This is a genomic window from Streptomyces sp. NPDC007157 (genome assembly GCF_040634235.1).
Taxonomy (GTDB): domain Bacteria; phylum Actinomycetota; class Actinomycetes; order Streptomycetales; family Streptomycetaceae; genus Streptomyces.
Genome location: NZ_JBEYFE010000020.1, coordinates 1 through 57,671 on the forward strand (window position 1 = coordinate 1; position 57,671 = coordinate 57,671).

At 71.3% G+C, this 57,671-nt stretch carries 49 protein-coding genes and 1 tRNA gene (1 of these 50 running past the window's edge); 31 read left to right on the plus strand and 19 right to left on the minus strand.

The features are described 5' to 3' along the window. Window positions 1-618 (plus strand): chorismate synthase (gene aroC / locus ABZ642_RS30945; protein WP_360489792.1); only part of this gene is annotated, 618 nt, incomplete at its 5' end. A 76-nt stretch (window positions 619-694) separates the two neighbouring features. Here the strand turns inward: aroC and ABZ642_RS30950 are convergent. Continuing rightward, window positions 695-2,269, minus strand: coding sequence for an IclR family transcriptional regulator C-terminal domain-containing protein (locus ABZ642_RS30950; protein WP_360489794.1), 1,575 nt, complete (start codon window positions 2,267-2,269; stop codon window positions 695-697). Between the two features lie 143 nt (window positions 2,270-2,412). Then, window positions 2,413-3,657 carry a M6 family metalloprotease domain-containing protein gene (locus ABZ642_RS30955; protein WP_360489796.1) on the minus strand — a complete coding sequence of 415 codons (1,245 nt, stop codon included), beginning with the start codon at window positions 3,655-3,657 and terminating at the stop codon, window positions 2,413-2,415. 509 nt (window positions 3,658-4,166) lie between these two features. Between ABZ642_RS30955 and ABZ642_RS30960 the strand changes: the two genes are divergently transcribed. Together ABZ642_RS30960 and ABZ642_RS30965 are read left to right on the plus strand one after the other, a co-directional pair. After that, a complete protein-coding gene (locus tag ABZ642_RS30960; RefSeq protein ID WP_360489798.1) occupies window positions 4,167-4,817 on the plus strand; it encodes a TetR/AcrR family transcriptional regulator in 651 nt (216 codons plus the stop codon). 223 nt (window positions 4,818-5,040) lie between these two features. Beyond that, window positions 5,041-6,579 (plus strand): MFS transporter, encoded by a 1,539-nt coding sequence (locus ABZ642_RS30965; protein WP_360489800.1) that lies wholly within the window; start codon window positions 5,041-5,043, stop codon window positions 6,577-6,579. Window positions 6,580-6,636: 57 nt separating this feature from the next. Here the strand turns inward: ABZ642_RS30965 and ABZ642_RS30970 are convergent, their stop codons facing one another. Continuing rightward, complete coding sequence (locus ABZ642_RS30970) at window positions 6,637-7,152, minus strand: MarR family transcriptional regulator (RefSeq protein WP_360489802.1); 516 nt, start codon at window positions 7,150-7,152, stop codon at window positions 6,637-6,639. Between the two features lie 125 nt (window positions 7,153-7,277). On the opposite strand from ABZ642_RS30970, the gene ABZ642_RS30975 reads away from it, so the two are divergent. Then, on the plus strand, window positions 7,278-8,090 hold the full coding sequence (locus tag ABZ642_RS30975; protein ID WP_360489804.1) for a class III extradiol ring-cleavage dioxygenase: 813 nt from the start codon (window positions 7,278-7,280) through the stop codon (window positions 8,088-8,090). Window positions 8,091-8,208: 118 nt separating this feature from the next. Here the strand turns inward: ABZ642_RS30975 and ABZ642_RS30980 are convergent, their stop codons facing one another. Then, window positions 8,209-8,727, minus strand: a complete 519-nt coding sequence (locus ABZ642_RS30980) for an N-acetyltransferase family protein (RefSeq protein WP_360489806.1) — start codon at window positions 8,725-8,727, stop codon at window positions 8,209-8,211. 238 nt (window positions 8,728-8,965) lie between these two features. On the opposite strand from ABZ642_RS30980, the gene ABZ642_RS30985 reads away from it, so the two are divergent. Both ABZ642_RS30985 and ABZ642_RS30990 read left to right on the plus strand, forming a co-directional pair. Then, the gene (locus ABZ642_RS30985; protein WP_360489808.1) at window positions 8,966-9,967 is read left to right on the plus strand and encodes a sigma-70 family RNA polymerase sigma factor; all 1,002 of its coding nucleotides are present in this window, start codon (window positions 8,966-8,968) and stop codon (window positions 9,965-9,967) included. Window positions 9,968-10,754: 787 nt separating this feature from the next. Continuing rightward, entirely contained in the window at window positions 10,755-11,363 is a 609-nt protein-coding gene (locus ABZ642_RS30990) for a TetR family transcriptional regulator (RefSeq protein WP_360490076.1), read from the plus strand. A gap of 83 nt (window positions 11,364-11,446) precedes the next feature. On the opposite strand, the gene ABZ642_RS30995 is transcribed toward ABZ642_RS30990, so the two are convergent. Beyond that, the gene (locus ABZ642_RS30995) at window positions 11,447-12,415 is read right to left on the minus strand and encodes a YafY family protein (RefSeq protein WP_360489810.1); all 969 of its coding nucleotides are present in this window, start codon (window positions 12,413-12,415) and stop codon (window positions 11,447-11,449) included. A 242-nt stretch (window positions 12,416-12,657) separates the two neighbouring features. Here ABZ642_RS30995 and ABZ642_RS31000 point away from each other — a divergent pair, with 242 nt between their 5' ends. The 5 genes from ABZ642_RS31000 to ABZ642_RS31020 all read left to right on the plus strand — a co-directional run bounded on the left by ABZ642_RS31000 (window position 12,658) and on the right by ABZ642_RS31020 (window position 18,909). Further along, complete coding sequence (locus ABZ642_RS31000) at window positions 12,658-14,103, plus strand: MFS transporter (RefSeq protein WP_360490078.1); 1,446 nt, start codon at window positions 12,658-12,660, stop codon at window positions 14,101-14,103. Window positions 14,104-14,396: 293 nt separating this feature from the next. Next, window positions 14,397-15,158, plus strand: a complete 762-nt coding sequence (locus ABZ642_RS31005; protein ID WP_360489812.1) for a DeoR/GlpR family DNA-binding transcription regulator — start codon at window positions 14,397-14,399, stop codon at window positions 15,156-15,158. 47 nt (window positions 15,159-15,205) lie between these two features. Next, window positions 15,206-16,153 carry a 1-phosphofructokinase gene (pfkB, locus tag ABZ642_RS31010; protein WP_360490080.1) on the plus strand — a complete coding sequence of 316 codons (948 nt, stop codon included), beginning with the start codon at window positions 15,206-15,208 and terminating at the stop codon, window positions 16,151-16,153. Window positions 16,154-16,403: 250 nt separating this feature from the next. After that, the gene (locus tag ABZ642_RS31015; protein ID WP_360489814.1) at window positions 16,404-18,548 is read left to right on the plus strand and encodes a fructose-specific PTS transporter subunit EIIC; all 2,145 of its coding nucleotides are present in this window, start codon (window positions 16,404-16,406) and stop codon (window positions 18,546-18,548) included. Between the two features lie 109 nt (window positions 18,549-18,657). Then, the gene (locus ABZ642_RS31020; protein WP_360489816.1) at window positions 18,658-18,909 is read left to right on the plus strand and encodes a hypothetical protein; all 252 of its coding nucleotides are present in this window, start codon (window positions 18,658-18,660) and stop codon (window positions 18,907-18,909) included. A gap of 25 nt (window positions 18,910-18,934) precedes the next feature. On the opposite strand, the gene ABZ642_RS31025 is transcribed toward ABZ642_RS31020, so the two are convergent. The 4 genes from ABZ642_RS31025 to ABZ642_RS31040 all read right to left on the minus strand — a co-directional run bounded on the left by ABZ642_RS31025 (window position 18,935) and on the right by ABZ642_RS31040 (window position 23,531). Then, window positions 18,935-19,681 carry a DUF6227 family protein gene (locus ABZ642_RS31025; protein WP_360489818.1) on the minus strand — a complete coding sequence of 249 codons (747 nt, stop codon included), beginning with the start codon at window positions 19,679-19,681 and terminating at the stop codon, window positions 18,935-18,937. A 157-nt stretch (window positions 19,682-19,838) separates the two neighbouring features. Then, a complete protein-coding gene (locus ABZ642_RS31030) occupies window positions 19,839-21,062 on the minus strand; it encodes an Ig-like domain-containing protein (protein ID WP_360489820.1) in 1,224 nt (407 codons plus the stop codon). Window positions 21,063-21,227: 165 nt separating this feature from the next. Further along, a complete protein-coding gene (locus ABZ642_RS31035; protein ID WP_360489822.1) occupies window positions 21,228-22,253 on the minus strand; it encodes a P1 family peptidase in 1,026 nt (341 codons plus the stop codon). A gap of 39 nt (window positions 22,254-22,292) precedes the next feature. Beyond that, entirely contained in the window at window positions 22,293-23,531 is a 1,239-nt protein-coding gene (locus ABZ642_RS31040; RefSeq protein ID WP_360489824.1) for a low temperature requirement protein A, read from the minus strand. Between the two features lie 503 nt (window positions 23,532-24,034). Here ABZ642_RS31040 and ABZ642_RS31045 point away from each other — a divergent pair. Then, entirely contained in the window at window positions 24,035-24,214 is a 180-nt protein-coding gene (locus ABZ642_RS31045) for a hypothetical protein (RefSeq protein WP_360489826.1), read from the plus strand. 76 nt (window positions 24,215-24,290) lie between these two features. Here ABZ642_RS31045 and mscL read toward each other — a convergent pair whose 3' ends face one another. From mscL to ABZ642_RS31075, 6 genes are all read right to left on the minus strand, one after another. Then, on the minus strand, window positions 24,291-24,767 hold the full coding sequence (mscL, locus tag ABZ642_RS31050) for a large conductance mechanosensitive channel protein MscL (RefSeq protein WP_360489828.1): 477 nt from the start codon (window positions 24,765-24,767) through the stop codon (window positions 24,291-24,293). Window positions 24,768-24,905: 138 nt separating this feature from the next. After that, the gene (locus ABZ642_RS31055) at window positions 24,906-25,481 is read right to left on the minus strand and encodes a hypothetical protein (RefSeq protein WP_360489830.1); all 576 of its coding nucleotides are present in this window, start codon (window positions 25,479-25,481) and stop codon (window positions 24,906-24,908) included. Between the two features lie 179 nt (window positions 25,482-25,660). Continuing rightward, entirely contained in the window at window positions 25,661-26,494 is an 834-nt protein-coding gene (locus tag ABZ642_RS31060; RefSeq protein WP_360489832.1) for an S-methyl-5'-thioadenosine phosphorylase, read from the minus strand. Between the two features lie 100 nt (window positions 26,495-26,594). After that, window positions 26,595-26,912: an FmdB family zinc ribbon protein gene (locus ABZ642_RS31065; RefSeq protein ID WP_360489834.1), complete on the minus strand. Its 318-nt coding sequence runs from the start codon at window positions 26,910-26,912 to the stop codon at window positions 26,595-26,597. Window positions 26,913-26,979: 67 nt separating this feature from the next. Next, complete coding sequence (locus tag ABZ642_RS31070) at window positions 26,980-28,272, minus strand: MFS transporter (RefSeq protein ID WP_360489836.1); 1,293 nt, start codon at window positions 28,270-28,272, stop codon at window positions 26,980-26,982. 365 nt (window positions 28,273-28,637) lie between these two features. Continuing rightward, the gene (locus tag ABZ642_RS31075) at window positions 28,638-30,164 is read right to left on the minus strand and encodes a potassium/proton antiporter (RefSeq protein WP_360490082.1); all 1,527 of its coding nucleotides are present in this window, start codon (window positions 30,162-30,164) and stop codon (window positions 28,638-28,640) included. Between the two features lie 259 nt (window positions 30,165-30,423). Here ABZ642_RS31075 and ABZ642_RS31080 point away from each other — a divergent pair, with 259 nt between their 5' ends. Then, entirely contained in the window at window positions 30,424-33,183 is a 2,760-nt protein-coding gene (locus tag ABZ642_RS31080; protein ID WP_360489838.1) for a penicillin acylase family protein, read from the plus strand. 97 nt (window positions 33,184-33,280) lie between these two features. On the opposite strand, the gene ABZ642_RS31085 is transcribed toward ABZ642_RS31080, so the two are convergent. Then, complete coding sequence (locus tag ABZ642_RS31085) at window positions 33,281-33,862, minus strand: 5-formyltetrahydrofolate cyclo-ligase (RefSeq protein ID WP_360489840.1); 582 nt, start codon at window positions 33,860-33,862, stop codon at window positions 33,281-33,283. A 134-nt stretch (window positions 33,863-33,996) separates the two neighbouring features. Here ABZ642_RS31085 and galU point away from each other — a divergent pair, with 134 nt between their 5' ends. The 7 genes from galU (at window position 33,997) to ABZ642_RS31120 (ending at window position 39,683) form a co-directional block, all read left to right on the plus strand. Continuing rightward, window positions 33,997-34,908, plus strand: coding sequence for a UTP--glucose-1-phosphate uridylyltransferase GalU (gene galU / locus ABZ642_RS31090; protein WP_360489842.1), 912 nt, complete (start codon window positions 33,997-33,999; stop codon window positions 34,906-34,908). Next, window positions 34,905-36,227: a gephyrin-like molybdotransferase Glp gene (gene glp / locus ABZ642_RS31095; RefSeq protein WP_360489844.1), complete on the plus strand. Its 1,323-nt coding sequence runs from the start codon at window positions 34,905-34,907 to the stop codon at window positions 36,225-36,227. The genes galU and glp overlap by 4 nt, the downstream gene beginning before the upstream one ends. A gap of 127 nt (window positions 36,228-36,354) precedes the next feature. After that, window positions 36,355-36,867, plus strand: coding sequence for a cyclic pyranopterin monophosphate synthase MoaC (gene moaC, locus ABZ642_RS31100; RefSeq protein WP_360489846.1), 513 nt, complete (start codon window positions 36,355-36,357; stop codon window positions 36,865-36,867). Continuing rightward, window positions 36,864-37,400 (plus strand): MogA/MoaB family molybdenum cofactor biosynthesis protein, encoded by a 537-nt coding sequence (locus ABZ642_RS31105; RefSeq protein ID WP_360489848.1) that lies wholly within the window; start codon window positions 36,864-36,866, stop codon window positions 37,398-37,400. The genes moaC and ABZ642_RS31105 overlap by 4 nt, the downstream gene beginning before the upstream one ends. A 20-nt stretch (window positions 37,401-37,420) precedes the next feature. Next, window positions 37,421-38,092 (plus strand): GNAT family protein, encoded by a 672-nt coding sequence (locus tag ABZ642_RS31110; protein ID WP_360490084.1) that lies wholly within the window; start codon window positions 37,421-37,423, stop codon window positions 38,090-38,092. A 184-nt stretch (window positions 38,093-38,276) separates the two neighbouring features. After that, window positions 38,277-39,506, plus strand: a complete 1,230-nt coding sequence (gene glpR, locus ABZ642_RS31115; RefSeq protein ID WP_360489850.1) for a gephyrin-like molybdotransferase receptor GlpR — start codon at window positions 38,277-38,279, stop codon at window positions 39,504-39,506. A gap of 103 nt (window positions 39,507-39,609) precedes the next feature. Beyond that, a tRNA-Ala gene (locus ABZ642_RS31120) sits at window positions 39,610-39,683 on the plus strand. Between the two features lie 211 nt (window positions 39,684-39,894). Here ABZ642_RS31120 and ABZ642_RS31125 read toward each other — a convergent pair. Next, window positions 39,895-40,383, minus strand: a complete 489-nt coding sequence (locus ABZ642_RS31125) for a GNAT family N-acetyltransferase (protein WP_360489852.1) — start codon at window positions 40,381-40,383, stop codon at window positions 39,895-39,897. Between the two features lie 78 nt (window positions 40,384-40,461). Between ABZ642_RS31125 and ABZ642_RS31130 the strand changes: the two genes are divergently transcribed. Continuing rightward, entirely contained in the window at window positions 40,462-41,265 is an 804-nt protein-coding gene (locus ABZ642_RS31130) for an exodeoxyribonuclease III (protein ID WP_360489854.1), read from the plus strand. Here the strand turns inward: ABZ642_RS31130 and ABZ642_RS31135 are convergent. Then, window positions 41,243-41,890 (minus strand): MerR family transcriptional regulator, encoded by a 648-nt coding sequence (locus tag ABZ642_RS31135; protein WP_360490086.1) that lies wholly within the window; start codon window positions 41,888-41,890, stop codon window positions 41,243-41,245. The two genes, ABZ642_RS31130 and ABZ642_RS31135, sit on opposite strands and share 23 nt — an antisense overlap. A gap of 176 nt (window positions 41,891-42,066) precedes the next feature. Between ABZ642_RS31135 and ABZ642_RS31140 the strand changes: the two genes are divergently transcribed. From ABZ642_RS31140 to ABZ642_RS31155, 4 genes are all read left to right on the plus strand, one after another. After that, complete coding sequence (locus tag ABZ642_RS31140) at window positions 42,067-43,596, plus strand: NAD(P)/FAD-dependent oxidoreductase (RefSeq protein WP_360489856.1); 1,530 nt, start codon at window positions 42,067-42,069, stop codon at window positions 43,594-43,596. Then, window positions 43,593-44,549, plus strand: coding sequence for an alpha/beta hydrolase (locus ABZ642_RS31145; protein ID WP_360489858.1), 957 nt, complete (start codon window positions 43,593-43,595; stop codon window positions 44,547-44,549). Before ABZ642_RS31140 ends, ABZ642_RS31145 begins: the two co-directional genes overlap by 4 nt. Beyond that, window positions 44,546-45,430: an SDR family oxidoreductase gene (locus tag ABZ642_RS31150; protein WP_360489860.1), complete on the plus strand. Its 885-nt coding sequence runs from the start codon at window positions 44,546-44,548 to the stop codon at window positions 45,428-45,430. Before ABZ642_RS31145 ends, ABZ642_RS31150 begins: the two co-directional genes overlap by 4 nt. Window positions 45,431-45,525: 95 nt before the next feature. After that, window positions 45,526-45,819: a hypothetical protein gene (locus tag ABZ642_RS31155; RefSeq protein WP_360489862.1), complete on the plus strand. Its 294-nt coding sequence runs from the start codon at window positions 45,526-45,528 to the stop codon at window positions 45,817-45,819. A gap of 154 nt (window positions 45,820-45,973) precedes the next feature. Here the strand turns inward: ABZ642_RS31155 and ABZ642_RS31160 are convergent, their stop codons facing one another. Next, window positions 45,974-49,312, minus strand: a complete 3,339-nt coding sequence (locus ABZ642_RS31160; RefSeq protein ID WP_360489864.1) for a S41 family peptidase — start codon at window positions 49,310-49,312, stop codon at window positions 45,974-45,976. A gap of 188 nt (window positions 49,313-49,500) precedes the next feature. On the opposite strand from ABZ642_RS31160, the gene ABZ642_RS31165 reads away from it, so the two are divergent. The 6 genes from ABZ642_RS31165 to ABZ642_RS31190 all read left to right on the plus strand — a co-directional run. Continuing rightward, on the plus strand, window positions 49,501-50,109 hold the full coding sequence (locus ABZ642_RS31165; RefSeq protein WP_360489865.1) for a TetR/AcrR family transcriptional regulator: 609 nt from the start codon (window positions 49,501-49,503) through the stop codon (window positions 50,107-50,109). A 124-nt stretch (window positions 50,110-50,233) separates the two neighbouring features. Beyond that, window positions 50,234-52,468 carry an MMPL family transporter gene (locus ABZ642_RS31170; RefSeq protein ID WP_360489866.1) on the plus strand — a complete coding sequence of 745 codons (2,235 nt, stop codon included), beginning with the start codon at window positions 50,234-50,236 and terminating at the stop codon, window positions 52,466-52,468. A gap of 315 nt (window positions 52,469-52,783) precedes the next feature. Next, the gene (locus tag ABZ642_RS31175; protein WP_360489868.1) at window positions 52,784-53,305 is read left to right on the plus strand and encodes a YbaK/EbsC family protein; all 522 of its coding nucleotides are present in this window, start codon (window positions 52,784-52,786) and stop codon (window positions 53,303-53,305) included. Between the two features lie 192 nt (window positions 53,306-53,497). Further along, window positions 53,498-54,439 (plus strand): ABC transporter ATP-binding protein, encoded by a 942-nt coding sequence (locus ABZ642_RS31180; RefSeq protein WP_360489870.1) that lies wholly within the window; start codon window positions 53,498-53,500, stop codon window positions 54,437-54,439. After that, a complete protein-coding gene (locus ABZ642_RS31185) occupies window positions 54,436-55,785 on the plus strand; it encodes an ABC transporter permease (protein ID WP_360489872.1) in 1,350 nt (449 codons plus the stop codon). The genes ABZ642_RS31180 and ABZ642_RS31185 overlap by 4 nt, the downstream gene beginning before the upstream one ends. 13 nt (window positions 55,786-55,798) lie before the next feature. Next, a protein-coding gene (locus ABZ642_RS31190) for an alkaline phosphatase family protein (protein WP_360489874.1) crosses the window boundary here: on the plus strand, window positions 55,799-57,671 show its 5' portion. It continues 881 nt past the right edge of the window; the window shows 1,873 of its 2,754 coding nt (coding positions 1-1,873); it begins with the start codon at window positions 55,799-55,801; its stop codon lies beyond the right edge, outside the window.

Below are 57,671 nucleotides of genomic sequence, written 5' to 3' on the forward strand. Positions count from 1 at the left end.
AGGCTGGACGCGGATCCGCTGCGCTGCCTGGACGCGGACGCGTCGAAGGCGATGGTCGCGGAGGTCGACCAGGCGCACAAGGACGGTGACACCCTTGGTGGTGTGGTGGAGGTGCTGGCCTACGGTGTGCCGGTCGGCCTCGGTTCGCACGTCCACTGGGACCGCAAGCTCGACGCCCGGCTGGCCGGGGCTCTGATGGGTATCCAGGCGATCAAGGGTGTCGAGATCGGCGACGGTTTCGAGCTGGCGCGGGTGCCGGGCTCGCAGGCGCACGACGAGATCGTCGGCACGCCCGAGGGTATCCGTCGCGCTTCTGGCCGGGCGGGCGGCACCGAGGGCGGTCTGTCCACCGGTGAGCTGCTGCGGGTGCGGGCGGCGATGAAGCCGATCGCGACCGTGCCGCGGGCCTTGCAGACCGTGGACGTGTCCACCGGCGAGGCCACTCAGGCCCATCATCAGCGTTCCGATGTCTCCGCGGTGCCGGCCGCGGGTATCGTCGCCGAGGCGATGGTGGCGCTCGTCCTGGCGGACGCGGTCGCGGAGAAGTTCGGTGGTGACTCGGTGCCCGAGACCCGTCGCAACGTCCGCTCGTACCTCGAGAACCTGGCCATCCGGTGACCGGCGCACCCACTGACGGAAGGCGCTCGGCCCGCCCGGGGCACGGGAGCTTCGGCGGTGCGGCCGTGTTCCTGGTTCAGGAGAGCGGGACGCGGGTGAAGCGGGAGGCGATGCGCAGGTCGGTCTGGATGTGGTCCGCCGTGGTGCGCAGGTGCGGCAGGACGTCCGTCACGCACTCCTCCAGGGAGCGGCGGGCCGCGTGCGTGGCCACGTTCAGGGCGGCGACCGGCCGGCCGGTCCGGTCCCGTACCGGCACCGCGATCGAGCGCAGGCCCGACTCCAGTTCCTCGTCGGCGAGGGCGTATCCCGGTGGCCCGTCGGGGGCGAGGAGGGCCCGGCCGAGGGAGGTGCGGGCCGCCGGGAGGCGGGTGCCGACCGTGATGTCCACGGTCAGGACGCGGCTCGCGGTCGCCACCGCGATGTACTGGATCTCCGCCGGGTCCGTCCCCGGGACCGGTACGGCCAGCGCCGTCGGCTCCCGCAGCCGGTCCGTGAGGGCGCGCAGGTGGGGGGCCGCCAGGCGGGCGAGGGTGGTGCGGGACAGCGGCGGGTAACCGAGCGACAGCACCCGGGGGGTGAGGGAGAAGGTGCGGTCCCGCGCGGTCACCAGGCCCAGGTGCTCGTAGGTGATCAGGGCCCGGCGGGCCGTGGCCCGGGCCAGACCCGTCGCCTTCGCCACGTCGGTCAGGGTCAGGGCCGAGCGGCCCTCGCCGAACGCCGTGAGGATCGTCAGGCCCCGGGCCAGGGACTCCACGAAGTCGCGGCCCAGCTCATGCTTGGACGCCGTGGTCCAGCCGGCCAGGCCGGAGGGCGGCGGGCCCGGCCGCGGCGGCGCGGCCTCGCGCAGTTCCCTCTCCATCGCGGTCACCGCCGTGCGCAGGCGGGGCAGGAGCGCGGTGCGCAGCTCCGCCGCCGTGTGGCGGCTGGTGTGGCTGACGACGCTCGCCACGCAGGCCACCCTGCCGGTGGCCGGGTCGCGCACCGGGACGGACACCGCGACCAGGCCCGGTTCGATCAGCTGGTCGTCCAGGGCCCAGCCGTCCCGGCGGGCCCGGTCCGCCCGCGCCGCGAAGTCGTCGGCGGTGGTGCCGCGGGGCGGTACGGCCGGGAAACCCGCGTCGGCCGGGTCCGCCGCGCGCCTGGCCCGCCAGGCCGTCCACTCCGGCTCCGTCCACTGCGCCGCGAACAGCGGGCCGGGGGCGGTGCGTTCGGCCGGCAGCAGGTCGCCGATGCGGAAGCTGACGGACATCGCGCGGCGGCGGGTCGCCTGGTGGATGAAGCGGATGCCGTCCCCGTCGGCGACCGCGAGCGAGACGGACTCGTCCAGTTCGTCGGCGAGGGCGTCGGCGGGCCCGTCGAGCAGGGCGGGCAGGCGGAGGGCGGCCAGGTAGGCGTTGCCGAGTTCCATCACGCGCGGGGTGAGTACCGCGTCCCGGCCGTCCTGGCGGACGTATCCGGTGCGGGCGAGGGTCGCGGTGATCCGGTCGACCGTGGAACGGGCGAGGCCCGTACGCCGTTCCAGCGCGCTCGCGCTCAGCGTCCCGCCCGCCTCGGTCAGCGCCGTCAGCACGGCCACACCCCGGACGAGCGGCGCGACCGCCTCGGCCGGCGGATCGTGCCGTGGCGCGGTGGGGGACAGGGGGGTGGTCATCGACTCTCCGGTACGGCGGCTTCCGCGATCTCCGGCAGGGTGATCGGGGCACGCCCGCGATCTCCGGCACGGCGATCAGGACACGCCGGCGATCTCCGGCAGGGTGATCAGGGCACGTCCACCGTAAACCCCGGCCGGGCCGGCTACCGCCGCGTCACCTGCACGCGGTAGTTCCCTTCCGCGTCCACGTCCACCACCCGCACCTCGATCCCGTGCTTCGGGTCCTTGAAGGTCTCGCCCGGGCCGAACGGGGCGTCGGAGAGTTCCGCCTGCACGTTGGGGCTGCGGGTGCAGCCGCCGGTGTCGCCGTGGGCGTCGTACACCTTGATCGGTCCGCGGCCGGTGTCGACGTTCGCGTCGACCTTGTAGATGAGGACGCCGGGACGGCAGACCTCCTCGTCGTTGCCGCCCCTGGTGCGGACCTCCAGGGCGTAGCCGGTGCGGGCGTCGATGGGGACGAAGACCAGTTTGTGGCCGCCGGCCCGGGAGAGCGGGGTCAGCGTGTAGTCGGTGCTGCCGCGGGCGGACGCACAGCTGACCTGGTCGGCGTCGAGCCAGCCGAGCTTCCACTTGTGCCAGGCGAGGAGGTCGTTGTCGGCGCCCCAGTCCTCGCTCATGATGTCCCAGTGCCCGACCGCGCCCCCGCCCTCCTGGGTGTAGAGGTCGGGCAGGCCGAAGACATGGCCGTTCTCGTGGGGGAGGACCCGGTAGCCGGTCTGTGCGTAGGAGCCGGAGCCGTCGTCCTGGCGGGAGTAGACGAAGGAGGCGTTGGCGACCGGGACGCCGTCGGCGATCGGGGCGTCGGAGTTGCCGGCGAAGGTCACCGACAGCACGGTGTCCAGGGCGGAGGGGCCGGCGTTCGGGGTGACCAGCACGTTCAGGAGGTCGTACGACCGGAAGTCCACGTCCGGGTCGGCGGCGGCCACGATGTCCTGGACCAGCTGCCGGTAGCCGGGGTCGAAGGGGGCGCCGCGCTCTATGCCGTACGCCGCGAACGACTTGGGCATCCGCAGCCAGTGGTCGACGGGGGCCGCCGGCTGGTAGTCGAGCTTGCCGTAGGAGGCGGTGCGGAACCAGTCCTGGGTCCGCGGGAAGAACTCGTGGTACCGGTCGAGCGCGCTGCCCTGGCCGGGCGCGTCGGAGAAGTCGACCATCAGGGTCAGGGCGTGCACGGTGCCGGTGGAGCGGGAGTAGCCGCCCGGGGTGGGGATGCCCTCGGTCATCTGGACCTCGTGGGCGCCGCTGATCAGGCAGGGGCCGTAGACCGAGGAGCGGGCCAGCGCGATCGGGCCGGCGCCGGCCGGCGTGGGCGCCGCCGTGGGGTGTCCGGTGCCCGCCGAGGTACCGACCGCGAGGATCAGCACGGTCACGGCGGCGAGGGAGACCACACGGCGGTGGCGTATCGCGCGGCTAGGGGGCGTGCGCGGGGGGTGTGACGCGCGCGTGGTGCGCGGCGTGTGCGCGCCCGCACCGTGCGCGGTGTGCGGCGTGGGCGTGGTGTGGGGCGTGTGCGCGCCGTGCGCACCGTGCGCGGTGTGGGGCGTGTGCGCGGTGTGGGGCGTGCGCGGGGCGCGTGGGGTGTCACGGTGCGCGGGTATCGGGCGGCTGGGCTGCGGCTGCATGCATGGACCTTTCGCGCCACGGCAGCCGCCGGTTTCCGGCTGCACCCTCTCGATCACCCTGTGTCGACGGGGCGGCGGGCGCGCGCTGGAGAGGCCGATCGTGCGATTCCCCGCCCCAGGAGGTGTGACGCAGGTCACATGAAATGAGGAGAGGGTGTGGAAATAACCGGGGACCCTCTCCCCGTTTGGACCTGTGTCCGAGCGAAACGGGGAACGGATCCCCGGATCGTGGAAGCCCAGAGCATCATTCAAGACCACCAGACCAGGAGTGCGCCGTGCAGACCGCGACCGCCACCCCCACCGTGCGCAAGGCGCCCCGGCCGCGCGCCGACGCCCTGCGCAACCGGGAGCGGATCGTCATCGCCGCCCGCGAGATGTTCACCGAGTACGGCCCCGACGTGCCGCTCGACGAGATCGCCCGCCGGGCCGGCGTCGGCAACGCCACGGTGTACCGCAACTTCCCCGACCGTGACGCGCTCGTCCGTGAGGTCGTCTGCTCCGTGATGGACCGGACGTCGGAAGCGGCCGAGCTCGCGCTCGCGGAGACCGGGGACGCCTTCGGGGCGCTGGAGAGGTTCGTGCACGCCTCCGCCGACGAGCGGGTCAGCGCGCTGTGCCCGATGGTCTCCAGCACCTTCGACAAGAACCACCCCGACCTGGAAGCGGCGCGCGAGCGCTGTGAGCAGCTCATCGAGCAGCTCATGGACCGCGCCAAGGCGGCCGGGCAGCTCCGCCCGGACGTGGGTGTCGGCGACGTGATGATCGCCGTGGCTCAGCTCAGCCGGCCCCCGTTCGGTACCGACTGCCTGGTCGGCGACCGCTTCGTCCACCGCCATCTGCAGCTGTTCCTGGACGGACTGCGGGCCCCGGCCCGCTCCGCCCTGCCGGGCACGGCCGTGACCATGGAGGACCTCCGCCAGGCCTGAACGACCGAGAGCGACCGCACCGTCCTACGGGGGGCCGATCAGTTTCGGACCGAGCGCCGGTCCTCCATCGCGCGCACCCCTTGTCCGCACCGACCACCGTCTGCGCTCCGCCGATCCCTTTTTCCGTCACGAACGCCGGCCTCCCGGCCCGTGCCGCCGACCGTCCGTAACGAAGCACCGACTTTCCGTCACGCATTCACGAAGTCAAGAAGTGGGTACCCCCATGTCCGAAACAGCCGCCAAGGCTCCCGGCGCACCGGCGCAGTCCGGTGACGCCAACCGCTGGAAAGCGCTGGTCTTCATCGCGCTCGCCCAGCTGATGGTCGTCCTCGACGCCACCATCGTGAACATCGCACTGCCCTCCGCCCAGACCGACCTGGGCATCTCCGACGGCAACCGGCAGTGGGTCGTCACGGCCTACGCCCTCGCCTTCGGCGGTCTGCTGCTCTTCGGTGGCCGGATCGCCGACCTGTGGGGCCGTAAGCGGGCCTTCGTCATAGGCCTGACCGGCTTCGCCGCCGCCTCCGCGCTCGGTGGCGCGGCGACCAGCGGCGCGATGATGTTCGGCGCGCGCGCCCTGCAGGGCGTCTTCGGCGCCATGCTCGCCCCGGCCGCGCTCTCCCTGCTCGCCGTGATGTTCACGGACGCCAAGGAGCGTGCCAAGGCGTTCGGTATCTACGGCGCGATCGCCGGTGGCGGCGGCGCCGTCGGCTTCATCCTCGGCGGTGTGCTCACCGAGTACCTGGACTGGCGCTGGACGTTCTTCGTCAACATCCCGTTCGCCATCGTCGCGGCGCTCGGCGCGTACTTCGTCATCCGCGAGCCGGAGGGCGGCCGCAACCGCAACCCGCTCGACATCCCCGGCGTGCTCCTGTCCACCCTCGGCCTGGTCTCCCTGGTCTACGGCTTCACCCGCGCCGAGTCCGACGGCTGGGGCGACGCCACCACCATCGGCCTGTTCGTCGCCTCCGTGGTGCTGCTGGTCGCGTTCGTCGTCACCGAGACCCGGGTCAAGGCCCCGCTGCTGCCGCTGCGCGTGGTCCTCGACCGCAACCGCGGCGGTATCTACCTCTCCCTCGGTATCGCGATCATCGCGATGTTCGGCACCTTCCTCTTCCTGACCTACTACCTCCAGGTCATCAAGGGCTTCTCGCCGATCAAGACCGGCTTCGCCTTCCTGCCGATGATCGCGGGCATGATGGTCGGCTCCACCCAGATCGGCACCCGGCTGATGACCCGGGTCCCGGCCCGCACCCTGATGGGCCCCGGCTTCCTGGTCGCCGCGGCCGGCATGCTGGTGATGACCCAGATGGAGATCGGCTCGTCGTACGCCTCGACGATCCTGCCGGCGATGCTGCTGCTCGGTCTCGGCATGGGTACGGCGTTCATGCCGGCCATGTCCCTGGCCACGCTCGGCGTCGAGCCCCGGGACGCCGGTGTCGCCTCCGCGATGGTCAACACCTCGCAGCAGGTGGGCGGCGCGATCGGCACCGCCCTGCTGAACACGATCGCCGCGTCCGCGACGACGTCGTACATCAAGGACCACATCGCCACCGCGACCTCCAAGTCGCAGCAGCAGCTGGTCCAGATGGAGGGCGCGGTGCACGGCTACGCCAACGCGATCTGGGTCGCCGTCGGCATGCTGGTGCTGGCCGCGGTGGTCGTGGTGACCTTCGTCAACGCCGGCAAGCCGGACACCACGACGGTGGCCTCGGGCGAGGGCGCGGAGGACGAGGTGGCGATCCCGGTGGTCGCCCACTGAGCCTCTGAGCCACCACCGGCCGACCGGGTACCCGCACGCGGGCCTGTCCTGAGCTCCTCAGCGGAGCCAGGGCAGGTCCGCGCCCGCTTCGTTGGGCTGCAGGCCCTCGGCGACGATCTGCATGATCTCGCCGAGGGCCTGCTGCTGTTCGGGGGTCAGCCGCTCGAACAGCGCCTGCCGTACGGCGGCCACATGGCCCGGCGCGGTACGGCGCAGTACCTCGGAGCCCTCGTCGGTCAGGACGGCGAACTGGCCCCGCTTGTCGGAGGGGCAGTCCTCCCGGCGCACCCAGCCGTTCTTCTCCAGGCGCGCGACGGCGTGCGACAGCCGGGACCGGGTGATCTTCGCCCCCATGGCCAGCTCGGTCATCCGCAGCCGCCGCCCGGGCGCCTCGGCGAGTCCGACCAGCAGGCCGTAGTAGATGTGCGGCATCCCCGCGTCCCGCTGGAGCTGACGGTCCAGATGGTCCTCCAACAGGGTCGTGGCGTGCAGATACGAGCGCCAGACGCGCTGTTCTTCGTCGCTGAGCCAGCGGTCCCTGGCGGCGGTCGCGGATGTGGCTGCCGTATTCATGTATCCCACTGTACGAGGCCTCTCCTTGAAGGTTAAACAAGTGGGGCGTATGGTGTTTTCCGGAAAGCTTGAGAGTTAAAACATGGGGGCCTGGTGGGTTCCCGTCCGTGGAGGGAGCCGCCGTCATGACCGCCGCCGCACAGGAGCGACCCGCCGCTTCCGGGGAGCGCATGCCCGCCCTCTATCTGAGCCACGGCGCGCCACCGCTCGCCGACGACCCGGTCTGGCCCGGCGAACTGGCCGCCTGGAGCGCCGGTCTGCCCCGCCCCAAGGCGATCCTGATGGTCTCCGCTCACTGGGAGGAGGCCCCCCTCGCCCTCGGTGCCGTACGGACCGTCCCCCTCGTCTACGACTTCTGGGGCTTCCCCGAGCACTACTACCAGGTGCGGTACGCGGCCCCCGGCGCGCCCGCGCTCGCCGAGTCCGTACGCAAGCTGCTGCGCGCCCCCGGCACCCCCGTGCAGGACATCCCGGACCGCGGCCTCGACCACGGCGCCTACGTGCCCCTGGTGGAGATGTTCCCGGCCGCGGACATCCCGGTCCTGCAGATCTCCATGCCCACCCTCGACCCGGTCCGGCTGATGGAGATCGGCCGCCGGCTCGCCCCGCTGCGCGAGGAGGGCGTGCTGATCGTCGGCTCCGGCTTCTTCACCCACAACCTGGCCGCCCTGCGCCACACCGGGGCCGGGGTGCCGTCCTGGTCCTCGGAGTTCGACGACTGGGGGCACCGGGCCCTGGAGCACCGTGACTGGGACGCCCTGCTGGACTTCCTCGACAAGGCACCGGCCGGCCGTTACGCCCACCCGCGCACCGAGCACTTCGCCCCGCTCTTCGTCACCATGGGCGCGGCGGAGGCCGGCGGCGAGCTGGACGCGCAGAAGTCGGTGATCGACGGGTTCTGGATGGGGATGGCCAAGCGGTCGGTGCAGTTCGGCTGAGCGGCGGCCGGGGGGTCGGCTGAAGCGGGCGCTCGGCTGAAGCGGGCCCTCAGGGGGCGGGCGGTCGGCTGGAGTAGGCCCTCAAGAGGGTGGGCGCTCGGCTGAAGCGGGCGCTCGGCTAGAGCGGGCGTTCGTACCAGGCCACGTCCCAGTAGCGGCCGAACTTGCGGCCCACCTCGCGGTACGTGCCGACGTACCGGAAGTCGAAGCGCTCGTGCAGCCGGGTGGACGCCTCGTTCGGTTGCGCGATGCCCGCGTAGGCGCGATGCAGGTCCTCGCCGGCGAGCGCCTCGAAGAGGGCCTTGTAGAGGAGCGTGCCGATGCCGCGCCCGCCGGCGTCCGGGGCGACGTAGACCGTGGTCTCCACCGAGGTCCCGTAGGCGGGTTTCGCGCGGTAAGGGCTGGATGTGGCGTACCCGAGAATCTCCTGTGAGTCCGCCGGCGTGGCAACCATCAGGCGGTACGGGCCGTCTTCCGGGTGGGAGAGCAGCCATGCACGACGCTCTTCCGGCGTGAAGACCACCGTGTCGAATGTGATGGACGTCTCACGTACGTAGTGGTTGTAGAGGTTCGTGAGAGCTTCGAGGTCTCCCTCGACTCCCGGCCTGACCTGCGGCTCTGTACGTTCCGGCGACATCATGCCCCCTCGGTCGGTCGCACAGGGTACTGCATGATCAGAAATATCGGGGGGCGCCATGGGAATTCTGTCCGGATTCCAGTCGTTGTTTCCTTCGGATGCCGGGCACACGACCAGGATGCCGGGAGTTCCAGAAGCGGACTCCGCAGCGCCGCCGGCCGAGCGCCGAGCATCCACCGGAAGACCGAGAAGAACCGGATAGGACCACCCCCCGCCCACCATCGCAAGGGAGCACCGCATGGCAACCCGTGCCGTCGCCCGTCGTCAGTCCGCCACCGGCGAGACGGCCGACTCGGCAAGCAGTGTTCGCCGCGTCCATGGCGGCGAGATCGCCGACCGCGATCTGGTCGGCATGTATCTCGACGAGATCGCGCGCACACCGCTCCTCGACGCCGCCAAGGAAGTCGAGCTGTCCCAGACCATTGAGGCGGGTGTGTTCGCGCGGCAGGTCCTCGACGGCGAGGAGGAGTCCGGGTCGGACGCCACCCGCGAGGAGCTGGAGGCGCTCGTAGCCGCCGGCGAGCGGGCGAAGGACGTCTTCATCCGCTCCAACCTCCGCCTGGTCGTGGCCGTCGCCCGACGCTACCCGCGCAGTGGCCTGCCCCTGCTGGACCTGGTCCAGGAGGGTAACGCCGGCCTGGTGCGTGCCGTCGAGAAGTTCGACTACCGCAAGGGCTTCAAGTTCTCGACGTACGCCACCTGGTGGATCCGCCAGGCGATCACCCGTTCCATCGCCGACCAGTCCCGGACCATCCGGCTCCCCGTCCACCTGGTGGAGGAGCTGGGCCGGATCCGCCGGGTCCAGCGCGAGTTCAACCGGGAGCACGGCCGCGAACCGGAGCCCGCCGAGATCGCCGCAGAGCTCGGCTCCAACGCCGAGCGCGTCATCGACGTCCTCGACTGGGCCCGTGACCCGGTGTCCCTGAACATGTCGGTGGACGACCAAGGTGAGACCCAGTTCGGCGACCTCCTCGAGGACACGTCGGCGGTCAGCCCCGAGCAGTCCGTCCTGACCCTGCTGCGCAGCGAGGAACTGGACGACCTGATCGGCCGCCTGGACCAGCGCACGGCCTCCATCATCAAGATGCGGTACGGCATCGATGACGGCCGCGAGCGCACGCTGACCGAGGTGGGCAAGGAGCACGGCCTGACCCGTGAGCGCATCCGCCAGATCGAGAAGCACGCGCTGCTGGAGCTGAAGAAGCTGGCCCGCAGCACGGGGTTCGAGCCGGCGGCGTAAGAGAGCCGGGGTTGGTCGGGGGCGGCGGGCGCATGGGGCTCCCGCCTCTGCGGGAGCTCCGCGGGGCTCACGGGTCCGCGGGGGCTCCCGGGTGGGTGCGGGCTCGCGAGCCTGGGGGCGCGCGTGGAGCCGTTCGCGCCGAGCGCGTGCGCCGGGTGGCGAAAGACGGCGCAAACATGGCGCGGTACCGCCGCTTCAAGGCCCCGTGTGTAGGGAACAACCATTCCGGGCCGGGGAGTCGAGGACCCCGGCCGGGGCGGCCGGCTCAGGAGGGCAGCCGGCTCATGAGAACAGCGGGCTTCTCGCGGGGCAGGCCGCGACGACCTCCGACGACGATCCTGACGACGACTTCCCACGACGACGTATGACGACCCCTCAGTGAGCCACGTCCCGACGCACCAATCCCCCCGGCGCCGGGACTTCCACAGAGCCGGGCTCCGGCGCCCAACCCCCCCCGGGTGCCGGAGCCCGGCTCCATTGTTCGGCGAGCGCCCGGCGAGTACTTGTCTTCGGCGAGCGCCCGGCGAGCACCGGTCGGCTGTCCCGCGGCGACCCGGCTCGGCGCGGGCCGGCTACGACGCCGCGCGTTTGCCGGGGTCTGTCTCTTCCCCGCATGCTGGAACGGTGGCTCACCCCGTACCTGAACCACGGGGTGAACCACCGGATGGCAGATTCTGCCACAGCGGCATAGCCTGCCGAGGTGAGCACCCCCAGCACCACCGGCAACACCTCCCGGCAGGATCCTCCCGGTGTCTCCCTGACGGAGCGGCGCAAGGCGGAGACCCGGATGGAGATCGCCCGGGCGGCCGCGGGCCTCTTCGTACGGCAGGGCCTGCGAGCCACCCGCGCCGAGGACATCGCACACGCCGCCGGCATCGCGCCCCGCACGTTCTACCGCTACTTCGCCACGAAGGAGGAGGCGGTCGCCCCGCTCTACGCGGCGGGCGCCCGCCGCTGGGCGGAGGCCGTGCGGTCGGCCCCGGCGGCCCTCTCGGTCCCCGAGGCACTGGAACACGCCGTCCACCACACCCTGACCCCCGGCGTGGGCGTCTCCGCGGCGTCCTGGGAATGGGTGCGCACCCTGATCCACCTCGCCGACACCAGTCCGGCCCTGCGCAAGGTGTGGGCGGAGGTCTGCCAGTCCTCGGAAGACCTCCTGGCGACGATCCTGGCCGAGCGCACCGCACCCGACACCTCACCCGGCACCGCACCCGACAACGTTGCCCCGACCTCGCACCTCCGTTTCGCCTCGGCGGTGGCCGGCGCGGCGGTCCGAGTGGCGGTGGAGTCCTGGGCGGCTGGCACGGCATCCCCGTCGGGCGCGGAGGGACCGGCGGCCCTCGCGCTGCGGAACCTGGCGGATCTGCGCGGGTTCGCCTGGGGAGAGCAGACGTAGCGGATACGGCTGCTCAATCCGGCCGCGGGCGGACGCGCCTCGCCAGTGCCTGAAGGGTGGCGCCGAGGCGCCCGGCCGCCCGCTCACGCGCCCGCACCGGCCCGCACCAACCGACCCCCCAACTCCGTCACACACTCCACGAGTTCCCGCGGCTCCCGCACCGCGAACTCGCACCCCGCCATCACCAGCCGTACCGCCAGCCACTCCTTCGGATCCCCGGTGGTCCCTCGCACCACACACCACCCATCCCCTTCGTCCACCGGCGTCCCCAGCCACCCCGGCACCCGGGCCCCCACCTCCGCCACCGTCCCGGCGAACGCGACCACGAACTCGTACGTCTCCTGCTGCCGTTGGATCGACCGCCGCAGAAACTCCGCCGCATCCCCCGTCGGCAACTCCCGCGGAGCGAACCGTGACCCGGTCGCGAACGGCTCGCTCACCCGGTCGACCCGGAACGTCCGCCAGTCGTCACGATCGACGTCGTATGCCACGAGGTACCACCGCCGCCCCGTCGACACCAGCCGGTACGGCTCGGCCTGCCGTCGCGTCTCGCTTCCGTCTGCCGCCCGGTAGGCGAACCGCAACCGCTCCCGGCCCGCCACCGCCGACGCCATCACGGTCAGCGTCTCCGGCGCGATGCTCGCCCCGTCCCCACTGGTCAGCGGTGTGGTCGCGGCCTGAAGCGTGGTCACCCGGTGCCGTAGCCGGGCCGGCAGCACCTGCTCCAGCTTCGCCAGCGCCCGTACGGACGCCTCGTCCACCCCCTCCAGGGCATGCCCCGCCCCGGCGCGCAGCCCCACCGCGATGGCCACCGCCTCCTCGTCGTCGAGGAGCAACGGCGGCATCGCCTTCCCGGCGACCAGCCGGTACCCGCCGTCGGCCCCCTTGCTGGCCTCCACGGGATACCCGAGCTCCCGCAGCCGGTCGATGTCCCGTCGCACGGTGCGCCGGGACACCCGGAGCCGGTCGGCCAGCTCACCGCCGGGCCATTCGCGGGGTGTCTGGAGCAGAGACAGCAGCTGGAGCAGTCGAGCCGGAGTGTCTGTCGTCATGCGTCCGAGGATGCCGCACAAGTAGGACGGGATCTGACCTAGTCGGATCCTAGATTGACGTCATGACTTCCACCGACGTCGACACCGACACCCTGAAGGGGCGCGGGACGGTATCCGCCGGCGGCTCCGCCGCGGAGCGCGACCAGCCACGGACGACCACCACTCGGCACACCACCTCCACCCCCACGACGCTCCCCGCATCCCCACCCGACCGAACCCGCTGGCTGGCCCTGGCCATCGTCATGACCGCCGCCTTCATGGACCTGGTCGACGTCACGATCGTCAACATCGCCATCCCCTCCATCCAGCGGACCGCCCACGCCTCCTTCAGTCAGATCCAGTGGATAACCGCCGGGTACGCGCTCGCTTTCGCGGCCGGCCTGATCACCGGCGGCCGCCTCGGCGATATTCACGGCCGCAAACGGCTCTTCCTTCTCGGGGTCGGCGGCTTCACCCTCGCCTCGGCCCTGTGCGGCTTCGCCGCCAACCCGGAGATGCTGGTGGCCGCCCGCATCCTGCAGGGCGGCATGGCCGCGATGATGGTCCCGCAGGTCCTCTCCATCGTGCACGCCACCTTCCCGGCGCACGAACGCGGCAAGGTCTTCGGCCTGTTCGGCGCGATCGTCGGGCTGGGCGCGGTCTCCGGCCCGCTGCTCGGCGCCCTCCTGACGGAGTGGAACGTCCTCGGCCTCGAATGGCGCCCGATCTTCCTCATCAACCTCCCGGTCGGCATCGCCGCCCTGCTCCTCGGTCGCCGTTACATCAGCGAATCCAAGGCTCCGCACGCCCTGAAGCTCGACCTCGTCGGTGTCGCCCTGGTCACCCTCGGCCTGCTGATGCTGCTCTACCCGCTGACCCGCGGCCGCGAGCTGGGCTGGCCGCTGTGGGGATACGCGTCGATGGCGGGGGCGCTCGCCGTCTTCGGTGCGCTGGTGGCGTACGAACGCCGCAAGGCCGCCCGCGACGGTTCCCCGCTCATCGAACCGTCCCTGTTCAAGGTGAAGAGCTTCGCCGCCGGCATCGCCGTGCAGACCGTCTTCGGTGTCGCGCTCGGCATCTTCTTCCTGGTCTGGACGCTGTACATGCAGGTCGGCCTCGGCTGGAGCCCGCTGCACGCGGGTCTGACCGGGGTGCCGTTCTCGATCGCCGTCTCCGTGGCGGCCGGCCTGTCCGTGCAGAAACTGGTCCCGCGCTTCGGCCGCAAGGTGCTCCAGACCGGCGCCCTGGTGATGGGCCTGGGCGTCCTGCTCTACATCTGGGAGTCCGATCGCTACGGCCTCGCCATCGCCTCCTGGCAGATGGCCCTGCCGCTGGTCGTGATGGGCGCGGGCATGGGCCTGATCGTCGCCCCGCTGACCGACGCGGTGCTGTCGGAGGTGCCGCGCGAGCACGCCGGTTCTGCCTCCGGCCTGATCAACACCGTGCAGCAGATGGGCAACGCGCTCGGCCTCGGCCTGGTCTCGGTCGTCTTCTTCGGCGTCGTCGACGACCGCCTGACCTCGGACCGGCTCGGCCCGGCCTTCGTACACGCCTTCCAGCACGCGCTGCTCTGGGTGGCCGCCGTCATGGCCGTGATGTTCCTGCTGATGTCCGCCCTGCCGAAGCACCCGGCGCAGCACGTGGAGGGCGGCGGCGCGCAGGAGGCCCTCCCGGCGCAGCCGGAGGACGAGCCCGCGCTCGTCCCCTGAGCGCGCCTCCCGAACGCGCCCCTGAGTACGCCCCGGGCGAAGGGCCCGGCACCTCCTGGTGCCGGGCCCTTCCGCATGCGCGAAAGAGTCTCCCGCGCTCCTCTCCCGCGCTCCTCTCCCGCCCCTCCGGACGGCACGGAAGTCCGACCATGCCCGGTTGAAGCCCGAACCTGTTTACTTTCCGGAAATCCGAGCGTAGCCTCCAGCGAAACCACAAGTTCGGGCACGAGTCGGACGCAGTCGGACACGAGCCGGACGCCAGTCGGACGTATCTTGGAGCGGAGGCGCAGGGCATGTACGCACCGGAGCGGCAGCAGGAGATCCTCCGGCTCGCCCGTGACGGCGGCCGGGTGGACGTCGTGTCGCTCGCCGAGGAGTTCCAGGTCACCGCGGAAACGATCCGCCGCGACCTGAAGGCCCTCGACCGCGCCGGCCTGGTCCGCCGGGTGCACGGCGGTGCCATCCCGGCCGGCCGCCTCGACTTCGAGCCGGACCTCGCCGAACGCGAGTCCACCTCCGCCGACGAGAAGGACCGCATCGCCAAGGCCGCCGTCTCGGAACTGCCGACCGAGGGCACCCTGATCCTCGACGCCGGCACGACGATCGCCCGCCTCGCCGGGGCCATCCCGCTGGAGGCCTCGCTCACCGTCGTCACGCACAGCCTGCCGATCGCGGCCCGCCTCGCCGACCATCCGGGCATCCAGCTCCACCTGGTCGGGGGGCGCGTGCGGCACCGCACGCGCGCCGCCGTGGACGCCTGGGCGCTCCGCGCGTACAGCGAGATCCGGGCGGACGTCCTCTTCGTCGCCGCCAACGGCTTCTCCGCCGACCAGGGCCTGACCACCCCCGACCTCGCCGAGGCAGCGGTCAAGCGGGCGGCCGTCGCCGCGGCCCGCCGGGTGGTCCTGCTCGCCGACTCCGCCAAGCACGGCCAGGAGCACTTCGCCCGCTTCGGCGACCTGAGCGACGTGGACCTGCTGATCACCGACAGCGGGCTGAGCCCCGAGGACGCCGCCGCCATCGAGCGCGGCGGCACGGAAGTAGTACGAGCATGAGCACCACGGACAGCGTGAACGCGACGAACGGCACGACCGGTACGACCATGATCCTCACCGTCACCCCCAACCCCTCCCTCGACCGCACCTACGAGGTGCCCTCCCTGGAGCGCGGCGAGGTCATCCGCGCCGCCGGTGAACGCATGGATCCCGGCGGCAAGGGCGTGAACGTCTCCCGCGCCGTCGCGGCCGCCGGCCGGCGTACGGTCGCCGTGCTGCCCCTGGGTGGTGCGCCCGGCGCGCTCGTCGCCGACCTGCTCGACGCGCAGGGCATCGAGGTCGCGCCGGTCCCGGTCGCCGGAGCCACCCGCTCGAACATCGCCCTCGCGGAGTCCGACGGGGTGCTCACCAAGATCAACGCGCCGGGTCCGGAACTCTCGCGGGCGGAGCAGGAACTGCTCCTGGAGACGGTGCGCGAGCAGTCCCGTGACGCGGACTGGATCGCGTGCTGCGGGAGCCTGCCGCGGGGGCTCGCGCCGTCCTGGTACGCCGATGTGGTCGCCCGGGCGCACGCCGTGGGCGCGCGCATCGCGCTGGACACCTCTGGGCGTGCGCTGCTGGAAGCGTTGCGCGAGCGCCCGGACGTGGTGAAGCCGAACGCCGAGGAGCTCGCGGAGGCCGTCGGGCGCCCCCTGGCGACGGTGGGCGACGCACTGAAGGCGGCCGAGGAGTTGCGCGGCATGGGCGCACGCGCCGTCCTCGCGAGCCTGGGCGCCGACGGCCAGCTCCTCGTGGAGGACGCCGGCGCCTGGTTCGCGAGCGCCCGCGTGGACACCGTCCGCAGCAACGTCGGCGCCGGCGACTCCTCCCTCGCCGGATTCCTCATCGCCGGCGGCAGCGGTCCCAAGGCCCTCGCCTCCGCCGTCGCCCACGGCGCCGCCGCCGTCCAGTTGCCCGGCAGCGTGATGCCCACCCCCGCCGACCTGGACCCCACGGCGGTGACCGTCACCGACCGCGTCCCCGTCGACCGCGAACTTACGGAGCCGGTGTCATGAACGCTCGTACGACCCTGCACGCGGCCGCGCTCCTCCCCGGCGCCGGCCGCCGACAACCGGCCCAGGAGCGGCGAGGTTCCTCCTCTTTACTCGCCGCGCCGACGGGCCGACGGGGCACCCTGAGCCGCCCCGGCGTCCCCGGGAGGCGGGGCTTCCCCGGCCCCTCCTCCCACCCCGCCCCCCACGGCACCCCCGTCCCCGAAACCGCCCACCCCACACCCCGGGCGATACGCGTGCATAGGAGCCCGCGATGAGCGACATGATCACCGCGGACCTGGTCGATCTCGACCTGTCCGCCGACACCAAAGAAGCGGCGGCGCGCGCCCTCGCCGAGCGCATGGTGGCCCTGGGCCGGGTGACCGACCTGGAGGGCTTCCTCGCCGACGTGGCCGCCCGCGAGGCCCAGATGCCGACCGGCCTCGACGGCGGCATCGGCATCCCGCACTGCCGCAGCGCCCATGTCACCGAGCCGACGCTCGCCTTCGGGCGCAGCGCCGCCGGCATCGACTTCGGCGCGGCGGACGGCCCCGCCGACCTCGTCTTCCTGATCGCGGCCCCGGCCGGCGCCGACGACGCCCACCTCACGATCCTCTCCTCACTGGCCCGCCAGCTGATGAACAGCGAGTTCACGGACGCACTGCGGTCGGCGGGCGACGCGGAGACGGCTGCGGCGCTGATCCGGGGGGACAAGGCGCCCGCGAAGGCCGCGGAGGCGGCGGGCGCTGGTGGCACGGTCGCCGGCGCGGGCACGAAGGGCACCGCGAGCGCCGCTGAGGGCGCCGTGAGCGCCTCCCAGAGCACCGCTGCGACGCCGGCGGCGGCCTCCGCCGGCGCCGCAGCGGCAAACACGGCGCAGGCGCCCACCCCGGGCTCCGGCGCGGATACGACTGCCGAGCGCCCCTTCCGTATCGTCGCCGTCACCTCCTGCCCCACGGGCATCGCCCACACCTACATGGCGGCCGAGTCCCTGGAGAACGCGGGCCGCGAGGCGGGCGTCGAACTCGTCGTCGAGACGCAGGGCTCGGCCGGCTTCACCCGGCTCGACCCCGAGGTCATCGCGGCCGCGGACGGCGTGATCTTCGCGCACGACGTGCCGGTGCGGGACAAGGACCGCTTCGCCGGCAAGCCGACCGTCGACGTCGGCGTGAAGGCGGGCATCAACCGTCCCGCCGAACTGATAGGTGAGGTGCGCGCCAGGGCCGAACGCGGAGAGGTCACCTCCGGATCGGCGCCCACCCCGGTCGAGCGGGCCGGCGACGAGTCCGAGGGCTACGGCACCAAGCTGCGCAAGTGGCTGATGTCCGGCGTGAGTTACATGGTCCCGTTCGTCGCGGCCGGCGGTCTCCTGATCGCTCTCGGCTTCGCGATCGGCGGCTACGAGATCAAGTCCGCGCCCTCGGTCATGACCCACTTCGTGTGGACCCAGAGCGACAGCTGGGCCGCCCTGCTCTTCCAGATCGGCGCCGTGGCCTTCGGCTTCCTGGTCCCGGTACTGGCCGGCTACATCGCCTACGGCATGGCGGACCGGCCGGGTCTGGTGCCCGGCTTCGTCGGCGGCATGATCGCGTCGACCATCAACGCGGGCTTCCTCGGCGGCCTGGTCGCCGGTCTGATCGCCGGTGGTGTGGTGCTGGCGATCCAGAAGGTGAAGATCCCGGCAGCGGTCCGCGGGATCATGCCGGTGGTGGTGATCCCGCTGATCTCCTCCGCGATCGTCGGGTTCCTGATGTTCGTCGTCATCGGCAAGCCCATCGCCTCCGCCCAGAAGGGCATGACCGACTGGCTGAACGGCCTCAGCGGCTCCAACGCCGTCCTGCTGGGCGCCCTGCTCGGCCTGATGATGTGCTTCGACCTCGGCGGCCCGGTCAACAAGGTCGCGTACACCTTCGCCACCGCGGGTATCGCGGTCTCCAACCCCAGCGACTCCGCGATGAAGATCATGGCGGCGGTCATGGCGGCCGGCATGGTCCCGCCGCTGGCGATGGCCCTGGCCACCACCGTGCGCGGCAAGCTCTTCACCGAGACCGAACGCGAGAACGGCAAGGCCGCCTGGGTCCTGGGCGCCTCGTTCATCTCCGAGGGCGCGATCCCGTTCGCGGCCGCCGACCCGCTGCGCGTCATCCCCTCCTCGATGGTCGGCGGCGCGATCACCGGCGCCCTGTCGATGGCCTTCGGCGCCACCCTGCGCGCTCCGCACGGCGGCATCTTCGTGGTCCCGCTGATCGGCAACCCGTTCCTCTACCTGATCGCCATCGCCGCCGGTGTCTGTGTCACCACGGCCCTGGTCGTCATCCTCAAGGGCCTGCGCAAGCCGGCCCCGCAGACCCCGGCGGGCGGCTCCACGGCCGGCCCGGCCGCCACCACGAAGGAGTCCAAGCAGCCCGTCGCGGCCTGATCGCCCGCACCCTCTTGTCCCTTTGATTCGCTGTGAGTTGTTCACGGCACCTGCGAGATACGTCACGGTCCGGGGCCAAAGTCCCGGACCGTGGTGTGTACTGGGGCGCATGTCTGAGCACGTCGCGCCCCTCCAGCTGATCGGAGTGACCGCCCTCGCTCTGGCGACCGTCGCCTGGGTGGTCGTCCTGATGCGCGTGCTGCGTCACACCCGCCGGGAGGCCACCGCCTGGCACCCGGGCCGCTTCCTTCCCGGCCACCCGCACCAGCTCCAGGCCGGCCCGCCACGCGAGTCCGTGGAACTCACCCCGGCCGAACAGGACGCCTTCGCCGGCCTGGTGCGCCGACTCGGCGGCCGCTGAGGCACGGTGAGTGGGTGCGCCCGGCTCAGGACCGCCGCGCCGCCCGTCGCTCCATGGCCTTTCGGGCCGCGTCCTCCGACGGGTACACCTCGCACATGTGCCGGCCGTCCGGCGTCGCCGTGTGCTCGACCTCCCACAGGGACAGCTCCCGGCCGTCGCTCAGCAGGAACGCGTGCTCGTAGAGCGAGAAACTCAGTCCGGTCCGTCCCGCCCGCCCCGGTCGTCCGAACGCCTGGGTGATCTGGTGCGCGAACGCCGTCGCCAGCACCTGAGCCGTCTCCGTATCCGGCCGGTCGGGGTTCTCCGCACGGCGCAGAAGCCGGCGCGCGTGGTCCGCGGAGTCGTCCGGTACATACACGTGCCGGGGTTCGGGGACCGCCGCCAGCGTCATCAGCACCGGCAGTTCGAAGTCCGGGGCGTCCGGCGGAAACGGCAGCCTCGCCGTCGCGGCCCGCAACTCCTCCTCGTCGACGTACACCTCGGCCTGCGGGTCGCTGCCCGGCGCCGTGTTGTGCACGAGCTCCCACAGAGTGACCGCCGAGCCGTCGGCGAGCAGCCAGGTGTGCCGGTAGGTCTCCCGGTGCAGCCCCGCGCTGTGGTGCGCGGAGTGCAGCGAACTGTCGTGCGCCAGCGCGCAGTCCAGCTGCCTTATCGCCTCGTCGGGCAGTTCGAAGGAGTTCAGGGCACGGCCGAGGAGCCGCGCGAGATGCTCCTCCGGAGACTCGGGCGACTCGGCTGGTTCGTACGCTGCCGTCTCGTACGGAACGCTCAAGGCTTCTCCCGGCGTTGCTGCATGTCACCTTGTGGGTGCATACCGTAGCCCCTCGATCGGACATCATGTCCGGGAACCGAGAAAACGTACGCCGGGAAAACACGCGGGCCGCGCGAAAAGTTCCCGCGCGGCCCGATGATCTGTCAAAACCAGCCGGTCAGACGGCGCTTCCGGCAGTCCACTCGTTCCACGACAGGTTCCACCCGTTGAGCCCGTTGTCCGGCTGCACGGTCTTGTCGGGGGAGTTCTTCACGATCACGACGTCCCCGATGAGGGAGTTGTCGTAGAACCACTTGGCCGTCGTGTCGCCCTGCGCGCCCTGCACGTCCGCGAGCCCCACACAGCCGTGGCTGGTGCCCTCCCGCCCGAACGGCGCGTTGCCCTTGTTGTACCAGTAGTTGCCGTGGATGAACGTCCCCGACTGCGTCAGCCGCATCGCGTGCGGCACGTCCGGGATGTCGTACTCCCCGCCCAGGCCGACCGTCTGGCTGTTCATCCGGGTCTGGGTGAACTTCTCGGAGATCACCATCTGCCCGTTGTACGTCGTGTGCTCCGGGCTGCCCGTCGACACCGGCACCGACTTGAGCGTCCGGCCGTCCCGGACCACCGTCATGGTCTGCGTGTTCGCGTCGACCGTGGAGACCTGTGAACGCCCGACGGTGAAGGTCACCGTCTTCTTCTGCACCCCGTAGACGCCGTTCGCGCCCTCGACCCCGTCCAGGTCGATCTTCATCGTGACCTTGGAGCCGGCCTTCCAGTAATCCTGCGGCCGGAAGTCCAGCCGCTGCGAGCCGAACCAGTGCCCCACCACCTGCTGTCCGCTGCTGGACGTGACCGCGATGTGCGACTGCACGGCCTTCTTGTCGCTGATGACCTTGTCGAAGGTGAACGACACCGGCATCCCCACACCGACCGTCGTCCCGTTGTCCGGCGTGTACGTCCCGATGTAGCTGTTCGCCGAATCGACGGTGGTGAAGATGGAGTTGGCCGCCGCCGTGAGCCCCTTGGCGTCCTTGGCGGTCGCCGATATCTCGTACTTCGTGCCGCGCTCCAGCTGCTCCTTCGGCTTCCAGGTGCTGCCGTCCGCCGAGAGGGTGCCGTCCACGGCCTGCCCCGACCCCGCCACGGTCATCTTCACGACGGTGAGCTTGCCGGCGCTGACCTGCACGCCGGTCGCGTTGATGGACGCGCCGTTCGAACCGTCCTTCGCCGAGATGACGATCTTCGCGGTCGACGTCTTGGCGGCGCTGTCCTGCCCGCCCTTGCCGTCGTCGCTCTTGGCGCTGGCGTTGCCGCCGCAGGCGGTCAGGGTGAGGGCGCCGACCATCAGGGCGGCACAGGCCCCCAGTGCGCGCCGCGCTGCAATGTCCGGCGTTGTCACGGGCTGCTCCAAGTTCTTGTGATGTGCGTGATCCGCTCCAGTGCGTGGAGAGAGAGGGCGCCGACGCGGGTTCGGGTTCCCCCGGGCGGCCACGAACGCCATCACGTGACAGAACCGGGACAATCAGCGAGGACGCGCGACACTTGGGGCGCGCCCCCGCCACTGTCATCGCGCCCCGTACAACTCCCCGTACGACGGCCACACTCCGCCGGGCCCGGCCACGGACTCGGCGGCCCGCACGGCGCGCACGACGGCGCGCGTCACCAGGTCCGCGCCGGCCGCGAGAATCTCGTTGAGCGCGAGCGGGCTCGCGTCGAGCGGGCGCGTACCCGTCGCCAGCGCGAACACCGTGTCCCCGTCGTGCAGCAGGTGCACCGGCCGCACGGCGCGCGCGATCCCGTCGTGCGCCGTCCCGGCCAGCTTCTGCGCCTGCGCCTTCGAGAGGTCGGCATCGGTCGCCACCACCGCGAGTGTGGTGTTGAGCGGCGGAAGCCCGTTCTCGGCGGCGGCTTCGGCGAGCCGCCGGCGCGCGGCCTCGTGCACCCGCTCCTCGGGGTACTCCACGCGCCCCTGGAACAACTCCCCGTACAGCACGCCTGTTTCGGGATCCATCACCGCGCCGGCGGCATTGGCCACCACCAGCGCGGCCACCGTGATTCCTGACTCCAGCACCGCGCTCGCGCTGCCCACCCCGCCCTTCAACGCCCCGGCCACGGCGCCCGTACCCGCCCCCACGCACCCCTCCCGCACTGGTGCCCCGGGTGCGCTCGCCGCGGCTTCCTCGACCGCCGCGCGCCCCGTGGCCGCGTCCGGCCGGGCCCGGAAGTCCCCGCCCCGCCCCAGGTCGAAGACGCAGGCGGCGGGCACCACCGGCACGACGTGCGCCGGATCCGCCCCCACCCGCACCCCGCGCCCGCGCTCCTCCAGCCAGGCCATCACCCCGGACGCCGCGTCGAGCCCGTAGGCGCTGCCGCCCGTGAGCACGATCGCCTCCACCCGCTGCACCAGGTTGCGCGGGTCGAGCGCGTCCGTCTCCTTGGTCCCCGGACCGCCGCCGCGCACGTCCACCGCCGCGACCGCGCCGCCCTCGGGCGCGAGCACCACCGTGGTGCCGGTGAGCCAGCCGTCGCCGCTGCGGGAAGCGTGTCCCACCCGCAGCCCGGCCACGTCCGTCAATGCGTCAACTGTCATGACGGCCAGTCTGGCCCAGCCGGCGGTCGTCGCGGAGCGTCAGGTGGCGGCCGCGGCGGCGTCCGCCGGGCGTCGGCGGCCGGCCGTGCGCGCCGTCAGAGTCGTCCCGGTCGCCACCGCCAGCGCCGACACCAGGCCCGCCGCCGGCACCGCCCAGTCGCCCAGGAAGGTGCAGCAGATCACCAGTAGCGCCGTCACCGGCAGCACCAGCTGCTGGGCGATGCCGATCTTGAAGTACCGCGAGTGCAGCGCCCACACGGTCAGCAGGTACAGCGCCGTCGGCAGGGTCACGGCCGCCGAGGCGGCCGGCGTCGAGATGTGCGCCGTGCCGACCGCCTGCTCGACGGCCACCTCCAGGCCCGCGCCGATCGAGGCCGCCGACGCGAAGATCAGGTAGTGGCCGTAACCCCACAGGAAGGATTCCCTGTTGGAGCGCAGATGGCCGTGGATCGGAACCACGAAGTAGATCCACCATGCGGAGAAGACGATCAGCAGGCCGCCCGCCGCGATCGGCAGCAGCTCTCCCAGCGCGTCATGCTCGGTCAGGGCCGACTTCACGGCGACGGTCGCCGCCGCGATCGTCTCTCCGAGCACGATGATCGTGAACAGCCCGTAGCGTTCGGCGATGTGGTGCGGATGCCAGGAGGTGGCAGAGGCCTTCTCCGCGTACAGCGGCACACACATCTCGACGACCGCCATCACCAGAAACACCCAGGCGCGCGCGTGCTCCGGCAGCAGCACCAGTCCCAGCCAGCCGACCAGACACAGCAGCACACCGCCCGCATACCGGAGCGCCATCGTTCTCTCCGCGCCCTCGGCCGATCGTGCGGCTCTGAGCCACTGCGACGCCATCGCCAGCCGCATGATCACGTAGCCCAGCCAGACCGCCATGTAGTCGTGGTCCGCGAAGGACCGCGAGACGCCGGCCGCCAGCACCAGCACGCCGGCGATCTGGATCAGGGTGACGACCCGGTACAGCGCGTCGTCGTTGTCGTACGCCGAGGAGAACCAGGTGAAGTTCATCCAGGCCCACCAGATGGCGAAGAACACCATCGCGTAGTTCAGGATGCCCATGCCGGGACGGCCCTCCGCGACGGCGTGCACCAGTTCCCCACCCGCCTGCGCGATGGCCACCACGAAACACAGGTCGAAGAAGAGCTCGAGCGGCGAGGCGACGCGGTGGGCTTCGTCGCGCCCGCGCGCGGTGAGCCGACGCAGCGGTCGAAGGGGCTGGGGCGCGCCCTGGGGAGCGGGCGCCGGAGTGGAACTCGACGTCATGCGTCCAGCACACCAGAAAAGGGCAGCGAAGGCTTGTGAACGGGTTCACGAGCGGAGAGAGGGGAGGAGGGCGACGGGCAGGGCGAGAGGGGTGCGGGTGCAGTCCCGGCCGGAGCGCCGGACGAACGGTGTGGACGGCGTGGACGGTGGGGACGCAGCCATGGGCGACGCCCGGGTGCGCGACGCGGGCGACCGCCGGGACGGTCTCCGAGGTGGTCTCCGGGTACGGCTCGTGGACCGTCGTGGTGCCAGGGGCAGGGGCCTGCTCGTCGCGTTCGAACGGCCGGCTGAACTGCTCGTTCAGGAACGCACGGAATCCGGTCAGCAGATCCGGGCCCGTGAAGAACTCGGAGTCATCGGACTCGCCCACGGCCACGGAATCTGTGGTCGCCATCGCATTCGCGGCCTCGTGTGCGGCCGCGTGCCGGTCGGGCCGGGTGGCAGGCCCAGGGCCGGCGGACGCCTCGGCCGGACCGGAACTGTACGGACCGTACTCTTGAGGCATGAGCACCGCCTCCCCCGAGCCCGAGCCGCGCGACCCGAAGGCCGCGCTGATCTTCGACGACCCGCTGGACCGGCAGTCCTCGGACGACACGGACGGCGGCTGGGGCGAGCGGCCGGAGGGGGACTCCGCGGCCGACCTCAAGCGCTTCCTCGACGAGAAGCCGCCCCACCACGTCTGAACCGTCCGCGCCGTCGCCCGGACCCACCACCGCCGGGCGGCCCGCGCAGTCGCCCGGGCCGCCCGCGGCAGTGTCGCTAGCGCTCGTTGTGCCCGGACCCGCGCTGCGCGATCAGGGCGTCGCGGATCTCCTTCAGCACCTCCAGCTCGGTCACCTCGACGACCTCGCGCGTGCCCTCCCTCGCCCTCCGGCGGGCCTCCAGCCGGGCCAGGTACTTCGCCATCGGCAGGACCATCAGGAAGTACACGACCGCGGCGGTGATCACGAAGCTCAGTGTGGCTCCCAGGACGGAGCCCCACATGATCTGAATGCCGCTCTTCACCGTGCCGTCCGGATTCAACTTGCACGGGTCCTTCAGGCACGAACTGTAGCTGTCGAGGTTCTGCGTGCCGATCGCGCCGACCAGCGGATTGATGAGCCCCTTCACCACCGAGTTGACGATGTTCGTGAAGGCGGCGCCGATGACCACCGCGACTGCCAGATCGACGACGTTGCCGCGCATCAGGAAGGCCTTGAAGCCCTGCCATATGCCCGGATCCTGCTTCTCGCTCACCTCGGGGACTCTCCTCGCGTGCACAGGGTGTGGAACAAAACGCTCCGCAACCTACGTCACCATGCGGCCATCGTGCCCAATCCGGTAGCTCGAACGAGGGACTTGACAGGATTCGGCCAAGAAAATTCCCCAGACTGTTCAGCACAACGTCACCGCCAGCCGCGCCGTGGCGCTCGCGCCGACCAGCCGTGCCGCGGCGGCACGCGGAACCGAGAGCACGACCAGCGCCCCGCTCTCCGAAGTCCCCTCGGCCGGCTCCGGCAGCTCCGTCACACGCACCCCCCGCGCGATCACCCGGGCGTCCCCGCCCGTCGAGGGATCCTCGGCGGCGATGACGTCCACCCGGTCGCCCGGGTGCAGCAGGCGGACCGTTGCGGCGTCGGCGATCCGCACCGGCGCCGTCACCATGTCCACGGGCGGGGCGTGCCGCCGTACCGGGTGAGTGACCGGATGCTTCCGGGGCCGGTCGGCGTGCAGGGGATCCGTGGCGGCGCGGGGTCCGGCCGCGACGAGCGCCGCCGCCGTGACCGCCAGGCCGGCCGCGAGGGCCCGCCTGCGGTGCCGCAGCAGCCTGCCCAGCCGACAGCTCCCGCCGCGTACCCGCACTGGGTCGAAGTGCGGGATCTCGCAGGTGGCGGGGGCGTCCGTGCCCAGCGGGCGCGGGACGCGAAGGGGAGGGGGGAAGGCGGGGGAGGAGGGTGGGGGAACGGACATGTGGATCACCACCTGCGACGAGGAATCGGGCTTGCGAGGCCACGATGAGGCCTCGCGCCGAAACACGTCGGAGCCCGTGGGCTACCCACGGGTTGTGGACAACTCCGCCACCCGAACGGGGAGTTCCGCCCGTTTTCCACAGCGGCCTGGCCCCTCGGTGACTGCCCCTGGTGCCCGTGCTACGGCAGCGGGAATCCCGGGTCCATCCCGCCGAGCGCGTTCGTGCACAGGCAGTCCCGTGCCGTGTTCTCCGGCAGGGCCGCCACCGCGTCGAACAGCACGCCCCGCAGCCGGTCCACGTTCGCCGCGAACACCCGCAGCACCTCGTCGTGCGAGACGCCCTCGCCGGTCTCGGCGCCCGCGTCCAGGTCGGTGACCAGCGTCAAAGACGTGTAGCAGAGCTCGAGTTCGCGGGCGAGCGCCGCCTCCGGATGACCGGTCATGCCCACCACGGACCAGCCCTGAGCCTGGTGCCACAGCGACTCGGCGCGGGTCGAGAAGCGCGGTCCCTCGATCACGACCAGCGTGCCCCGGTCCACCGGCTCCCAGTCCCGGCCGCGAGCCGCCTTGAGCGCCGCGGCCCGCCCGGTGGGGCAGTAGGGGTCGGCCAGGGACACGTGCACCACGTTCGGCACGGTGCCGTCGGGCAGCGGCAGCCCGTCGAAGTACGACTGCGCCCGGGACTTCGTACGGTCCACCAGCTGGTCCGGCACGAGGAGCGTGCCCGGCCCGTACTCGGGGCGCAGACCGCCCACCGCGCACGGGCCCAGCACCTGGCGCACGCCGACGGAGCGCAGCGCCCAGAGGTTGGCCCGGTAGTTGATGCGGTGCGGCGGCAGATGGTGGCCGCGTCCGTGGCGGGGCAGGAAGGCGACCCGGCGGCCGGCGATCTCGCCGAGGAAGAGGGAGTCGCTGGGCGGCCCGTAGGGCGTGTCGACCTGGACCTCGGTCACGTCGTCGAGGAAGGAGTAGAAGCCGGAGCCGCCGATTACGCCGATCTCTGCGTTCACCATGCCCAGCACACTAGCTGGCCGCCGCGGCACGCCGGACCCGGTGCCCGGGAACACCTCGGACCCCGCCGTCGCACGACAGCGGGGTCCGGGAGGAGGAGTCTCAGGCGGCGGAGCTGCTGGCGGAGCCCGAGGAGGACGTCGAGCCCGAGGATGACGTCGAGGACGACGACTTCGAGTCGGACGACGTGCTCGACGAGCCGGAACCCGACGGCTTCGACGCGGGGCTGCTGCTCGACGAGGAGCCGCGGCTGTCGTTGCGGTAGAAACCCGAGCCCTTGAAGACAATGCCGACGGCGGAGAACACCTTCTTCAGGCGGCCACCGCAGTTGGGGCACTCGGTCAGGGCGTCGTCGGTGAACTTCTGCACCGCCTCGAGGCCCTCGCCGCACTCGGTGCACTGGTACTGGTAGGTCGGCACTGTCTTCCTCCTGGCACTCTCACTCGATGAGTGCTAACGACGGTCCATAGTGACGTATTCCCGAGGATCAGTCCACCGTCACCGGCACGCGGTGACCGACGCCACGTGCGACCGTACGGTTCCGGGGCCGGGTGACGAGCCGCGAGCGCAGCGCCACAAGGGTCACCAGGGCGAGCACCGTGCCCGCCATCGGCACCAGGAATCCGGCGCCGCCCCACAGGCGGTCCTCCAGCTGTCCGGCGACCGTGACCGCGGCCGCCTGGCCGAGCGCGACCGCGCCGGTCAGCCAGGTGAACGCCTCCGTGCGGGCGCCCGCCGGGACCAGGCCCTCGACCAGCGTGTAGCCGGTGATCAGCGCGGGTGCGATGCACATGCCGACCAGCAGACCGAGGCCCGCCAGGACGAGCACGGAATGGGACGTCCACAGCGCCGACGCGGTCAGCGCCAGCGCCGCGTAACCGACGACCAGGCGCCGGTGCGGGGCGGCCTTCCAGGCGATCGCGCCGCAGACGACGCCCGAGAGCATGTTGCCCGCGGCGAACGTGCCGTACAGGACGCCGTTCAGGCCGGGCTCACCGATCGACTCGGTGAACGCGGCGAGCGAGACCTGCATGCCGCCGAAGACCGATCCGATGCCGAGGAAGGCGGCGACCAGCACCCGCACGCCGGGGACACGGAGTGCGGAGACATGCTGCACGCGCGCGTGGCCGGTGCCGGCCACCCGTGGCTGGGTGCTGTTCTGCGCGGCGAAGAGGAGACCACCGACCAGGGTCAGTGAGGCCTCCGTGACCAGGCCGGCGGCCGGGGCCACGGCGGTGCACAGGGCGGTCGCGAGCAGCGGGCCGAAGACGAAGGTGAGCTCGTCCGTGACGGACTCGAAGGCAGCCGCGGTGGACATGAGGGGCGAGTCCTGGAGCTTCACACCCCAGCGGGCGCGCACCATGGGGCCGACCTGCGGCACCGAGGCCCCGGTCGGCACGGCCGCCACGAACAGCGCCCACAAGGGCGCGTGCGCCAGCGCGAGCGCCGTGAAGGCCAGCCCCGACAGCGTGTGGACCAGCACTCCGGGGATCAGCACCGCGCGCTGCCCGTAGCGGTCGGCGAGGCGGCCGCTGTACGGCGCGAACAGCGCCATGGAGACACCGGTGACCGCCGCGGCGGCGCCCGCGGCGCCGTACGAGCCGGTGGTGTGCTGCACGAGCAGCACGATCGAGATGGTGAGCATCGCGAACGGCTGGCGCGCCGCGAAACCGGGAAGCAGGAACGTCCAGGCGCCGCGGGTGCGCAGCAGCTGTCCGTACCCCGGGCGGGGCGGCGACGCCGAGTTCTTCGACGGCTCGGAGGTGACCGTGGATTCCACGGCCCGTGCCTTTCTGCCGCCTGGTAGCGCGCCCGTGCGGGGGCGCCGAGAGCTGTCCTCTTGCGCGGAACTGCGGTAGATACCGGTGTCTACTGCGAAGAGCGATCCGGCCGCCATACGGTCGCGCCAGCTCTGCGTCAGGCAGAGTTGGTTCGATCAGGTGCTTTCATCGTACAGGGCTCGACATCTCGCACACCTGTGAAAACGGGCACCATAGGGGGCGTACACCTGGGATTGGTCGGGGTGTGAACCGTCCGAAACACACCCTTAACACGCGCCTCACGCGCCCCGCAGCCGTTGCGCGCCCGCGCCTGCGGCATTCCGCGCCCCCGGCCTGCGACCCTGACCGCCCCGCGCGCCCGCGCTCACCGCCCGGAGGGCGACCCCGGCCCCGCGCTCGCCGCTCCGTTCGTGCCCAGCCAGCCCGCCAGCTTGCCCCCGTGCCCGACCGCGCGCAGCCGGCGCTCCGCGGCGTCGCGTACCGGGTCGGTGGCGACCACGAGGAGCTCGTCCCCGAGCCGCAACACTGTCGTCGGCAGCGGAACGAACGATTTTCCTTCGCGGACGACCAGGGTGACGGCGGCCCCGGCGGGCAGCCGCAACTCGTTGACCTCTACGCCGTGCATCCGCGAGCCCTCGGGGATCGAGACGGACAACAGGTGCCCGCGCAGCCGCTCCAGGGGCGCGGACTCGATACCGAGGTCGGCCGCCTCCGGGTGGTCGCCGAGCCGCAGCTTCCGGGCCAGCCAGGGCAGCGTCGGCCCCTGCACGAGGGTGTAGACGACCACCAGGACGAAGACGATGTTGAAGATCCGGTGGCTGGTGTCGACGCCGTTCACCATGGGGATCGTCGCCAGGATGATGGGGACGGCGCCGCGCAGGCCGGCCCAGGACATCAGGGTCTGCTCCCGCCAGGGCACACGGAACGGCGCGAGGCTGACGATCACGCTCAGGGGGCGGGCCACCATGGTGAGCGCGAGCCCGATGACCAGGGCCGGCCAGATGTCGTCACCGAGTTCGTGCGGGGTGACCAGCAGGCCGAGCAGGACGAACATGCCGATCTGGGCGATCCAGCCGAGTCCGTCGGCGAAACCGCGCGTGGCGGGCCAGTGCGGCAGCCTGGCGTTGCCGAGCACCATGGCGGCGAGGTACACGGCGAGGAAGCCGCTGCCGTGCGCCAGCGCGCCGGCGGCGTACGCCGTGACCGCGATGGCCATCACGGCGATCGGGTAGAGGCCGGAGGCGGGCAGTGCCACGTGCCTGAGGCCCCAGGAGCCGAGCCAGCCGACCGCGAGGCCCATGGCCGCACCGATGGCCAGTTCCAGGGCTATCTCGCCCAGCAGGACGTACCAGTGCTCGACCGGGCCCGCGGTGGAGAAGGCGACGACCAGGATGACCACCGGGGCGTCGTTGAAGCCGGACTCGGCCTCCAGCGTGCCCGTCACGCGCGCGGGGAGGGGGATGCGCCGGAGTACGGAGAACACCGCCGCCGCGTCCGTCGAGGACACCACCGCTCCGATGATGAGCGCCTGCCGCCACTCCAGCCCGACCAGATAGTGCGCGCCCGCCGCGGTGACCCCGACGCTCACCCCGACCCCGACCAGGGCCAGCACGGACGCGGACGCCAGGACCGGTTCGACCGCCTTCCACTTCGTGCCGAGACCGCCCTCGGCCAGGATCACGACCAGGGCCGCGTATCCGATGACCTGGGTCAGTTCGGCGTTGTCGAAGTGGATGTCGCCGATGCCGTCCTGGCCCATGAGGACGCCGATCCCCAGGTACACGAGCAGGCTGGGGAGCCCGCTGCGCGAGGAGATCCGGACCGCCGCGACGGCGACGAGCAGGACCAGGGAGCAGACGAGCAGGAGCTGGTTGAGGTGCTGGACAGTCAGTGGCGATTCCCTTCGTCGGCTCGCGCGCGGGCGACGCGAAAGCTCACGTACACAGGACCCGGGGCTGCGGCGCTCCGCACCCAAGTACTTCGTTACCTTACCTAACTCTTGACGCTTTCTTGACGTTTCGCGAGGCAAGATCGAACGCTCGTGCCCGCCGGTTCCCGACTCCGCGTCAAGGCGCGTGAGGCCCTGCGCCTATGGTTGCTCCAGCACTCCAGGACCGCCTGCCGCTCGCGTTAGGACAGCAAGGACAGCGATGCCCCCCAACACCACCGCCACATCGGGTGACAAGCCTGGCAAGTCCGGCAGGAAGAAGGGGCGCAAAGCCCGCCTGATCGTTCTGGTGCTCGTCCTCGCCATCGTCGGGGGCATCGCCTACGGGGCGTACTGGTCGATCAGCACCGTCCGCGCGTCCTTCCCGCAGACCAAGGGTTCGCTCACGCTCAAGGGTCTCTCCGGACCCGTGACCGTGAAGCGGGACAGCTACGGAATCCCGCAGATCTACGCCTCGTCCGACGCGGACCTGTTCATGGCACAGGGTTATGTCCAGGCGCAGGACCGGTTCTACGAGATGGACGTGCGCCGTCACATGACCTCCGGGCGCCTGTCCGAGATGTTCGGCAAGGGCCAGGTGAAGGACGACGAGTTCCTGCGCACCCTGGGCTGGGACCGGGTCGCGAAGGAGGAGTACGACACCAAGCTGTCGGACTCGACGAAGAAGTACCTGCAGGCCTACTCCAAGGGAGTCAACGCCTACCTCGCCGGCAAGGACGGCAAGGACATCTCCCTGGAGTACGCGGCCCTCGGCTTCATAAACGACTACAAGCCCGAGCAGTGGACCCCCGTCGACTCGGTCTCCTGGCTGAAGGCGATGGCCTGGGACCTGCGCGGCAACATGAAGGACGAGATCGACCGGGCCCTGATGACCAGCCGCCTCGGCCCGCAGCAGATCAAGGACCTCTACCCGGAGTACCCGTACAGCCGCAACAACCCGATCGTCCAGGAGGGCCAGTACGACAAGCTCACCAAGACGTTCGAGCAGAGCGGCTCCACAGGCGGCTCCGGGACCTCGACGGGCACGAGTGGCTCCTCCACCTCGTCGGCCACCGGTTCGGCGCTGACAAGCCAGCTGGCGGGCCTCTACAACGTCCTGGACGACGTCCCGACGGCCGTCGGCGTGAACGGCCAGGGCATCGGCTCCAACTCCTGGGTCGTCGCGGGCAAGTACACCATCACCGGCAAGCCGCTGCTCGCCAACGACCCGCACCTGTCGGCCTCGCTGCCGTCCGTCTGGTACCAGATGGGCCTGCACTGCACGACGGTCTCCAGCAAGTGCCAGTACGACGTCACCGGCTACACCTTCGCCGGCATGCCCGGTGTGATCATCGGCCACAACGCGGACATCGCCTGGGGCATGACCAACTCCGGTGTCGACGTCACCGACCTCTACCTGGAGAAGCTCTCCGGCGACGGTTACCTCTACGACGGCAGGACCAAGCCCTTCACCACCCGCGAGGAGACCATCAAGGTCGCCGGCGGCACGTCGAAGAAGATCGTCGTACGCCAGACCGCCGACGGGATGCCCCTGCTGTCCGACCGCAACGACGAACTCGTCCAGGTGGGCAAGAAGGCCTCCGTCGACACCGCCGCACCCGACCGAGGCGACGGTTACGGCGTCGCGCTGAAGTGGACCGCCCTCGAACCGGGCACCACCATGGACGCCGTCTTCGCCCTCGACAAGGCGTCCGACTGGAGCAGCTTCCGCGACGCGGCCGCCCAGTTCGACGTGCCCTCGCAGAACCTGATCTACGCCGACACCAAGAACCACATCGGCTACACGCTGCCCGGCCGGATCCCCACGCGTTCGTCGGCCGACGACGGCTCCATCCCGGCCCCCGGCTGGGACTCCAAGTACGCGTGGACCGGCTACATCAAGCAGGACGAACTGCCCTACGAGTACGACCCGGAGCGCGGCTACATCGTCACCGCCAACCAGGCCGTGGTCGACAAGGACAAGTACCCCTACACGCTCACCACGGACTGGGGCTACGGCACCCGCAGCCAGCGCATCACCGACCTGATCGAGTCGAAGATCAAGGACGGCGGCAAGATCTCCACCGACGACATGCGCCAGATGCAGCTGGACAACAGCAGTGAGATCGCCAAGCTGCTGGTGCCCAAGCTGCTGAAGATCAACCTCGACGACAAGGACGTCCGCGAGGCGCAGAAACTCCTCGAAGGCTGGGACTACACCCAGGACGCCGACTCCGCGGCCGCCGCCTACTTCAACTCGGTCTGGCGCAACATCCTCAAGCTCGCCTTCGGCAACAAACTGCCCAAGGAACTGCGGGTCAAGGGCCAGTGCCTGTGGGTCGAGAAGGCCGACAGCACCGGTCCGGTCGACGAGGACTCCAAGGTCCGCGAGTGCGGCGAGCGCGACGCCGACCAGGCCCAGCCGGACGGCGGCGACCGCTGGTTCGAGGTGGTCCGCACCCTCATGGACAAGCCGAACAGCGACTGGTGGAAGACGCCCGCGTCCGGCACCCGCCCCAAGGCCGACAACATGAACGAGCTGTTCGCCCGCGCCATGATCGACGCCCGCTGGGAGCTCACCGCCAAGCTCGGCAAGGACATCGACACCTGGAGCTGGGGCCGGCTGCACCGCCTGTTCCTGAAGAACCAGACCCTGGGCACCGAGGGCCCGGCCATCGTCCAGTACGTCCTCAACCGCGGCCCCTGGAAGCTCAGCGGCGGCGAGGCCACGGTCAACGCGACCGGCTGGAACGCCGCAGGCGGCTACGGCGTCGTCTGGGTCCCCTCCATGCGGATGGTCGTCAACCTGGACGACCTCGACAAATCCAAGTGGATCAACCTCACCGGTGCCTCCGGCCATGCCTTCAGCGCCCACTACACCGACCAGACCGGCAAGTGGGCCGACGGCGAACTGCTCCCTTGGTCGTTCTCGGACAAGGCGGTCGACAAGAGCACCGGCGACACGCTCGTCCTCAAGCCCTGAGCTGCCTGACCGCCCGCCGCCGGAGACGGCCCTCCACGCACGGGTGGCGGGCCGTCTCACGCACCGGCGCCTGCCGTCGTCCCGCGCGCCGGCCGGCTCAAGAGCCCGTGAACCGGCGCGTGCCCGACGGCGTCACCACCGCTTGCACCGGCCGGTCGTGCGCCTCCGCGGGCACGCGCTCGACGACCTCCGTGTCGTACAGCAGCACCACGAGCGCCGGGTGCGCGCCCGCGTGCTCCAGACGCGCCAGTACGCGGTCGTACGACCCGCCACCGCGCCCCATCCGCATCCCGCGCGCGTCGACCGCGAGTCCCGGCAGCAGGACGACGTCGGCGGCGAGCACGGCGTCCGGGCCGAGGAGTTCACCGGTGGGTTCGAACAGCGCCATCTTCCCGCCGTGTTGGACGCGCGTCAGCGAGCCCTCCCCGGCGTACGCGCCCCAGTCCAGGTCATTGTCCGGCAGGAGCGCGGGGAGCAGGACGCGCACGCCCCGCGTGAGCAGCGCGTCGAGCAGCGTGAGGGTGCCGGGCTCGCTCCCGACGGAGACGTACGCCGCCACCGTGCGTGCACGCGCCAGCTCGGGCAGTTCCAGAGCGTGCTCGGCCAGCGCGTCGGCCGACTCCCTGACGACGTCTGTCGTCAACCTGTTCCTCACCCCCAGGCATTCTCGCCGCAACATTCGCTTGTCAGTCTCGCCCCCGGGTTCACCGTGCCGCACAGGTCGTCTCCGCATCCTTTTCTAATCTGCTCATATGAGTGCCAATTAACCGGAGCCTCAGATTCTTCGCAAAGGCACCGGATAAGGTTGCGGACATGACTCAGTCGCACCCCAGGATCAGCAAGGCTGTCATTCCCGCCGCAGGCCTCGGCACCCGGTTCCTGCCGGCCACCAAGGCCACTCCCAAGGAGATGCTGCCGGTCGTCGACAAGCCGGCGATCCAGTACGTGGTCGAGGAGGCCGTGTCGGCGGGGCTCGACGACGTCCTCATGATCACCGGACGCAACAAGCGTCCCCTGGAAGACCACTTCGACCGCAACTACGAGCTGGAATCGGCGCTCCAGAAGAAGGGCGACGCCAGCCGGCTCGCCAAGGTCCAGGAGTCCAGCGACCTGGCCACGATGCACTACGTGCGCCAGGGCGACCCCAAGGGCCTCGGTCACGCCGTGCTCTGCGCCGCCCCGCACGTGGGCCACGAGCCCTTCGCCGTCCTGCTCGGCGACGACCTGATCGACCCGCGCGACCCGCTGCTCCAGCGCATGATCGAGGTCCAGGAGCAGCACGGCGGCAGCGTGATCGCGCTCATGGAGGTCGCTCCCGAGCAGATCCACCTCTACGGCTGCGCGGCCGTGGAGACCACCGCCGACGGCGACGTCGTCAAGGTGACCGGCCTCGTCGAGAAGCCGGACCCGGCGGACGCCCCGTCCCACTACGCGGTCATCGGCCGCTACGTCCTCGACCCGCACGTCTTCGACATACTGCGGCGCACCGAGCCGGGCCGCGGCGGCGAGATCCAGCTCACCGACGCCCTCCAGCAGCTCGCCCAGGACGAGAAGGTCGGCGGTCCCGTGCACGGCGTCGTCTTCAAGGGCCGCCGCTATGACACCGGCGACCGCGGCGACTATCTGCGTGCCATTGTCAGGCTCGCGTGCGAACGTGAAGACCTGGGCCCGGACTTCCGGACCTGGCTTCGCAGTTACGTAGCCGAGGAGATGCAGCAGAGTTGAGCAGCGCCGCGACCCGCCCCGCCGGCCAGAACCACCTGTGGTCGGTGGACGAGCACCTGGAGGACATCCTCACCACCGTGCGCCCCCTGGAAGTCATCGAGCTGCAACTCCTCGACGCCCAGGGCTGCGTCCTGGTCGACGACGTCATGGTGCCGGTGTCACTGCCGCCGTTCGACAACAGCTCCATGGACGGGTACGCGGTACGGGTCGCGGATGTGGCGGGCGCGAGCGAGGAGTTCCCGGCCGTCCTGGAGGTCGTCGGAGATGTGGCGGCGGGCGCCGCCGAGCTCACCCCGGTCGGCCCCGGTCAGGCCGCCCGGATCATGACCGGTGCCCCGCTGCCGCCCGGCGCCGAGACCGTCGTCCCCGTGGAGTGGACCGACGGCGGACTCGGCGAGGGGCCGGTCGAGCAGATGGTGGCGCGCCGCCTCGCGCCCGAGGGAGCCGAGGGGCACGTGCGCGTGCACCGGCCGGCCGAGGCGCGCGCGCACGTGCGCGCGAAGGGCAGCGACGTGCGGGCCGGTGACCGCGCACTGGAGGCGGGCACCGTGCTGGGCCCGCCGCAGATCGCGCTGCTCGCCGCGATCGGCCGCGGCTCGGTACGCGTGCGCCCGCGCCCGCGTGTGGTCGTCCTGTCCACCGGCAGCGAGCTCGTCCAGCCGGACGAGGAGCTCGGCAGCGGCCAGATCTACGACTCCAACAGCTTCGCCCTCACCGCCGCGGCCCGGGACGCGGGCGCCATCGCCTACCGGGTGGGCGCGGTCGTCGACGACGCCGACACCCTGCGTGCCACCATCGAGGACCAGCTCGTCAGAGCCGACCTGATGGTCACCACCGGCGGTGTGAGCGTGGGGGCGTACGACGTCGTCAAGGAGGCGCTGGCGCACGTCGGCGACGAGGACGAGGCGGGCGGCGGCATCGACTTCCGCAAGCTCGCCATGCAGCCCGGCAAGCCCCAGGGCTTCGGCTCCATCGGCCCCGACCACACGCCCCTGCTGGCCCTGCCCGGCAACCCCGTGTCGTCGTACGTCTCCTTCGAGCTGTTCGTCCGACCTGCCATCCGCACCCTGATGGGCCTCCCGGACGTGCACCGGCCCCGTACCAAGGCCACCCTCAAGGCGGACCGGGCGCTCGGCTCGCCCAAGGGGCGCAGGCAGTTCCTGCGCGGGGCGTACGCCGACGGCGAGGTGACCGTCGTGGGCGGCGCCGGTTCGCATCTGGTCGCCGCCCTGGCGCACGCCGACGCGCTGATCGTCGTACCCGAGGACGTGGAGTCCGTCGAGCCCGGCAGCGAGGTCGAGGTCGTCCTGCTCGGCTGACCCGCGCGCGTCCCCGTCCGCCGGGCGGTCCTGCCCGGTCGTTCGCGCCGGCTTGGCGGTACCGTGTCGCGCACAGCAGGCCCGAGCGCCGCACCGCGACGGGCCCGGACCGGGAGCGCCACACAGCATGACTGAGCCTTCCCGGGGGGAGACCCCCGGACGCCCTGCGCCAGACCGCCTGACGCACATCGACGACGCGGGCGCCGCCCGCATGGTCGACGTGTCCGGCAAGGACGTGACCGCGCGTACCGCCCGCGCCAGCGGACGCGTCCTCGTCTCACCCCGCGTGATCGAGTTGCTGCGCGGCGAGGGCGTCCCCAAGGGCGACGCCCTGGCCACCGCGCGCATCGCGGGCATCATGGGCGCCAAACGCACCCCGGACCTGATCCCGCTGTGCCACCCCTTGGCGGTCTCCGGTGTGAAACTGGATCTGTCGGTCGTGGAGGACGCCGTGGAGATCCGGGCCACCGTGAAGACGACGGACCGCACGGGCGTCGAGATGGAGGCCCTCACCGCGGTCTCCGTCGCCGCACTCACCGTGATCGACATGGTCAAGGCGGTCGACAAGGGAGCGGTCATCACGGACGTACGCGTGGAGGAGAAGACGGGCGGCAAGTCGGGCGACTGGAGCCGGGCGTGAGCGCCGGGCCGTCCGCCGGTGGTGCGCCGCGCGCGCCGTACCGTGCGCTGGTGGTGACCGCCTCCAACCGCGCCGCCGCCGGTGTCTACGAGGACAAGGGCGGACCACTGGTCGCGGCGGGCCTGGAGGGCTTCGGATTCGCCGTGGACGGGCCGCGGGTCGTGCCCGACGGCGATCCCGTGACCGCCGCCCTGCGCGCGGCCGTCGAAGCCGGGTACGACGTCGTCGTCACCACCGGAGGCACCGGCATCTCGCCCACCGACCGGACGCCCGAGGCGACCCGCGCGGTGATCGACCACGAGGTACCGGGCATCGCGGAGGCCGTCCGCGCGTTCGGACGGGAGAAGGTGCCCACCGCCGCGCTCTCCCGTGGTCTGGCCGGGGTGGCGGGCCGGACACTGATCGTCAACCTTCCGGGGTCCACCGGCGGGGTACGGGACGGCCTGGCCGTCCTGGAACCGCTGCTGGCGCACGCCGTCGACCAGATCCGAGGCGGCGACCACCCCAGACCCAGCACCGGGGGTGCGAGCTGAACAGCCCATCCTGGCCCGTGGTGCTGGTGGACGGCGATGTCGTCCTCCGGCCCATAAGGGTGCGCGACCAGCGGGCCTGGCGCGACGTGAACCGGCGCAACCGCGACTGGCTGCGCCCATGGGAGGCGACCATCCCGCCGCCCACGCCCAGTGGTCCGATCGCCCACCGGCCGACCTACCGGCAGATGGTCCGGCATCTGCGCTCGGAGGCGAACGCGGGCCGCATGCTGCCCTTCGTCATCGAGTACCAGGGTCGCCTGGTCGGGCAGTTGACGGTCGCCGGGATCACCTGGGGGTCGATGTGCTCGGGACACGTCGGCTACTGGGTGGACCGGTCGGTGGCCGGCCGCGGGGTGATGCCGACGGCCGTCGCGCTTGTGGTGGACCACTGTTTCCGCACGGTCGGTCTGCACCGCATCGAGGTCTGCATTCGCCCCGAGAACAGGCCCAGCCGCCGGGTCGTGGAGAAACTCGGATTCCGTGAGGAGGGGCTGCGGCCGCGTTATCTCCACATCGACGGAGCCTGGCGTGACCACCTCGTCTTCGCTCTCACCGCGGAAGAGGTGCCCGAGGGGTTGCTCGGCCGCTGGCGGCGGGAACGCTCCCAGAGCGGTTCGCCGAAGGCACCGGGCACGACGGGTACTCCGAACGTGCCCTGGAATCCGCAGAACACCCCAGGGAATCCCGGCTAGCCCGAAAATGGAATACGTGTTCGAAATTGATCGACTGGTGACCGTCTCGGGGCAATGAATTCGCGGCTCCGGTGGCCCGTTGATCGCATCGGTCACAAAAAAAGTTCGAAATATCAGCCAGATCGTGCGACACACCGACGCAATTGGCAGATGGCCCCACGCAAACCCCTCTACCGTGTGAGGCGTGAGCAGCAGCGGCCTCATCTACGCAGTCATTGTCGGGGCCTGGGCCGCCTACTTGGTGCCGATGTGGCTCCGTAGGCAGGACGAGCTGAACGAGGCCCGTCCGACGGAACGCTTCAGCACCGCCATCCGGCTGCTGTCCGGACGGGCGGGGATGGAGCGCCGATACGCCAAGGACCTGCGGGCGCGCTCCGCCCCAGAGGGGGAGCAGGACGCCGGCGATCCGGACGCCGTCACCGACTCGGTGGACGTCCGTGCCTTCGCTATGCCTCCGACCCGCCGTCAGGTCCGGGCCGAGGCGGAGCCGGAGGCACCCGGGCGCCAGGAACCGGTACGCGACCAGGCGGTCGCGCAGGCGGCCAAGTCCCCGTCCGCACCGGCCCGTCAGGCGGGCGCCACGCCCGCCCCGGCATCAGCCTCCGAGCGCAAGCGAGTTCCGGCTGCGCGGCGCGCCTCCTCGGCGCAGACGGCCGCGGCGCGCGCCCGGCGTACGAAGGCGCTCGCGCGCCGCCGGCGCACCACCGTCTTGCTCTTCGTCGCGTTCACGCTGGGCGCGATCGTCGCGGCCGTCGGGGGGTTGGCGTTCCTGTGGGCCCCGGGCGTACCCGCCGTCATGCTCAGCGGCTACATCGCCTACCTGCGCGCGCAGGAGCGCCGACGCTTCGCCTACCACATGGACCGGCGTCAGGCCGAGGTGGCCGCACAGCGGTTGCGGGAGCGCCAGCCGCGACGGCGTGCGCCCCTCGACCAAGGCGCGGTCACGGACGAACCGGACGAGGGACCAGGGGCGGAGACCGACCCCGGCCTGTCCGCGCTCGCCGCCGACCGGCGCGCCCTAGTCGAACAGACCGATCACGCCGAGTGGGTCGACCAGCAGCGTGAGCGGCAGCGGCGGCCCGGGCACGGGGACAGCTGGGACCCGGTACCGGTGCCACTGCCGACGTACGTGACCGCGCCGGTCGCGCCCCGTGCCACCTCCGATGTGGATCTGGGGGCGCCCGACGCCTGGAGTTCGGCGCGGTCCAGCTCCGTCGCGCCGGAGCAGGAGACCAAGCCGGTCGCGCCGGAGAGCGAGGCGGAGGCGGCGGAGTCCGCCACCGACGACAAGCCGGCGGACGGCCGGACCGACGCGCGCCGCGCGGCCTCCGCGCGCCGGGCACGCGAGCGCGGCCGCACGCCGCTGTTCGACCAGTACGAGGACGGCGAGCGCCCGCGCGCGGCCAACGAGTGACACGGGGAAAGCGCGGGGCGCCTCCCGGGACCCCGTCCCTGACCAGTCAGGGAACGGATTTCCAAGCACCCCGACGGGGATGCTAGAGTTTCACTCGTTGCAAGGGCCTGTGGCGCAGTCTGGTAGCGCACCTCGTTCGCATCGAGGGGGTCTGGGGTTCAAATCCCCACAGGTCCACTGCACGATGAGATCCCGGCGATCATTTCGATCGCCGGGATCTCTGTCGTTTCGGGGCCTCCCGAATCGGTCGGCGCCAAAGGGCGAGTTGGTCCAGGGGTGAGGGCCGGGTGGTCACCTGACCGGTCCGGTGCAGCAGTTGGGGCGACGCGGCGGCCACGATCCCCCCGACGCCCAGCGCCGGGGGCGAGGTGGCCAGATGTGACATGGATTACAGGTCTGCCCGCAGGGGCTTCGCGTAGCAGCGGCTCGACTCGTAGTGGCGGTAGAAGCCGAACTTCACACACGGCTCGTAACCGCTGGAGGCGTACAGGGCGATGGCCTCCGGCTGCTTGGTGCCGGTCTCCAGGACCATGCGGAGGCGGCCGGCCGCGCGAGCGTCTTCCTCCAGGGCCGCGAGCATGCGTCGGGCCAGGCCCCGGCCGCGCATCTCCTCGACGACGTACATGCGCTTGAGTTCGGCGTCGCCGTCCTCGTTGCCCTCGCCGTTCTCGTCCTGGCTGCGCCAGCCGCCGGTGGCCACGGGGCGGTCGGACTCGTCGTACGCGATCAGGTAGACGCCGTTCGGCGGTGCGAAGTCGGCCGCGTCGAGGGCCGTGGCGTCGCCCCCGTCGCCGTAACGCAGGTGGTACTCGGCCTGGACCTCGTCGTTGAGCTTGACGGCGTCGGGGTGATCGAAGGCAACGGTACGTATATTCATGTGAGGCATCGTATATTCGTGCAGGCGGAAGCGCGGTGGACATGGGGACTCCGTCCAGTGTGCCGGTATCGTGCCCTGGTGCTGACTGTGACCTCGGTGAATGTGAACGGGCTGCGGGCCGCCGCGAAGAAGGGCTTCGTGGAGTGGCTCGCTGAGACCTCCGCGGACGTGCTCTGCCTGCAGGAGGTGCGCGCGGAGCCGCAGCAGCTCCCGGAGGGGGTGCGCGCGCCCGGCGGATGGCATGTCGTGCACGCCCCCGCGTCCGCCAAGGGGCGCGCGGGTGTCTCCCTGTACACCCGGCGCGAGCCGGACAGCGTGCGCGTCGGCTTCGGCTCGGACGAGTTCGACGCGAGCGGGCGCTATGTCGAGGCCGACCTGCCCGGCGTCACCGTCGCCTCCCTCTATCTCCCCTCCGGGGAGGTCGGCACCGAGCGGCAGGACGAGAAGTACCGGTTCATGGACGCGTTCCTCGCCCACCTGAGGGAACTGCGCGAGCGGGCCGCCGCCGACGGGCGCGAGGTCGTCGTCTGCGGCGACTGGAACATCGCCCACCAGCAGGCCGACCTGAAGAACTGGCGCGGCAACACCAAGAACTCCGGCTTCCTCCCGGAGGAGCGGGACTGGCTCGGCAGTGTCCTGGACCCGGCCGACGGCGGGTACCTCGACGTCGTACGCGCCTTGCATCCGGACGTCGAGGGGCCGTACACCTGGTGGTCGTACCGGGGGCGGGCTTTCGACAACGATTCGGGTTGGCGCATCGACTACCAGATGGCCACGCCCGGGCTCGCGGGCAAGGCGGTCAAGGGCTTCGTGGAGCGCGCGGCCACCCATGCGGAGCGCTGGTCGGACCACGCGCCGGTCACTGTCGTGTACGACCTCTGACGGGCTGGTCCCGCTTGCTCATCCATCGGTCCAGGGCCAGCGAGACCTCCGCCTCCACCACGCTCCGGGCCAGGGGGCGCAGGCGCTCCATGTCCTCCTGGGGGCCGTGCCGCAGGACGAGTTCGGCGAAGAGTTCGGCGAGGGCGTCGGCGTGCTCGCGGACGCTCCGGCCGGCCGCCAGGACCTCCGCGAGCGGGAAGCCCTCGCGGACCAGGGCCTCCGAGGCGTCCAGCAGGCGGCGGCTTATGTGGACGATGTCGTCGCCGTCGGTGCCGAGGTAGCCGAGGTCCAGGGCGGCGACGAGGTTCTCCGGGGTGGCCTCGCCCTCGAAGCGGGCGGCGAGCTCCTCGGGGGTCAGGCGGACCGGCTCCTCCTCGGTGGGGGTGCCGACCCCGAGCAGGTCGGCCACGTCACGGCCGTGGTCGAAGGCTTCCGCCAGTTCCGCGATGCCGCTGAGGGTGTGACCGCGTTCCAGGAGCGCCGAGATCGTGCGCAGGCGGGCCAGGTGATGGTCGTCGTACCAGGCGATGCGGCCCTCGCGGCGCGGTGGTGGGATCAGCTTGCGCTCGCGGTAGAAGCGCAGCGTGCGCACGGTGATGCCGGCCAGGCCGGCCAGTTCCTCCATGCGGTACTCGCGCGCCTCGCCGCCCTGTCCACCGTCGTCTGCCACATGCGAAGCCTATGTTGTACCGCCGGTAACTTTCGTCCGTCCGGGCTCTACCCATCAGTAGGGAGCTGCTCTACAGTCCAATCGTGCCAGTGTTCACTGGCGTAATCATGGTCGATGCGTGGAGGCTCCGGATGGCCCAGCACGAGCAGGTACGGGTGGCGGTGATCGGGTCCGGTTTCGGCGGACTGGGCGCGGCCGTGCGGTTGCGCCGGGAGGGGATCACCGACTTCGTCGTCCTGGAACGGGCCGGCAGCGTCGGCGGCACCTGGCGGGACAACAGTTACCCGGGGTGCGCCTGCGACGTGCCGTCCCACCTGTACTCCTTCTCCTTCGCACCCAACCCCGACTGGCCGCGCACCTTCTCCGGCCAGGAACACATCCGCGCCTATCTGGAGCACGTCGCCGATGTGTTCGGGCTGCGGCCCCACCTCCGCTTCGACGCCGAGGTCAAGCGGATGACCTGGGACCCGGAGAAACTGCGCTGGGACATCGAGACGGCCTCCGGCTCGCTCTCGGCCGACGTCGTCGTCTCCGCCACCGGGCCGCTGTCCGACCCGAAGATCCCCGAGATCCCGGGGCTGGACTCCTTCCCCGGCAAGGTCTTCCACTCGGCCCGCTGGGACCACGACTACGACCTGCGCGGCAAGCGGGTCGCCATGGTCGGCACCGGCGCCTCCGCGATCCAGATCGTGCCCGCCATCCAGCCCGAGGTCGAGAAACTCACTCTCTTCCAGCGCACGCCCCCGTGGGTGATGCCCCGCGTGGACCGCGCCATCAGCGCCGCCGAACGCCGGCTGCACCGCACGCTGCCCTTCACCACCCAGGCCCGGCGCGGGTTCCTGTGGGGCATCCGGGAACTCCAGGTCCAGGCGTTCACCAAGCGCCCCGACGAACTCGGCCTGATCGAGAGCCTCGCCAAGCGCAACATGGCCCGCGCCGTCAAGGACCCCGCGCTGCGCGCCAGGCTCACCCCGGACTACCGCATCGGCTGCAAGCGGATCCTGCTGTCCAGCACCTACTATCCGGCGCTGGCCCAGCCCAACGTGGACGTGGTGGCGAGCGGGCTCGGCGAGATCCGCGGATCGACGGTGGTGGCCGCCGACGGCAGCAGCGCCGAGGTCGACGCCATCATCTTCGGCACCGGCTTCCACGTCACCGACATGCCCATCGCCGAGCGCGTCGTCGGCGCCGACGGGCGGACCCTCGCGGAGGCCTGGAAGGGCGGCATGGAGGCGCTGCGCGGCGCCGCCGCGGCCGGGTTCCCCAACTGGATGACGATCATCGGGCCCAACACCGGCCTCGGGAACTCCTCCATGATCCTCATGATCGAGTCCCAGCTGAACTACATGGCCGACTACCTGCGCCAGCTCCGTGTCCTCGGGGGGCGTGCGGCCCTCGACGCGCGCCCCGCCGCCGTGGCCGCCTGGAACCACAAGGTCCAGGAACGCATGAAGCGCACCGTGTGGAACACCGGCGGCTGCACCAGCTGGTACCTGGACGCGAACGGCCGCAACACCACCATCTGGCCCGGCACGACGACGGAGTTCCGGCGCGCGACCCAGCGGGTGGATCTCGCGGAGTACGAGGTGGTCCGCGCGGCCCTGGCCGGCAACGCGGACGGCGCGCACGGCGCCAAGTCCGGTGCGGAGGTGGACGCGTGAGCCGGCTCACCCATGTGACCACCGGGCCGTACGCCCCGCCCGTGCCCGCGCGTGAACGCACCGCCGTCTCCGCCGACGGCGCGCGCCTGCACGTCGAGGTGCACGGCCCCGAGAACGCGCCCCCCGTCGTCCTCGCCCACGGCTGGACCTGCTCGACCGCCTTCTGGGCGGCGCAGATACGGGAACTGGCCGTCGACCACCGGGTCATCGCGTACGACCAGAGAGGGCACGGGCGCAGTCCCGCGAGCCCCGCGTGCACCACCCAGGCGCTGGCGGACGACCTCGACGCGGTGCTCGCGCACACGCTCTCGGGCGGGGAGCGGGCCGTGATCGTCGGGCACTCCATGGGCGGCATGAGCGTCATGGCGGCCTCCGCGCGCCCGCGCTTCCGTGAGCACGCCGCCGCGGTCCTGCTGTGCAGCACCGGCAGTTCACGACTGGTGGCGGAGGCGCGCGTCATACCCTTGCGCGCGGGGGCCGTACGCACCTGGCTCACGACGCACGTCCTGGCATCGCGCGCCCCGCTCGGACCGGTCACGCCCGTGGCCCGGAGCATCCTCAAGTACGCCACCATGGGCGCCGGTTCCGACCCGCACATGGTGGAGGCGTGCGCGCGGATCGTTCACGCCTGCCCGCGCGCTGTGCGCCACGCCTGGGCGATCGTCCTCGCGCACCTCGACCTCGACGACGGCGTAAGGGAGTTGCGCGCGCCCACAGCGGTCATCAGCGGTGCGTCCGACCGGCTCACGCCCCCTCTGCACGCCCGGGCGCTGGCCGCGGCGCTGCCGCACTCCCTCGGTCTCACCGAGCTGCCCGGCATGGGGCACATGACTCCGGTCGAGGCGCCGGAGCTGGTCAACGGAAAGATCCGGGAACTGGTCGCCGCGTATGTGACGGCCACCCCCGGCCGAGCCGGCGCCGAGGCGCCCGAGCGGATCAAGGAGGGCTCATGAGCAGGGTCGGTCTCGAAGGACAGGTCGCCGTCGTCACCGGAGCGGCGCGCGGGGTCGGCGAGTTGCTCGCCCGCAAGCTCTCCGCGCGCGGGGCGAAGGTCGCGCTGGTCGGGCTGGAGGAGGAGGCGCTCAAGGAGGTCTCCGGGCGGCTGCACACCGACAGCGCGTACTGGTACGCCGACGTCACCGACCACGAGGCGATGAGTCGGGTGGCGCGGGAGGTCAAGGAGCGGTTCGGGAAGGTCGACATCGTGGTGGCCAACGCCGGGGTGGCGAACGGCGGTCCGTTCGCCGAGTCGGATCCCGAGGCCTGGCGGCGGGTGATCGAGGTCAACCTGATCGGCTCGGCGGTGACGGCGCGCGCGTTCCTGCCGGTGCTCACGGAGAGCCGGGGCTATCTGCTGCAGATCGCGTCGCTGGCCGCGATCACGCCGGCGCCGATGATGACGGCGTACTGCGCGTCCAAGGCGGGCGTGGAGGCGTACGCGCACAGTCTGCGCGCCGAGGTCGGTCACCAGGGGGTGCGGGTCGGGGTCGGGTACCTGTCCTGGACGGACACCGACATGGTGCGCGGCGCCGACCAGGATGAGGTGATGCGGGAGTTGCGGCAGCGGTTGCCGTGGCCGGCGAACAAGACATATCCGCTGGGCCCGGCGGTGGACCGGATCGTGGCCGGGATCGAGCGGCGCTCGGCGCATGTGTACGGGCAGTGGTGGCTGCGCGGGATGCAGGGCGTGCGCGGGTACCTGCCGGCGCTGATCGGCACGGTCGGGCAGCGCGAGATGAAGCGGTTCGCGCCCCGCTTGCAGGGCATGCGCACCGGGCTCGTCGGCGCAGGTGGGGCGGCTGACGAGGAGGCGCGCGCTACGCACCGTCATTGATCGAAATGCGAGCGTAGTCGGCCCGTGTGAATCTGGTCGAGGCCCCACTGATGGGCCAATCCCCTCACCCTCCACGGGAGTGAACCCACATGGGTATGAAGGACAAGGCCGGCAAGACGCAGGGTCAGGCCAAGCAGAAGATGCACGAGGGCCAGCAGCAGACGCAGCAGCGCGGTCAGCAGGCCCAGCAGGCCCACGAGCGTGGCCAGCAGGCGATGCCCGAGCGTGGCCGGCAGGCGACGCAGGAGCGTGGCCAGCAGGCGATGCCGGAGCGTGGTCGGCAGGCGACGCAGGAGCGTGGCCGGCAGGTGCCTGAGCGCGGTCGTCCGAACATCGACGACACCGAGCAGGAGATGCAGGACCGGTTCGACCAGGACTACGACGCGTAGTCGTCGCACTGGCTCGGCCGAATGATGTGGGGCGCCCTTCGATCCGGAGGGCGCCCTGCGTTTTCGGGCGCCCAGGGGGTCGGGGGCGTGCGGGTCCGTTGTGGTTGCTCGCGCAGTTCCCCGCGCCCCTGGGGCCGGGATGCTCCCCGGCGTCTCAGGGAGCCGTCGGCCTCGGCGGGAGTTTCGGGCGGGATCTGTCCGGTACCTCGCTGTGGTCCGGGGGGATCGCCGCCGGGTGGTCGGTCAGGAGGTCCAGGGCCAGTTGGATCGCGTAGTCCATCTCCACGTGGCGGCCCTCCGCCCAGTCCATCGGGGTGCGCAGGACCTCCACGTCGGGGGCGACGCCGTGGTTCTCGACGGACCAGCCGTACTCCTCGAACCAGGCCGCGTTCATCGGCACCGTGATCACCGTGCCGTCGCCCAGGCGGTGCCGCCCGGTCATGCCGACGACGCCGCCCCAGGTGCGCTGGCCGACGACCGGGCCGAGCCTGAGCAGCTTGATCGCGGCCGTGATCATGTCGCCGTCGGAGGAGGTGGCCTCGTCGGTGAGCGCGACGATCGGGCCGCGCGGGGCGTTGGAGGCGTACGACACCGGCTGCGCGTCCCTGGTCAGGTCCCAGCCGAGGATGGTCCGGGTGAGTTTCTCGACGACGAGTTCGCTGATGTGGCCGCCCGCGTTGCCGCGCACGTCGACGATGAGCGCGGGGCGTGAGACCTCCAGGCGCAGATCCCGGTTGAACTGGGCCCAGCCCGAGCCGCCCATGTCCGGGATGTGCAGGTAGCCGCATCGGCCGCCGCTCGACTCCCTGACCACGGCACGGCGTTTGGCCACCCAGTCCTGGTAGCGCAGCGGACGCTCGTTGATCAGCGGCAGGACGGCGACCCGGCGCGGCGGCCCCGGCTCGCCGTCGCCCGGCACGAACGTCAGCTCCACGGTCGTACCGCCCGCTCCCGCGAGCAGCGGGTACGGGCCGGTCACCGGATCCACCGGCCTGCCGTCCACGTGGGTGAGCACCGCGCCCTCCCTGATCCCCGTGCCCGCGAGCGGGGAGCGCGCCTTGGAGTCGGAGGAGTCGCCGGGCAGGATCCGCTTGACCGTCCAGCCGCCGTCCCGGCGGACGAAGTCGGTGCCGAGCAGGCCCTGGAAACGCTGGTAGTGCGGCGGCCCCTCGTTGCGGCGGGCGGGGGTGACGTAGGCGTGCGAGGTGCCCAGTTCGCCGAGGACCTCGCGCAGGAGGTCGGCGAACTCGTCCGGGGAGGCGACCCGTTCGACCAGCGGGCGGTACTGGTCGAGCACTCCGTCCCAGTCGATGCCGCACATCCCGGGGTCCCAGAAGTAGTCGCGGATGAGGCGGCCGGCCTCGGCGTACGCCTGCCGCCACTCGGCGGGCGGGTCGACCTGGTGCAGGATGCGGCGCAGGTCGATCCAGACGGTCGAGTCGGCGTCGCCGGACTCGGTCGACGGAACGGCCCGCAGCTCGCCCTCGTCGACCACGACCAGACGGCTGCCGTCCCCGCTGACCGTGAACCAGTCCAGATGGTCCACGAGCTCGGACTTCTTCGCCTTGGTGATGTTGAAGTACTCCAGGGTCGGCCGGCCGCTGGTGTCGGCGGGATTGACGAAGGTCTCGCCCAGCGCGCCCGAGATCGGCCAGCGCAGCCAGACCAGACCGCCGCCCGCGACCGGGTACAGCGCCGAGTACTTGGAGGCGGTGACCGGGAACGGGGTCACCCGGTTCTCCAGTCCCTCCACCTCGACCGTGACCGTGCCGCCCTCGCCGGGCTCCTCGTCCTCGACGGGGTCCAGACCGCCCGCTGCCGGGCGGCCGTCGGGGCTGAGGGCGAAGGGGGAGGGGGTCGCCGAGGAGAGCGGGACCAGGTAGGGGCGGCAGCCGAGCGGGAAGGACAGGTCGCCGGTGTGCACGTCGTACACCGGGTCGAAGCCGCGCCAGGACAGGAACGCGAGATAGCGGCCGTCGCGGGTGAAGACCGGGTTCTCGTCCTCGAAGCGGCCGTTGGTGACGTCGATGACGAGCCGGTCGCTGATCCGGGCCATCTTGATCTGCCGCAGCGAACGGCCGATGCCGGGATGCGACCAGGTCAACCATGACCCGTCCGGTGAGAAGGCCAGATCACGGACCGGACCATTGATCGACCGGATCAACTCGGTGACCATGTCGTCGGAGCCCTCGCCGTCAACAGGATCAATGCCGGCGGGGGCGGCGTCATCAACATGGTCAATACCGTCAATGGAATCAACAGACGCCCCGTCGTCCTCAACATCCTCGGACACGTCGATCAACAGCAGCCGCCCGTCGTGCGCCGCCACCGCCAGCCGCTCGCCCAGGGGGTCGGAGACCAGTTCAAGGACCCGGCCCAGCTTCCCGGAGGCCAGCCGGCGCGGTGGGCGGTCGCCGCTCGCCCGGGGCAGGTGGGCGATCTCGACCGCGTCCTCGCCGCCGGCGTCCGTGACGTACGCGATCTGCCCGGTGGAGCCGAGCATCTCCGGGAGCCGCACCCTTACCCCCGGCGTGTCGGCGATGGTGCGGGCCGGGCCGTCGCGGTGGGTGAGCCAGTACAGGCTGCCGCGTACGACGATGGCGCTGGCCCGTCCCGTCTCGTCCACGGAGACGCCGTCGACGTGCTGGGCGGCCGGCACCTGGTAGGGGCGGCGCCCGGCGCGCGGCCCGGACAGCCGCACGTCCAGCCTGCGCGGCGCCGAGTCCGGGCCGAGGTCGTCGACGAGCCACAGGTCGCCCGCGCACTGGTACACCACCCGGGTGCCGTCGCTGGCGGCGTGCCGGGCGTAGAAGGCGTCGTGGTCGGTGTGGCGGCGCAGGTCGGAGCCGTCGTAGGCGCAGGAGTAGAGGTTGCCGACGCCCTCGTGGTCGGAGAGGAAGGCGATCCGGCCGGCGACGAACATCGGGGAGTCCAGATGGCCGTCGATGCCGGCGAGCAGCCGCTGCCCGTGCAGCCAGAGCCGGCCCATGGCGCCGCCCCGGTAGCGCTTCCAGCCGGCCGGCTCGTGCGGCGGGGTGCCGGTGAGCAGCAGGGCCCTGCGCTCGCCCTCGACGTCGGCGACCTGGATGTCGGAGACCGGCCCCCAGGGCAGTTTGCGGCCCGGGTCGCCGTCGGGGGACACCTTGTAGGCCCAGGTGAAATAGGAGAACGGCTGCCCTTGGGAGGCCACCGCGAGGATGTCGCCCTCCGGCGTCCAGCCGCACACCTGGGTGTCGGCGCTGCCCCAGTACGTCAGTTGCCGTCCCGGGCCGCCGTCCACGTCGGCCAGGTGGATCTCGGGCACCAGACTGCGCCAGCTCGTGTACGCGACCTGGCGACCGTCCGGCGAGAAGCGCGGATGGCCGACCTTGGTGCGGTCGACGGTGAGCCGCCAGGCGCGGCCCGGGGCGTCCAGCGAGGTCAGCCAGAGGTCGTCCTCGGCCACGAAGCACAACAGGTCACCGTGGAGATGCGGCAGGCGCAGATAGCTCACCTCCCCATGCTTTTCCGGGTAGAGGGGGCCAGCAACTCGTGGGCACGCGCGCGTGGCGGACTTACGTGAGGGAGCACACGTACGAAACGGTTTCGTTTCTCTAGATCCCGGGGTATCTTCAATATGTACGCAGCGAGGTGCAGGATGTACGCACCCGGGTGCCGATGGAGCAGGGAAGGGTGAGTGGCATGGCTGAGGTCGCAACGGCGCGTCGCAGTCGGATCACGCCCGAGCGCGAGACCGAGCTGTACGAGGCCGTTCTCGACCTGCTCCGTGAGGTCGGCTACGACGCCCTCACCATGGACGCCGTCGCCGCCCGTACCAAGTCCAGCAAGGCCACCCTCTACCGCCAGTGGGGCGGCAAGGCCGAACTGGTGGCCAAGGCCGTACGGCACACCAAGCCCGGGGGCGCGGGTCTCGGCAAGATCGACACCGGTTCGCTCCGGGGCGATCTGCACGCCCTCACGCTGCGCTCGGACGACTGCGAGATGGAGCAGAACTCCGCGCTGATGCGAGGTCTCGCCATGGCTGTCCATGGCAACCCGGACCTCCTGGAAGCGTTCAAGGAGCATCTGATCGGGCCCGAGATGGCCGACTTCAACCAGGTGCTGCGGCGTGCCATCGACCGGGGCGAGGTCCGTGCGGACAACCCGGCGATCGACTTCGTGATGCACATGATGATCGGTGGGTTCGCCGCCCGGTCCCTGATCGACGAGCAGCCGCCCGACCAGGCCTTCATCCTGTCGTACATCGACGCCGTGGTGCTCCCCGCACTCGGCGCCCCCACCACCGGCTGACCCCTCCCCACAGCCAGCCCACCTGACGCCTTCGCTCACGTCGTCGGGCCGATCACCCCTGCCACCCGCCGGGTTGATCACCCCTGCCCTGAATACCCCACGACCTGACCGGGAGTACGCCCTCGTGGCCACGTTTCTCTACAAACTGGGCCGGCTCGCCTTCAGGCGACGGCACTTCGTCGCCCTCATATGGGTGGCGCTGCTGACCCTCGCGGGAGTCGGCGCGGCCAGTGCCCCCGCCGCCGGCAACACGTCCTTCTCCATCCCCGGAACCGAGGCCCAGAAGGCCTTCGACCTGCTGGACCAGCGCTTCCCGGGCACCAGCTCCGACGGCGCCACCGCGCGCGTGGTCTTCAAGGCGCCCGCCGGCGAGAAGATGACGGACAAGCTCAACAAGGCGACCGTCAAGAAGACCGTCAAGGAACTGTCCGGCGGCTCCGAGGTCGACTCGGTCGCCGACCCCTACAAGGGCAAGGCCGTCAGCAAGGACGGCAGGATCGCGTACGCCTCGGTCAGGTACAAGGTCTCCGGCATGGAGCTGGAGGACTCCTCACGGGACGCCCTGAAGGCGGCTGCGCAGGACGCGCGGGACGCCGGGCTGACCGTGGAGATCGGCGGCGACGCGCTCAGTGCCACGCCCGAGACCGGCTCCAGCGAGGTCATCGGCATCGCCATCGCCGCGGTCGTCCTGGTCATCACCTTCGGCTCGCTGCTCGCGGCCGGGTTCCCGCTGCTCACCGCGATCATCGGCGTCGGCATCGGCGTCTCCACGATCACGGCCCTGGCCAGCGCCCTCGACCTGGGCTCCACCACCTCCACACTGGCCACGATGATCGGCCTCGCGGTCGGCATCGACTACGCCCTGTTCATCGTCTCCCGCTACCGCGCGGAACTCGCCGAGGGCCGCGAACGCGAGGAAGCCGCCGGCCGCGCGGTCGGCACGGCGGGATCGGCGGTCGTCTTCGCCGGTCTGACGGTCGTGATCGCCCTGGTCGGACTCTCCGTCGTCAACATCCCGATGCTCACCAAGATGGGTGTGGCCGCCGCGGGCACGGTCGTCGTCGCCGTCCTGATCGCCCTCACCCTCATCCCGGCGCTGCTCGGCTTCGCGGGCCGCAAGATCAAGCCCGCCGGTGAGAAGAGCAAGCTGCTCGGCGGCGGCCGCGCGAAGAAGAAGCACGCCGACAAGCCCAACATGGGCACCCGCTGGGCGAGCTTCGTCGTACGGCGCCCGGTCGCCGTCCTGCTGCTCGGCGTCGTCGGCCTCGGCGCGGCGGCGGTCCCCGCGTCCTCCCTGCAGCTCGGTCTCGGCGACGACGGCTCCCAGCCCACCTCGACCACCCAGCGCCGCGCCTACGACCTGCTCTCCGACGGCTTCGGCCCCGGCTTCAACGGCCCGCTCATGGTCGTCGTCGACGCCAAGGACAGCGCCCACCCGAAAGCCGCGTTCAACAAGGTCGACAACGAGATCAAGGGCCTCAAGGACGTCGTCACGGTGACCCCGGCCGCCTCCAACAAGGCCGGCGACACCGCGACCATCACCGTCATCCCGAAGTCCAAGCCGTCCTCGACCACCACCGAGGACCTGGTCCACGCGATCCGCGACCAGGGCACCGAGATCACCGCCGACACGGACGCCAAGGTCCTGGTCACCGGCTCGACGGCGATGAACATCGACGTCTCGCAGAAGCTCAACGACGCCCTGATCCCCTACCTGGTCCTGGTCGTCGGCCTCGCCTTCCTCCTGCTGATCGTCGTCTTCCGCTCGATCCTCGTCCCGCTGAAGGCCGCCCTCGGCTTCCTGCTCAGCGTGATGGCGGCCCTGGGCGCCGTGGTCGCGGTCTTCCAGTGGGGCTGGCTGTCCGGCCTGCTCGGCGTCGAGGAGACCGGCCCGGTCATGTCGATGATGCCGATCTTCATGGTGGGCGTCGTCTTCGGCCTCGCCATGGACTACGAGGTGTTCCTCGTGACCCGGATGCGGGAGGCGTACGTCCACGGCGAGAAGCCGAGCCAGGCCGTCGTCACCGGCTTCAAGCACGGCGCACGGGTCGTCACGGCCGCCGCCGTCATCATGATGGCCGTCTTCTCCGGCTTCATCGGCTCCAGCGAGTCCATGATCAAGATGATCGGCTTCGGCCTCGCGATCGCCGTCTTCTTCGACGCGTTCATCGTCCGCATGGCGATCGTCCCGGCCGTGCTCGCCCTGCTCGGCAAGCGCGCCTGGTGGCTGCCGAAGTGGCTGGACCGTGTGCTGCCCAACGTCGACGTCGAGGGCGAGGGCCTGCGCGGCCTGTCCGACAGGAACGCCGGCGACGACTCGGGCAAGGACGACGAGGACCGCGAGCTGGTACGCGCCTGACACACGGTTCGTGAAAGACCGCCGGTGAGGGTCCGTGGGGACGGGGCGCCCTCACCGGCTTTTTCGCGCCCGCGCGCACCACGGCCTCGGGCGCCCGCGCGCGCCATGGCCTCGGGCGCCCGCGCGCGCCATGGCCTCGGGCGCCCGCGCGCCATGATCACAGGCGCCTGCGCGATCCGGCGCCACAGGCCCGCGCGCACCACGACCACAGGCGCCCGCGCGCACCACGACCCCAGGCGCCCCCGCGCACCACCACGGGCGCCCCGGCGTTAACCCGCTCGCCATCGGCTGGGCCACTTGGTTAGCGTGCCCCCTATGACGACGACAGCCGCCACTGACGCCGACGCGCAGGGCCCCGGAGCCCACCCTCGTTTCGCCGCCGCCCTGGCGGAACTGGGGCTCGGCGAACTGACCTCGCGGGTCCGGCGGTTCCCGGACGCGACCCGTACCGCCGCCGAGGCCGCCGCGGCGATCGGCTGCGAGCTCAGCGAGATCTGCAAGTCGCTGATCTTCGCGGCCGACGGGGTGCCGGTCCTGGTGCTGATGGACGGCGCCTCACGCGTCGACCTGGAGCTGGTGCGCAAGGAACTCGGCGCGGAGAAGGTCACCCGGGCCAAGGCGGACGTCGTACGCGAGACCACCGGGTACGCCATCGGGGGTGTGCCGCCGTTCGGGCACCGTACCCGCACGCGCGTGCTCGCCGACCGGGCGCTGCTGCGGCACGACGTGGTGTGGGCCGCCGCGGGCGACCCGCACGCCGTCTTCCCGATCCCGCCCGCCACCCTGGTCGAGCACGCCGGTGCCACCGTCGTGGACGTGCGTGATCCGACCGGGTGATCCCACCGGTCGCCGCGGTCGCGCGAGCCCACCGGGTGACCGTCCGCCACGGCGCCGAGTCGGTTTCCGGCCACAGGACTTGCCGTTGCCTTGACGAACCGTTCTTCGAGCGTTCAACCGAACGCCTGTGCCTGGGTTGTGTGTTCTCCGTAAGGTCCCTGCGAGTTGCGGAAGAAGGGACTCAGGGGACTCATGGACACGCTCCACGCTGTCCGGGCCCGAGGGATCACCAAGTGTTTCGGTGACATCGTCGCACTCGACGGTGTCGACCTGGATGTGACACAAGGTCAGATCCACGGCCTGGTCGGACCGAACGGCGCCGGTAAGACGACACTGCTCGGCCTGCTGCTGGGGCTGGCCGTCGCCGACGGCGGCCGGCTGGAGATCCTGGGGACGCCGGTCGAGCGGACGCTCGCCGCCCCCGACGGTGTCGCCGGCTTCGTGGACGCGCCCGGTCTCTATCCCTCGCTCACCGCCCGGCAGAACCTCGCCGCGCTGGCGGCCCTCCGCGGCCTGGACACGGGGCCGGCGGGCATCGACGGCGTGCTCGGCGAGGTCGGGCTCACCGATGTCGCCGACGACAGGACCCGCGGCTTCTCCCTCGGCATGCGCCAGCGGCTCGGGCTCGCCGCCGCCCTGCTCACCCGGCCTCGGCTGCTCGTGCTCGACGAACCGTCCAACGGCCTGGACCCGGCCGGCAAGAGACATGTGCACGGCGTCCTCACCCGGCTCGCCGCCGACGGAACCGGCGTGGTGCTCTCCAGCCACCGCATGGACGACCTGGAGGCCCTGTGCTCCGAGGTCACCATCCTCGCCACCGGACGCGTCGTCTTCTCCGGCCCGCTGAACAAGCTGGCCGCCGAGAACCGTGAACTCGACTACCGGCTGCGCACCTCCGACCCCGAGGCCGCGCGTCGGGTCGCCGCCGGCACGGCGGGCGTCCGGATCGTCGACGACAGCGGCGTACGACAGGACGCCGACGTGCTCGTCGTACGCGCGCTGGTGCCCGCCCTCGACGAACTCGTCGCGAAGGTCGTGCGGTCGGACGTCGCGGTCCGCGAACTCGCCCCCGTCGTATCGCCGCTGGAGGCCGCGTTCCTCGCCCTCACCGAACAAGAGGAGGCCGGCCGATGACCGCGACCACCGTCGCCGGGCGCCCGCCCGCCGCCCGCCGCGTGCCGGTGTCGCGCGGCTACCGGTTCGAACTGGTCAAGCTGGTCTCCCAGTGGCGGATCCGGCTGCTGGTGCTCGCCTGCTGGATCGCGCCGGCGCTCTTCGTCGCCGGGGTGAGCGGGCAGAGCACGCTCCCCTCCGACACGCTCTTCGGCCGCTGGATGCACGCCACGGGCTGGGCCGGACCGCTGGTGATGCTCGGTTTCGCGGGCACCTGGGCACTGCCGCTGCTGACCTCGGTGGTCGCCGGCGACGTGTTCGCCTCCGAGGACCGGCTCGGCACTTGGCGCCATCTGCTGGTGGCGGTCCGCTCGCCCGCGCGGATCTTCGTGGCGAAGTCCCTGGCCAGCCTCACCGTCATCCTGCTGCTGGTGGCCGGACTGGCCGTCTCCAGCGCGGTCGGCGGACTCGCGGCGGTCGGCAACCAGCCCCTGGTGGGACTGGACGGGCATCTGCTGTCGCCCGGGGACGCGGCCGGCCGGGTGCTGCTCTCCTGGATCGCGGCCCTCGCACCGACCCTCGCCCTCGCCGCGATCGGACTGCTCGGGTCGGTCGCGCTGGGCCGTTCCCCGATGGGCCTGCTGCTGCCCCCGATCGTCGCCCTCGCGATGTCGGTCGCCCAGATGCTGCCGCTGCCTGTCGCCGTGCGCCTGGCCCTGCCCACCTACGCCTTCATCTCCTGGAACGGCCTGTTCACCAGTCCCGTCCAGCTCGCCCCGCTGCTGACCGCCGTCGCGGTCAGCCTGGTGTGGGCGGTGCTGGCGACCGTACTGGCCCATGTGCTGTTCGTGCGGCGCGACTTCACCAATCCGGCCTACGACGGCTCCGGGCGCCGCGCGATCACCCTCGGCGTGCTGCCGCTGGCCGCGCTGACCGCCGTCTCCGTCGGGGCGGTCGCCGTGGCCGCACCCTCGACGGGCTCCGGCATCGAACAGGACAAGGTGCAGAAGTCCCTCGCCACGGTCTTCGCGCACCTCTACCGCCTGCAGACGCAGGAACTCCATCGACCCGCCGTCACCGAAAAGCAGTTGGGGGCCACGGCGGCGTGTACCAAGAGCGACGGCCAGGCCGCCCAGGAGGGCGCGGGGAACGACTGGCGTTGCGTGGTGAGCTGGCACCTCCCCGGCGTCTCGGTGACGGGGACGGCGGTCTACCAGCTCGACATCACCTCGGACGGGCGGTTCGTGGCCGACGGCGACGGTCCGAAGGAAGTGAACGGCTACTTCCTCGTACGGACGTCGACCGGTGACGCCCCGAACCCGCTCTGGCAGTTCGACGGCAACGTCGACCTGCTTGAAACCCACTGAAGGGAACAGTTCCGTGCAGGTAACCCGCCAGCGTCGGATCAGCGAGAAGAGACAGCTCAACGTTTTCGGCCGGCACGTCGGCCGCCGCGCCCTGCTGGTGACGACGGGCATCGCGGTCGCCCTCGGCATCACGGGCACCGCGGTCGCCTCCACGTACCAGTTCGGCACCCAGCAGGTCGGCCAGACCACCGCCAACGGCCAGGTCATCTCCAGCGACCAGTACATCAAGCCGTACGGCAGCCGCACCGTCATCAACGACGGCAAGATCATGTCGTCGACGGTCAGCCCGGACGGCACCCACCTCGCGGCCTCGGTCGCCGACGGTGACGCGTCCCTGGTGATCATGGACCTGGCAACCGGACAGGTGAAGCAGAAGGTCGGCACCAACGCGGCGGACGACCTGCGCATCAGCAGCGGCGCCGTCGGTCAGGAAGGCCCGACCTACTCGCCCGACGGCAAGCAGCTGTGGCTGGGCCAGGCGGGTGGCTACACCAGGTTCACCGTCAACGCGGACGGCACCCTCAGCGGCCCGACGGCCGTTCCGATCGCGGCCGACGGCTCCAAGCAGGCGCTGGTGGGCGCGGCGGTGTTCGCGGCGGACGGCTCCACCGTGTACTCCGCGGTCAACGGCCAGAACAAGGTGGTCGCGATCGACGCGGCGACCGGCACGATCAAGCAGACCTGGGCCGTCGGCAACGCCCCGCGCGGTCTCGCCCTGGTCGGCGGCAAGCTCTACGTCAGCAACGAGGGCGGCCGTCCGGCCGAGGCCGGCGACACCACCATCAACTCCTACGGCACCGACGTGGTCGCCGATCCGAAGACCGGCGCCTCCACCACCGGCACGGTCAGCGTCATCGACACCGCCGACCCGTCCGCCGCCGTCGGCACCATCACCGTCGGCCTGCACCCGACCGCGGTGTACGCGAGCAAGGGCGCGGTGTTCGTCACCAACACCGCCGACAACAACGTGTCGGTCATCGACACCCGCAAGGACAAGGTCGTCCAGACCATCGCCACCCAGCCGTGGCCCGAGGCCTCGGTCGGCTACGAGCCCAACGCGGTCACGCTCACCGACGACGGACACCTGCTGGTCACGCTCGGCCGCGCCAACGCGGTCGCCGTCTACCGCTACACCTCCCCGCAGCAGCCCGCCCGTTACGTCGGTCTGCTCCCCACCGACTACTTCCCGTCGGGCATCACCGCCATCGGCAAGAAGGTCGTCGTCGCCAACACCCGCGGCATCGACGCCCTGCGCCCCGACGCGGCCGGCCACAACACGCACGACACCACGTCGAGCCTGACCCAGTTCACGCTGCCGAGCGACCAGGTCGTCAGGTCCGAGACCGCCAAGGTGTTCAAGCAGAACGGCTGGACCGGCGGCTCGGTCAAGACCGCCAAGGGCAACAGCCACAAGAAGGCCGTCCCGGTCCCGAAGCGGATCGGTGACCCCTCGACGATCAAGCACGTCTTCCTGCTCGTCAAGGAGAACCGCACCTACGACCAGGTCTTCGGCGACCTCCCGCAGGGCGATGGCAACTCCTCGCTCACCCAGTTCGGCGAGAACGTCACGCCCAACCAGCACGCGCTGGCCCAGCAGTTCGGGCTGTACGACAACTTCTACGACATCGGCACCAACTCCGCCGAGGGCCACAACTGGCTCATGCAGTCCGACAACCCGGAGTACACCGAGTCGTCGGCCGGCGAGTACACCCGCAGTTACGACACCGAGAACGACGTCCTCGGCCACCAGAAGACCGGCTTCATCTGGACCGGCGCGCAGGCGGCCGGCAAGTCGGTCAAGGACTTCGGCGAGTTCCAGTCGTACGAGAGCAAGCCGGCCGGCGCGAACTGGCAGAACCTGTACTGCGACAGCAAGAACATGGCCG

Excerpts from the sequence above, each read along its gene's own strand:
- ABZ642_RS31140 (WP_360489856.1), top strand. The coding sequence starts at position 42,067 with ATGGCCCAGCACGAGCAGGTACGGGTGGCGGTGATCGGGTCCGGTTTC.
- ABZ642_RS31175 (WP_360489868.1), top strand. The coding sequence starts at position 52,784 with ATGACGACGACAGCCGCCACTGACGCCGACGCGCAGGGCCCCGGAGCC.
- pfkB (WP_360490080.1), top strand. The coding sequence starts at position 15,206 with ATGATCCTCACCGTCACCCCCAACCCCTCCCTCGACCGCACCTACGAG.
- ABZ642_RS31000 (WP_360490078.1), top strand. The coding sequence starts at position 12,658 with ATGACCGCCGCCTTCATGGACCTGGTCGACGTCACGATCGTCAACATC.
- ABZ642_RS31165 (WP_360489865.1), top strand. The coding sequence starts at position 49,501 with ATGGCTGAGGTCGCAACGGCGCGTCGCAGTCGGATCACGCCCGAGCGC.
- ABZ642_RS31135 (WP_360490086.1), bottom strand. The coding sequence starts at position 41,890 with ATGGAGGAACTGGCCGGCCTGGCCGGCATCACCGTGCGCACGCTGCGC.
- ABZ642_RS30950 (WP_360489794.1), bottom strand. The coding sequence starts at position 2,269 with ATGACCACCCCCCTGTCCCCCACCGCGCCACGGCACGATCCGCCGGCC.
- ABZ642_RS30985 (WP_360489808.1), top strand. The coding sequence starts at position 8,966 with ATGGCAACCCGTGCCGTCGCCCGTCGTCAGTCCGCCACCGGCGAGACG.
- ABZ642_RS31015 (WP_360489814.1), top strand. The coding sequence starts at position 16,404 with ATGAGCGACATGATCACCGCGGACCTGGTCGATCTCGACCTGTCCGCC.
- moaC (WP_360489846.1), top strand. The coding sequence starts at position 36,355 with ATGACTGAGCCTTCCCGGGGGGAGACCCCCGGACGCCCTGCGCCAGAC.
- ABZ642_RS31035 (WP_360489822.1), bottom strand. The coding sequence starts at position 22,253 with ATGACAGTTGACGCATTGACGGACGTGGCCGGGCTGCGGGTGGGACAC.
- ABZ642_RS31045 (WP_360489826.1), top strand. The coding sequence starts at position 24,035 with ATGAGCACCGCCTCCCCCGAGCCCGAGCCGCGCGACCCGAAGGCCGCG.
- ABZ642_RS30965 (WP_360489800.1), top strand. The coding sequence starts at position 5,041 with ATGTCCGAAACAGCCGCCAAGGCTCCCGGCGCACCGGCGCAGTCCGGT.
- ABZ642_RS30995 (WP_360489810.1), bottom strand. The coding sequence starts at position 12,415 with ATGACGACAGACACTCCGGCTCGACTGCTCCAGCTGCTGTCTCTGCTC.
- ABZ642_RS31125 (WP_360489852.1), bottom strand. The coding sequence starts at position 40,383 with ATGAATATACGTACCGTTGCCTTCGATCACCCCGACGCCGTCAAGCTC.
- ABZ642_RS31180 (WP_360489870.1), top strand. The coding sequence starts at position 53,498 with ATGGACACGCTCCACGCTGTCCGGGCCCGAGGGATCACCAAGTGTTTC.
- ABZ642_RS31040 (WP_360489824.1), bottom strand. The coding sequence starts at position 23,531 with ATGACGTCGAGTTCCACTCCGGCGCCCGCTCCCCAGGGCGCGCCCCAG.
- galU (WP_360489842.1), top strand. The coding sequence starts at position 33,997 with ATGACTCAGTCGCACCCCAGGATCAGCAAGGCTGTCATTCCCGCCGCA.
- ABZ642_RS31150 (WP_360489860.1), top strand. The coding sequence starts at position 44,546 with ATGAGCAGGGTCGGTCTCGAAGGACAGGTCGCCGTCGTCACCGGAGCG.
- ABZ642_RS30980 (WP_360489806.1), bottom strand. The coding sequence starts at position 8,727 with ATGTCGCCGGAACGTACAGAGCCGCAGGTCAGGCCGGGAGTCGAGGGA.
- ABZ642_RS31055 (WP_360489830.1), bottom strand. The coding sequence starts at position 25,481 with ATGTCCGTTCCCCCACCCTCCTCCCCCGCCTTCCCCCCTCCCCTTCGC.
- ABZ642_RS30970 (WP_360489802.1), bottom strand. The coding sequence starts at position 7,152 with ATGAATACGGCAGCCACATCCGCGACCGCCGCCAGGGACCGCTGGCTC.
- ABZ642_RS31060 (WP_360489832.1), bottom strand. The coding sequence starts at position 26,494 with ATGGTGAACGCAGAGATCGGCGTAATCGGCGGCTCCGGCTTCTACTCC.
- ABZ642_RS31085 (WP_360489840.1), bottom strand. The coding sequence starts at position 33,862 with ATGTTGCGGCGAGAATGCCTGGGGGTGAGGAACAGGTTGACGACAGAC.
- ABZ642_RS31080 (WP_360489838.1), top strand. The coding sequence starts at position 30,424 with ATGCCCCCCAACACCACCGCCACATCGGGTGACAAGCCTGGCAAGTCC.
- ABZ642_RS31185 (WP_360489872.1), top strand. The coding sequence starts at position 54,436 with ATGACCGCGACCACCGTCGCCGGGCGCCCGCCCGCCGCCCGCCGCGTG.
- ABZ642_RS31020 (WP_360489816.1), top strand. The coding sequence starts at position 18,658 with ATGTCTGAGCACGTCGCGCCCCTCCAGCTGATCGGAGTGACCGCCCTC.
- ABZ642_RS30975 (WP_360489804.1), top strand. The coding sequence starts at position 7,278 with ATGACCGCCGCCGCACAGGAGCGACCCGCCGCTTCCGGGGAGCGCATG.
- ABZ642_RS31155 (WP_360489862.1), top strand. The coding sequence starts at position 45,526 with ATGAAGGACAAGGCCGGCAAGACGCAGGGTCAGGCCAAGCAGAAGATG.
- ABZ642_RS31005 (WP_360489812.1), top strand. The coding sequence starts at position 14,397 with ATGTACGCACCGGAGCGGCAGCAGGAGATCCTCCGGCTCGCCCGTGAC.
- ABZ642_RS30990 (WP_360490076.1), top strand. The coding sequence starts at position 10,755 with ATGGAGATCGCCCGGGCGGCCGCGGGCCTCTTCGTACGGCAGGGCCTG.